This is a genomic window from Brevibacillus sp. HB1.4B, from assembly GCF_013284285.1.
Lineage (GTDB): Bacteria > Bacillota > Bacilli > Brevibacillales > Brevibacillaceae > Brevibacillus > Brevibacillus porteri.
In genome coordinates, this window is the sequence record NZ_JABSUT010000021.1 from 1 (window position 1) to 41,868 (window position 41,868).

49 protein-coding genes are annotated in these 41,868 nt (G+C 46.9%); all 49 read right to left on the reverse strand.

All coding sequences use genetic code 11. From position 1 onward, the window contains the following. Nucleotides 1-249: 249 nt before the first annotated feature. The gene (gene lysS / locus HP398_RS29965; protein WP_069852969.1) at nt 250-1,770 is read right to left on the reverse strand and encodes a lysine--tRNA ligase; all 1,521 of its coding nucleotides are present in this window, start codon (nt 1,768-1,770) and stop codon (nt 250-252) included. Between the two features lie 102 nt (nt 1,771-1,872). After that, nucleotides 1,873-2,349, reverse strand: coding sequence for a transcription elongation factor GreA (gene greA, locus HP398_RS29970; protein ID WP_007725265.1), 477 nt, complete (start codon nt 2,347-2,349; stop codon nt 1,873-1,875). Nucleotides 2,350-2,566: 217 nt separating this feature from the next. Continuing rightward, nucleotides 2,567-3,595 carry a tRNA dihydrouridine synthase DusB gene (gene dusB, locus HP398_RS29975; protein ID WP_017247019.1) on the reverse strand — a complete coding sequence of 343 codons (1,029 nt, stop codon included), beginning with the start codon at nt 3,593-3,595 and terminating at the stop codon, nt 2,567-2,569. A 71-nt stretch (nt 3,596-3,666) separates the two neighbouring features. After that, nucleotides 3,667-3,876 (reverse strand): helix-turn-helix domain-containing protein, encoded by a 210-nt coding sequence (locus tag HP398_RS29980; RefSeq protein WP_012683949.1) that lies wholly within the window; start codon nt 3,874-3,876, stop codon nt 3,667-3,669. Continuing rightward, complete coding sequence (gene folK / locus HP398_RS29985) at nt 3,828-4,358, reverse strand: 2-amino-4-hydroxy-6-hydroxymethyldihydropteridine diphosphokinase (RefSeq protein WP_173624455.1); 531 nt, start codon at nt 4,356-4,358, stop codon at nt 3,828-3,830. The genes HP398_RS29980 and folK overlap by 49 nt, the downstream gene beginning before the upstream one ends. Then, the gene (gene folB, locus HP398_RS29990) at nt 4,355-4,726 is read right to left on the reverse strand and encodes a dihydroneopterin aldolase (protein ID WP_173624456.1); all 372 of its coding nucleotides are present in this window, start codon (nt 4,724-4,726) and stop codon (nt 4,355-4,357) included. Before folB ends, folK begins: the two co-directional genes overlap by 4 nt. Beyond that, complete coding sequence (gene folP / locus HP398_RS29995) at nt 4,719-5,915, reverse strand: dihydropteroate synthase (protein ID WP_017247016.1); 1,197 nt, start codon at nt 5,913-5,915, stop codon at nt 4,719-4,721. The genes folB and folP overlap by 8 nt, the downstream gene beginning before the upstream one ends. Before the next feature lie 52 nt (nt 5,916-5,967). Then, a complete protein-coding gene (pabC, locus tag HP398_RS30000; protein ID WP_173624457.1) occupies nt 5,968-6,813 on the reverse strand; it encodes an aminodeoxychorismate lyase in 846 nt (281 codons plus the stop codon). Between the two features lie 33 nt (nt 6,814-6,846). Then, a complete protein-coding gene (gene tatC, locus HP398_RS30005; RefSeq protein WP_017247014.1) occupies nt 6,847-7,581 on the reverse strand; it encodes a twin-arginine translocase subunit TatC in 735 nt (244 codons plus the stop codon). Between the two features lie 69 nt (nt 7,582-7,650). Further along, nucleotides 7,651-7,851, reverse strand: coding sequence for a twin-arginine translocase TatA/TatE family subunit (tatA, locus tag HP398_RS30010; RefSeq protein ID WP_017247013.1), 201 nt, complete (start codon nt 7,849-7,851; stop codon nt 7,651-7,653). A 20-nt stretch (nt 7,852-7,871) separates the two neighbouring features. Next, the gene (locus tag HP398_RS30015) at nt 7,872-9,509 is read right to left on the reverse strand and encodes a PhoX family protein (protein WP_173624458.1); all 1,638 of its coding nucleotides are present in this window, start codon (nt 9,507-9,509) and stop codon (nt 7,872-7,874) included. A 137-nt stretch (nt 9,510-9,646) separates the two neighbouring features. After that, nucleotides 9,647-10,231: an aminodeoxychorismate/anthranilate synthase component II gene (pabA, locus tag HP398_RS30020; protein WP_017247011.1), complete on the reverse strand. Its 585-nt coding sequence runs from the start codon at nt 10,229-10,231 to the stop codon at nt 9,647-9,649. Nucleotides 10,232-10,248: 17 nt separating this feature from the next. Continuing rightward, a complete protein-coding gene (locus HP398_RS30025; protein ID WP_173624459.1) occupies nt 10,249-11,742 on the reverse strand; it encodes an anthranilate synthase component I family protein in 1,494 nt (497 codons plus the stop codon). Between the two features lie 120 nt (nt 11,743-11,862). Further along, complete coding sequence (cysK, locus tag HP398_RS30030) at nt 11,863-12,795, reverse strand: cysteine synthase A (protein WP_173624460.1); 933 nt, start codon at nt 12,793-12,795, stop codon at nt 11,863-11,865. Nucleotides 12,796-12,877: 82 nt separating this feature from the next. After that, nucleotides 12,878-13,780 (reverse strand): peptidyl-prolyl cis-trans isomerase, encoded by a 903-nt coding sequence (locus HP398_RS30035; RefSeq protein WP_173624461.1) that lies wholly within the window; start codon nt 13,778-13,780, stop codon nt 12,878-12,880. Between the two features lie 28 nt (nt 13,781-13,808). Then, nucleotides 13,809-14,681, reverse strand: coding sequence for an Hsp33 family molecular chaperone HslO (hslO, locus tag HP398_RS30040; RefSeq protein ID WP_173624462.1), 873 nt, complete (start codon nt 14,679-14,681; stop codon nt 13,809-13,811). A 188-nt stretch (nt 14,682-14,869) separates the two neighbouring features. After that, entirely contained in the window at nt 14,870-15,814 is a 945-nt protein-coding gene (locus HP398_RS30045; RefSeq protein ID WP_017247006.1) for a sigma-70 family RNA polymerase sigma factor, read from the reverse strand. A 250-nt stretch (nt 15,815-16,064) separates the two neighbouring features. Continuing rightward, on the reverse strand, nt 16,065-17,024 hold the full coding sequence (locus HP398_RS30050; RefSeq protein ID WP_173624463.1) for an ABC transporter ATP-binding protein: 960 nt from the start codon (nt 17,022-17,024) through the stop codon (nt 16,065-16,067). A 25-nt stretch (nt 17,025-17,049) separates the two neighbouring features. Beyond that, nucleotides 17,050-17,967, reverse strand: coding sequence for a C40 family peptidase (locus HP398_RS30055; RefSeq protein WP_017247004.1), 918 nt, complete (start codon nt 17,965-17,967; stop codon nt 17,050-17,052). Nucleotide 17,968: 1 nt separating this feature from the next. Then, complete coding sequence (locus tag HP398_RS30060; protein WP_017247003.1) at nt 17,969-19,063, reverse strand: dipeptide epimerase; 1,095 nt, start codon at nt 19,061-19,063, stop codon at nt 17,969-17,971. 148 nt (nt 19,064-19,211) lie between these two features. After that, complete coding sequence (locus HP398_RS30065) at nt 19,212-20,870, reverse strand: peptide ABC transporter substrate-binding protein (RefSeq protein ID WP_173624464.1); 1,659 nt, start codon at nt 20,868-20,870, stop codon at nt 19,212-19,214. A gap of 103 nt (nt 20,871-20,973) precedes the next feature. Beyond that, complete coding sequence (locus tag HP398_RS30070; RefSeq protein WP_173624465.1) at nt 20,974-21,999, reverse strand: ABC transporter ATP-binding protein; 1,026 nt, start codon at nt 21,997-21,999, stop codon at nt 20,974-20,976. A 5-nt stretch (nt 22,000-22,004) separates the two neighbouring features. Then, the gene (locus HP398_RS30075; RefSeq protein ID WP_371736826.1) at nt 22,005-22,892 is read right to left on the reverse strand and encodes an ABC transporter permease; all 888 of its coding nucleotides are present in this window, start codon (nt 22,890-22,892) and stop codon (nt 22,005-22,007) included. 26 nt (nt 22,893-22,918) lie between these two features. After that, the gene (locus HP398_RS30080) at nt 22,919-23,857 is read right to left on the reverse strand and encodes an ABC transporter permease (protein WP_017246999.1); all 939 of its coding nucleotides are present in this window, start codon (nt 23,855-23,857) and stop codon (nt 22,919-22,921) included. Nucleotides 23,858-24,020: 163 nt separating this feature from the next. Next, the gene (locus HP398_RS30085; RefSeq protein ID WP_012683929.1) at nt 24,021-24,362 is read right to left on the reverse strand and encodes a DUF3870 domain-containing protein; all 342 of its coding nucleotides are present in this window, start codon (nt 24,360-24,362) and stop codon (nt 24,021-24,023) included. A gap of 137 nt (nt 24,363-24,499) precedes the next feature. Further along, on the reverse strand, nt 24,500-25,063 hold the full coding sequence (locus HP398_RS30090; RefSeq protein WP_017246998.1) for a hypothetical protein: 564 nt from the start codon (nt 25,061-25,063) through the stop codon (nt 24,500-24,502). Nucleotides 25,064-25,118: 55 nt separating this feature from the next. Then, nucleotides 25,119-25,541, reverse strand: coding sequence for a hypothetical protein (locus tag HP398_RS30095; protein WP_173624466.1), 423 nt, complete (start codon nt 25,539-25,541; stop codon nt 25,119-25,121). Then, complete coding sequence (locus tag HP398_RS30100) at nt 25,541-25,693, reverse strand: hypothetical protein (RefSeq protein WP_007725191.1); 153 nt, start codon at nt 25,691-25,693, stop codon at nt 25,541-25,543. Before HP398_RS30100 ends, HP398_RS30095 begins: the two co-directional genes overlap by 1 nt. Before the next feature lie 3 nt (nt 25,694-25,696). After that, nucleotides 25,697-26,104, reverse strand: a complete 408-nt coding sequence (locus HP398_RS30105) for a hypothetical protein (RefSeq protein WP_017246996.1) — start codon at nt 26,102-26,104, stop codon at nt 25,697-25,699. Nucleotides 26,105-26,271: 167 nt separating this feature from the next. Then, on the reverse strand, nt 26,272-26,475 hold the full coding sequence (locus HP398_RS30110) for a hypothetical protein (protein ID WP_016738853.1): 204 nt from the start codon (nt 26,473-26,475) through the stop codon (nt 26,272-26,274). 29 nt (nt 26,476-26,504) lie between these two features. Beyond that, entirely contained in the window at nt 26,505-26,651 is a 147-nt protein-coding gene (locus tag HP398_RS30115; protein ID WP_007725181.1) for a hypothetical protein, read from the reverse strand. 14 nt (nt 26,652-26,665) lie between these two features. Next, nucleotides 26,666-27,505, reverse strand: a complete 840-nt coding sequence (locus HP398_RS30120; protein WP_173624467.1) for a hypothetical protein — start codon at nt 27,503-27,505, stop codon at nt 26,666-26,668. Beyond that, on the reverse strand, nt 27,505-28,209 hold the full coding sequence (locus tag HP398_RS30125) for a hypothetical protein (protein WP_254476477.1): 705 nt from the start codon (nt 28,207-28,209) through the stop codon (nt 27,505-27,507). Before HP398_RS30125 ends, HP398_RS30120 begins: the two co-directional genes overlap by 1 nt. Nucleotides 28,210-28,400: 191 nt before the next feature. Next, nucleotides 28,401-29,753 carry an ATPase, T2SS/T4P/T4SS family gene (locus HP398_RS30130; RefSeq protein ID WP_017246992.1) on the reverse strand — a complete coding sequence of 451 codons (1,353 nt, stop codon included), beginning with the start codon at nt 29,751-29,753 and terminating at the stop codon, nt 28,401-28,403. Further along, nucleotides 29,753-30,871, reverse strand: coding sequence for a hypothetical protein (locus HP398_RS30135; RefSeq protein ID WP_173624469.1), 1,119 nt, complete (start codon nt 30,869-30,871; stop codon nt 29,753-29,755). The genes HP398_RS30130 and HP398_RS30135 overlap by 1 nt, the downstream gene beginning before the upstream one ends. Next, nucleotides 30,868-31,656 (reverse strand): SAF domain-containing protein, encoded by a 789-nt coding sequence (locus HP398_RS30140; RefSeq protein WP_017246990.1) that lies wholly within the window; start codon nt 31,654-31,656, stop codon nt 30,868-30,870. Before HP398_RS30140 ends, HP398_RS30135 begins: the two co-directional genes overlap by 4 nt. After that, nucleotides 31,653-32,531, reverse strand: a complete 879-nt coding sequence (locus HP398_RS30145) for a CpaE/TadZ family protein (protein ID WP_017246989.1) — start codon at nt 32,529-32,531, stop codon at nt 31,653-31,655. Before HP398_RS30145 ends, HP398_RS30140 begins: the two co-directional genes overlap by 4 nt. A 2-nt stretch (nt 32,532-32,533) precedes the next feature. Next, nucleotides 32,534-33,298: a hypothetical protein gene (locus HP398_RS30150; protein WP_069853023.1), complete on the reverse strand. Its 765-nt coding sequence runs from the start codon at nt 33,296-33,298 to the stop codon at nt 32,534-32,536. Between the two features lie 148 nt (nt 33,299-33,446). Continuing rightward, entirely contained in the window at nt 33,447-33,725 is a 279-nt protein-coding gene (locus tag HP398_RS30155) for a hypothetical protein (protein ID WP_017246987.1), read from the reverse strand. 108 nt (nt 33,726-33,833) lie between these two features. Then, on the reverse strand, nt 33,834-34,451 hold the full coding sequence (locus tag HP398_RS30160) for a DUF4046 domain-containing protein (RefSeq protein WP_026042923.1): 618 nt from the start codon (nt 34,449-34,451) through the stop codon (nt 33,834-33,836). A 97-nt stretch (nt 34,452-34,548) separates the two neighbouring features. Then, entirely contained in the window at nt 34,549-35,058 is a 510-nt protein-coding gene (locus HP398_RS30165; RefSeq protein WP_017246985.1) for a hypothetical protein, read from the reverse strand. Continuing rightward, nucleotides 35,055-35,486, reverse strand: coding sequence for a TadE/TadG family type IV pilus assembly protein (locus HP398_RS30170; RefSeq protein ID WP_173624470.1), 432 nt, complete (start codon nt 35,484-35,486; stop codon nt 35,055-35,057). The genes HP398_RS30165 and HP398_RS30170 overlap by 4 nt, the downstream gene beginning before the upstream one ends. Then, the gene (locus tag HP398_RS30175) at nt 35,483-35,980 is read right to left on the reverse strand and encodes an A24 family peptidase (RefSeq protein ID WP_173624471.1); all 498 of its coding nucleotides are present in this window, start codon (nt 35,978-35,980) and stop codon (nt 35,483-35,485) included. The genes HP398_RS30170 and HP398_RS30175 overlap by 4 nt, the downstream gene beginning before the upstream one ends. Then, entirely contained in the window at nt 35,977-36,153 is a 177-nt protein-coding gene (locus HP398_RS30180; RefSeq protein WP_017246982.1) for a hypothetical protein, read from the reverse strand. The genes HP398_RS30175 and HP398_RS30180 overlap by 4 nt, the downstream gene beginning before the upstream one ends. Nucleotides 36,154-36,243: 90 nt before the next feature. After that, on the reverse strand, nt 36,244-37,131 hold the full coding sequence (locus tag HP398_RS30185; RefSeq protein WP_371736823.1) for a type II secretion system F family protein: 888 nt from the start codon (nt 37,129-37,131) through the stop codon (nt 36,244-36,246). 38 nt (nt 37,132-37,169) lie between these two features. Beyond that, nucleotides 37,170-38,066 carry a type II secretion system F family protein gene (locus HP398_RS30190; RefSeq protein WP_173624473.1) on the reverse strand — a complete coding sequence of 299 codons (897 nt, stop codon included), beginning with the start codon at nt 38,064-38,066 and terminating at the stop codon, nt 37,170-37,172. Between the two features lie 11 nt (nt 38,067-38,077). Further along, a complete protein-coding gene (locus HP398_RS30195) occupies nt 38,078-39,565 on the reverse strand; it encodes a TadA family conjugal transfer-associated ATPase (RefSeq protein ID WP_173624474.1) in 1,488 nt (495 codons plus the stop codon). A gap of 11 nt (nt 39,566-39,576) precedes the next feature. Further along, nucleotides 39,577-40,980, reverse strand: coding sequence for a CpaE/TadZ family protein (locus HP398_RS30200; RefSeq protein WP_017246978.1), 1,404 nt, complete (start codon nt 40,978-40,980; stop codon nt 39,577-39,579). Then, nucleotides 40,977-41,705 carry a Flp pilus assembly protein CpaB gene (cpaB, locus tag HP398_RS30205; RefSeq protein WP_173624475.1) on the reverse strand — a complete coding sequence of 243 codons (729 nt, stop codon included), beginning with the start codon at nt 41,703-41,705 and terminating at the stop codon, nt 40,977-40,979. Before cpaB ends, HP398_RS30200 begins: the two co-directional genes overlap by 4 nt. Nucleotides 41,706-41,868 lie beyond the last annotated feature (163 nt).

Genomic DNA, 41,868 nt, shown 5'->3' on the forward strand with positions numbered 1-41,868 from the left:
TTCGCAACAACCATTTCATCTTATCAGGTTGTTCAGGTCGTGTCAACAAGTTTTTTTAACGTGTTTTTCAGCGACCTCATTAATCTATCACATACCTTGAAGGAAAAGCAAGAACTATTTTCACATCATTTTTTTGTGATCGATTAAGTAAAAAAGAAGAACAGGTATTAATATAACACTTAACCTTTTTAAGTGCAAGTAAAAAATAAAACCACCTGAGTTTTTCTCAGATGGTTCTATTCAGAAAGACTAGTCGCGGTTACGCATATGAGGGAACAGCAGTACGTCTCGAATAGAAGGAGAGTTGGTCAACAGCATTACCAGACGGTCAATTCCGATTCCTAATCCTCCGGTTGGCGGCATACCGTACTCAAGCGCTTCAATGAAATCATCGTCCATATCATGCGCTTCGTCGTTACCAGCTTCTTTTTCCAAGAGCTGTGCTTCAAAGCGTTCACGCTGGTCAATTGGATCGTTGAGCTCAGTAAATGCATTGGCATGCTCACGAGCTACGATAAACAACTCAAAACGATCCGTGAATCGCGGATCCTGGTCATTTTTCTTCGCCAATGGCGAAATCGCCACAGGATGACCGTAAACAAAGGTAGGCTGAATCAACGTATGCTCCAGCTTTTGCTCAAAGAATTCATTCACTACATGCCCGAACGTATGGTGAGGCTCAACGGATACGCCATGCTCTTTTGCCAAAGCACGCGCTTCATCGTCGCTCATTTCCTTCCAGAAATCGACGCCGAGATTTTCCTTAATCAAATCTACCATGTGTACACGACGCCATTTTGGTGTCAGGTCAATCTCATTGCCTTGGTACTGAATTTTCATAGTGCCCAATACTTCCTGTGCGATATGAGCAACCATTTCTTCAGTTAGGCTCATGATATCCTGGTAGTCAGCATACGCTTCGTACAGCTCAATCATCGTGAACTCAGGGTTGTGACGAGTAGAGATCCCTTCGTTGCGGTAAACGCGACCGATCTCATACACCTTTTCCAGGCCACCGACAATCAGACGTTTCAAGTGCAGCTCAATTGCGATACGCATATACAGCTGCATATCCAATGCATTGTGGTGCGTGATAAATGGACGAGCAGATGCACCACCGGCAATCGCATGGAGTGTAGGTGTTTCTACTTCCAGATAGCCAAGGTTGTCCAAATAACGACGCATCGAAGTCAGAATACGGCTACGAGTAATGAACGTATCACGAACCTCTGGATTCACAATCAAGTCCACGTAACGCTTACGGTAGCGAGTCTCGATATCTTTGAGGCCATGGTATTTCTCAGGCAGTGGACGCAGTGATTTGGTCAGGTAGGTCAGTTCCTTTGCTTTTACACTGAGCTCGCCGGTTTTTGTTTTGAAAACAACACCAGTTACACCGACCATGTCACCGATATCAGCCAAATCAAATACTTTGCTCAGCTCTTCGCCAACGGTATCCTGACGGACGTAGATTTGAATCTGACCGGAACGATCCAGCAGTTGAGCAAAGCTCGCCTTACCCATTCCACGTTTCGCCATCAAGCGGCCTGCGATCGTAACCACGTTCTCTTCCGTTTCCAGCTCTTCCTTGCTCTTTTCGCTAAAAGCTTTCGTTATATCTGCAGCGTGATGCGTTTGCTCGAATTTTTTACCGAACGGATCAAAGCCCCACTCACGCAATTGATTCATTTTGTCGTGACGCACTTGAAGAAGCTCGTGGAGCCCTTCCTGTTGCTGCTCTTCTTGCTGTAGGTCTTGCTCGTTTGCCATTTCACTCACTCCTCTAGAAAATACCTGCATTAACAATTTTGTACAGACTTTTATAATAGCGATACGGCGTACCTCGCAAAAGGTACGCCATAGATCGACTGCTTACAGGTTAATATCAAGAATCTCGTACTGAATGACTCCTGCCGGTACGTTAACGTCAACAATCGCGCCTTTTGCTTTGCCGAGGAGCGCTTGACCTACCGGGGACTCGTTGGAAATCTTGTTGTTCATCGGATCGGATTCAGCAGAACCTACAATCGTGTAATCCATAACATCACCGAACTCGAGATCTTTCAGCTTCACGCGGGAACCAACGCTTACAACACCTGTATCTACATCTTCATTTGTGATGATACGGGCATTGCGCAGCATTTTTTCCAGGGTCAGAATGCGGCCTTCAATGAACGCTTGCTCATTCTTTGCTTCTTCGTATTCAGAGTTCTCACTGATATCTCCAAAGCTAATCGCTTCTTTAATACGAGCAGCTACTTCCTTGCGTTTAACCGTTTTCAAATCTTCAAGCTCTTGTTCCAGCTTTGTTAAACCTTCTGGTGTAAGGATGACTTCTTTTTCAGACATGGTTCAATTCCCCCGTTTTAAAAAATGATTCCATTTATACTGGGTAAAGTACAAAGGATTATATGTAGATGTTCTATACAATATACAGCAGAATGCAATCGTCTGTGAGGTTCAAAGGTAAAGCTGCCAGTGTGGACTGGCAGCTCGGCTCCCAATATTACGGAGTATTATAGGATATGAAGGAACCCTTGTCAATGTCTGGAATGAACCACCAATTTTAGTAGCTGACAGCCTCATCATGCGCTGTTTCCAGCGGCTCTTCACTGTCATCGGCGTAGTTTTCGATCCAGTCGACATAGTTCATGAGGACGCGACGAAGCTCCTCTTCTGTCTCAACCGCATTCACGAGATTTTTCGTGTGCGTCGAGCCCTTCAAGCCTTTCAAGTAATACGCCGCGTGCTTGCGCATCTCAAGGACTCCCACTCTCGGACCCTTCAGCGCGATTAAACGCTCTGCATGCAAGAAACAAATATCCATCTTTTCACGTGCGGTTGGCTCCGGACCAAGCTCGCCCGTCGTCAGGTATTGAATCGTACGATACAGCATCCACGGATTTCCGAGCGCAGCACGTCCAATCATAACACCATCGCAGCCCGTTGTATCCAGCATGCGTCTCGCATCCTCAGGAGTAGCCACATCCCCGTTTCCGATCACCGGAATCGAAACGGTTTCCTTCACGCGACGGATCCATTCCCAGTCAGCTTGCCCCTTATACATTTGTACGCGGGTGCGTCCATGAACAGCAACAGCTTTGCCGCCTGCACGTTCTACTGCCTTGGCGTTATCCAGTACGTACAGATGATCTTCGTCCCAGCCTAATCTCATTTTCACGGTAACCGGCTTGTCGACCGCATCGACCACAGCAGATACGACTTCGTAAATTTTATCTGGATCGAGTAACAGACGCGCACCTGCATCACAGCTCGTAATTTTCGGCACAGGACAGCCCATGTTGATATCAATGATATCCGCATTCGTATGCTGGTCTACATATTTCGCCGCACTCACCAAGGTTTCCTTGTCTCCACCAAAAATCTGCAAACTTAGTGGTTTTTCGCGTTCGTCGACAAACAGCATATCTATCGTTTTTTTGTTTCCGTGCACGATGCCCTTGTCGCTTACCATCTCAGCGCAAACCAATCCAGTACCGAACTCCTTTGCAATCAGACGAAAAGCAGGATTACAGACACCTGCCATTGGAGCGAGAACTACGTTGTTTTTTAATTCGATATTGCCGATTTTCATCTATTTTCGCCTCCTTAATTCCCGCTTAGTCGGGGTCTTGGAGAGGACAATCCTATCCAAACTTCATTACATCACTTATTTATAGCACATAATTCATCGTAGTCTACCTGTAAAGTGCTGGCGATCTTCCGTAATACAGGCTCTGTTGGCGTACGAGTTCCTCTCTCTAGTGATCCAACAAACGACAGTGACACTCCCATCTTGTCCGAAAGGGACTGTTGCGTATACCCTTTTAGCTTTCGGAAGGACCGGATTCGATTTCCCAATTGATTGCTCCCCACTCACGTACCCCCTTGTGATCCTCTACCAATAAGGAAAGATAATGATCAATGGTCTGGTTATGCTCAGGTAAAACGCCGCCTTCCCAAACGTCTCGAAGCGGCACGAGTACAAAAGCACGCTCGCTCAGCCCAGGATGAGGAATCATGAGATTGTCTTGCGAAACACGAGATGTCCCGTACAACAGTAGGTCAATATCAATCGTGCGCGGACCCCATCGAACTGTTCGGACACGACCCAGCTCTCGCTCTACTGACAAAGCCGTATCTAGCAGCTGATCCGGGGTCTGTTCTGTTTCCACAGCGATCGCCATATTCAGAAAGGCGTCTTGTTCGACGTTACCAAATGGATCCGTCTCATAAACAGAGGAGACACGAAGCACGCGAATTCCAGGTTGCTCGTTCAATCTGTGTATCGCCAGGCGCAAATTTTGTGCCCGATCCCCGAGATTGGAGCCTAGCGCCAAATACGCACAAACTATCATGAAGCAAAATCCTCTCTTCTACGGATCATCTCAATCGCAACCGACTCATAATGCCCATTGATCGGCGGATTCGGCTTGGTCACTTTTGCTTTGACTTCATGCAAAGGGAATTGCATAAGTAGACGTTCTGCTATCACAGCAGTCAGTTTTTCTACCAGCTGAAACCGTTCACCCTCGACAATTTTTTGCACACAAGTAAAGATATCGGCGTAATTGACTGTATCTTGAAGATTGTCACTAGCTCCAGCTTTGGATAAATCGAGCGATAGCTCCAGATCGACATAAAACCGTTGGCCTAGCTCAGCCTCTGCTCCAAACACACCGTGATATCCGTAAAAAGACATGCCATTGAAGTAGATTTTATCCAAGGTTAAAGCCCCCTTTTAGCATCGCGTCCATCATCTTCGTCACTCTCTTCATTTCTTTGACATCATGCACCCGTACCATATGGCAGCCTTTTGCCGCCCCGAGGGCAACTGTCGCTGCGGTACCTTCGACACGTTCATCTACGGGCAAATCGAGAACATGACCGATCATCCGCTTGCGTGAAGTAGCAAGCAGAACGGGATAGCCCAGCCCTACCAGATCATCCAGCCTACGCATCGTTTCGAGATTTTGCTCGACAGTCCTTACAAACCCGATCCCCGGATCAAGGATGATTCGCTCCTGTTTTACCCCTGCCTGCAAGGCGATCTGTACGGACTCACGCAGATCTTTGATATAGTTTGGAAAAAAGTCGTGATAGTCCGTGTCTTCGCGATTATGCATCAGGATAATGGGCACGTCGAGACGAGCAGCTACCTCTGCCATCCGCGGGTCACGCTTCGCTCCCCATACATCATTAATGATATGTGCACCTTCCAAAATGGCCCGTTCTGCAACCGCCGCTTTGTATGTGTCAATAGACAGCGGAACAGACAATTCCTGCGAAAGTGTCCGAATGACTGGCAGCACTCTATCCAGCTCCGTCGCCTCATCGACTGCTTCCGAGCCCGGACGTGTCGATTCTCCCCCGATATCAATCAGGTCAGCTCCGGCCTCAACCATCGCACGCGCTTGTGCCAGTGCTGCCTCTACATCGACATAGCGACCGCCATCCGAGAATGAATCAGGTGTCACATTCAAAATGCCCATGACTAGCGTACGCTCTCCCAGTGGCAGGACATACTGGCCACAGTTCAGCTCGCGGCGCGCACGAAGCTTGGCAGGCATAGCTAAAACTTCCCGTACCTCTGCCGCCAACGCTCGTAGTTCTTCTGTTTGGGTTTTCATATGATCCAACGCCAAATCTATCTTCTTTTGTGAAGCCAACAGCAGCACGTATTTTTTGTCGGCAGTACCTGGTTGGTCTGAAATAATGGCTTCCGCATCGAAAGAGTGCATAATCTCTCTCACACTCTGTGCTGTTGCCACACTCATGTTTTCCGTGTGAATCTTCAGGCTCGTCCCCGCTTCCGCCATGCGTTCGGCTTCTGGAACAGGAACACCCCTTTTGACAAGCTCCGATACCATCTCAGCGAAGGTCGCAGCATGGATTCGAAATGAATTGTATTTCATGATCAAACTCCCTTTTCCCGTCTTCGCACATTGAATAGTAGCATACCATAATTTACTCGCTAGTCGCTACAGACTGACGGTAGGCGCGGTGCAGTTCGCGCGAATATGCACCATATGTCGAAGGGACGCAATGCCCGTCAATTTCGGTAATCGGAACGATCTCTTGCACGGAATTTGTCGTAAAGACTTCATCGGCGTTGAGCAGATCTTCCAAGCGATATCGCCCTTCTTCGACAGGCATCGATAATTGCTGTGCCAAAGTCAAAACATGTCGCCGCGTCACTCCATCAAGAATGCCCGTATCAATAGAAGGAGTAAACAACTGGCCGTTTTTGACCCAGAACACATTGCTCACAATTCCTTCGGCCACGAAGCCATCATGCGTCAAAAATAGACCTTCCACATCAGGACGGGCACCGAGTTCTTGGCGAGCAAGAGCATTGTTTAAGTAATTGTGCGATTTAAAGCGCTGGTGGCCTTCTGCTGTCTGCCTAACCAACGCCAATGTCTGCAATCGTTTTGGCGGAGGAGGTACCGCTAGAGGTGCTACGGGTTTGGCAAATACGAATAAGGAAGGACGCTCGTACTCCCCTGCTACCAAGCCCACTCCTTCTGCGCCAGCCGTAATACTCAAGCGGACGTAAGCATCACGCAACTCGTTGGCATCTATGGTCATTAAGATGGTTTCAGCCAGCTCTTCCTTTGTCCAAGCAGGTTGAATCTGCAACGCAAAAAGCCCGGAACAAAGCCGGGCGTAATGAGCATCCCATAAAAATAGCTTGCGGTCATATACACGTAACGTTTCAAACAAACCAATACCGTACAAAAACCCGTGGTCCAATACCGATACTGTAGCCTCGTGAGCCGGACAAATCGTCCCGTTAACATAAACGTGCATCTGCGCTCTCTCCCGATAATATAGTCGAGAGCATCATATCATATTTTCCGAGGAAACCGCTGTCTCCTGCACACGTTTGCCGTGTACGAAACGCGAGATAGTAATGGAGATTTCATATAAAACGATGAGTGGCACAATTACCATAATATCGGACAGAAAATCAGGCGGCGTAATGGTAATCGAGATAATCGCGAGCACCAAATAGGCGGGTTTGCGCATTTTAGCCAAGCGATGCGGGTTGAGAATCCCCAAATGGCTCAAAAACAAAACGACAACCGGCAGTTCAAAAAGCAACCCAAACGGCAGACACAGATTGAGCATAAAGGTGAAGTAATCGTTCGCTGTTATGACCAGTTCAAAATTCCCGTTGGATAGCCCCAAAACAAATTTGTACATCATCGGAAAGAGCACAAAGTATGCGAAGGAAAGCCCGAAAATAAACAGCAGGAATAGAGCCGGGATATACATGAGCGCCACTTTTCGCTCTCTTTCTTCCAATGCGGGCACCACGAAGCGCCAAACTTGATACGCGGCAACTGGGATTGTTATCGCAATCGCACCGACTGCGGACAACTTCACATAGATCGACAGGATATCTCCCGGCCCAAGAATCGCCAGCTTTTCCCCTGAATGATTCGCTAACGCCAAATAAATATGATCCACAAACAAAAAGCAGATAACCATACTGACAACCAGAACGGACAGCACAATCAAAATTCTGCGGCGCAGGTCTGTAACATGCTCAAGTATAGGCATCTCTTTGCTCACTCGAACTCCTCCTCATGCGCGGAAAAAGGCAGTGCGTCACGTGTACGCACCGCCTTCTCTCTGGCTGGATTAGTTGATTCGTTTCAACGCTTCTTCTGGAGCCTTCTCTTTTTCATCATCGTCTTTGGTCAAATCTTTTGCTGCAGTTTTAAATTCGGTCAAGGTTCGTCCAAAAGCACGACCGATCTCTGGCAGTTTACTCGGCCCGAAAATCACCAAAGCAATGATCAGGATCAGAATTAATCCAGGAATACCGATGCTCGACAGCATAATCTGTTACACTCCTTGTCCTAGAAACCTGTAATAGCAATCACGCTCGGCATGGCTACTGCATTTCCACCTTTAGGCCAGTGGCTGGTCGGCTTGTCATACGACTTCAGATTTTCACCTGGATGCTGCACCGCCAGGAACAGTGTTTTTTCATCAGGGGTGAACCAAGGACCTGTCATTTCAGCGCCTACTGGTGCAGACGCGAATTGTGCGGCTTCTCCCTTGCTGTTACCCGTTGTTGGAATGAAAAACACCCCATTGTTTCCAAAGGATTTATAAATACCGCTGTTCATCGACGAGGACGAGATATCTGTCACGACCCACAGGTTACCCGCGCTGTCGAAAGCCATGTTGTCTGGCGCCGCAAAACCGCTTTGTGGTCCACCTGCTGCAAAAATCTCAAACGTAAACTCCAAGCCTGCATGGTTGTTGTCTTTCTCGAACAGGCGAACGATTTGTCCGTAGAAGTTGCCATGCTTGTCATTGTTGGTCAAGGCAATGAAGACGGAACCATCAATCGGATGCACTTCCAGGTCTTCTGGGCGATCCATCGGGGTAGCCCCTACTGCTTTGGATGCATCTCGGCAGTTGAGAAGCACGTCAGCCTGAGAAGCAAACATCGGTTTGCCATCTGCATCGACTGCTTTTTTCAGTGCTTCGTTTGTTGCGAAATCCAACGCAATCCACTTGCCCTTACCGAAGTTGGCAACGTACAGTGTACCCTCTTCCAGCAGCTTAGAATTGTTTTTCCCTGCCTTCGGTTCGTACTTGCCTTTGGAGACATACTTATACACGTATTGGTCTTTCGCATCATCCCCCATGTAGACGACCAATTGTCCAGATGGAGCCAGAACCATTGCCGTGTTTTCGTGGGAGAATCTGCCCAGTGCTGTATGCTTTTTCGGAGTCGATTTCGGATCAAATGGATCGACCTCTACAACCCAGCCATAATGCTCGGCTTCAGGCAGCTTGCAATCACCGACGACGTCCATGTAGTTTTCCTCGCAGGAAAGAATTGTATTCCACATCGTCACGCCGCCAGAACAGTTCGCAAATGTTCCGGTTACTTCTTTGGCAATAGAAGCTGCTGGGCCAGTCAACACATGCTTGGTCAGTCCGCTCACCCGACGGCCATATTCGGAATCGGAAACAAGCTTCCAGCTGCCATTTTCTTTTTTGATTTCAATAATGGAACCGCCCAGTGCATACAAGTACTTCTTGATTTGCTCAGGGGTACGTTTGTTGTCATCTGCATTCAGATAGTCATAGCCATTCACGTAATATTCCAACTCACCTAAATATTCATGATTCACCCACAAGAGGCCATGATCGGACTTGCCTTCGATTGGTAGGAAACAGGTGAAGTCATTGTTGAACCCGAAGGTATCTCCTACTGCATTGATTTTATCGCCATAGGAAGCCACTACATCGTATTTGAAGCCGTCCGGCAGTACGACATCGTCTTTCGTAGTCGGATGAATTTCTTTGAATTTCGGATTGAAGTTATGTTTTTTTGTATCGAGACCAAACAGATGGTCGGCTGTTTTTCCTGATAGGGTATTACCAGCTGCCAGGGCAGGAATTCCTGTTGCTACCGAAGCCAACGCCGCTGTCCCTACACCGAGATAAGTCAAAAACTGTCGACGATTTACATCCATTTACTATCTCTCCTTTTTCGCCTTCTTCTGTTTCATTGTACAAGCCGTATATCGAGGAACCATGAATGTTATATAAAGAGTATGTAAATAAAAAAACCGCCCTCGAAAAAAGGCGGTTTTCCTGTCGTATCTATGCGTTAACCTGTCGTTTGGCGCGCGTATGCGGTAAGGAAGTTCTTCAGCAATTGCTTGCCGTGCTCCGTAATAATAGATTCAGGGTGGAACTGGACGCCTTCGATTGGGAACTCCCGATGGCGCACAGCCATAATTTCACCTTCCGCTGTCCGTGCGGTTACTTCCAGCTCACTCGGAATGGACGCTTCCTCAATAATCAAGGAATGGTAGCGTGCCGCCGTAAAAGGGGAAGGGATGTCCTGAAAGATGGTTTTGCCATCATGGAAAACTTCCGACGTTTTTCCATGCATCAAGCGCTCAGCCCGAATGACTTTTCCGCCAAACACTTGCCCAATGGACTGATGGCCCAAACAAACACCCAAAATCGGAATTTTTCCGGCAAAATGGCGGATCGCATCCATGCTGATCCCCGCTTCATTTGGCGTGCACGGTCCTGGAGACACCATCAAATAATCCGGTGCCAACCGTTCGATTTCTTCCAGTGTAATTTTGTCATTGCGATACACTTGCAGCTCTTCCCCAAGCTCTCCCACATACTGCACCAAATTGTAGGTAAAGGAATCGTAGTTATCAATCATCAAAATCATCGTACACTCATCTCCTCTCAACTCATCGTTCTCTGCTCGCTCAACTCAAGCGCTTTCCACAACGCTTCTGCCTTTTTCAATGACTCAGCATACTCGGCCTCTGGAACCGAGTCAATCACGATACCCGCTCCAGCCTGCACATGAGCTACGCCATCCTTGATCACCATGGTACGGATGGCAATGTTGACCTCGATATCACCATTGAAGCCAAACCAGCCGATGGATCCCGTATAGACGCCACGCTTGACGGGCTCCAGCTCCTCGATGATTTCCATCGTGCGAACTTTTGGCGCTCCAGTGATCGTCCCTCCTGGAAAAGTCGCTTCGATCGCATCAAGCGCATCCTTGCCTGCTGCCAGCTCTCCTTTGACATGAGAGACGATATGCATGACGTGGGAATATTTCTCCACGACCATGAATTCGCTGACCTCTACACTGCCAAAGCGACAGACACGGCCCATGTCATTGCGTTCCAAATCAACCAGCATGACATGCTCTGCGCGTTCCTTTTCATTATCAATCAGCTCACGTGCCAATGCATCGTCTTGCTCGTCGGTTAATCCACGAGGACGTGTGCCGGCGATTGGACGCGTATGCACTTCCTTGCCTTTTACCTTTACAAGTAGCTCTGGCGAGGCACTAACAAATTGAAATTCAGGGAAGCTCAGATAGCCCATATAAGGAGAGGGATTCAGCTTGCGAAGCACATCGTACACTTCTGGGGCTGTCACCTGCACCGGCTTGCTTTGCCGTACCGACAGATTGACCTGAAAAACATCCCCTTGGGCGATGTACTCCTGTACCCGACGAACGGCATCCTCGAATTGGTTTTTGGCAAAGGATACGGACGCTGGCACTAGTTTGGCAAGTGGTCTTTTGCGCAAAGCTTCCCAATCTGTCTCATCGTGATCCATTGCCAATGAAGCAATCAAGTCCATGCGTTTTTCCAGGTGGAGTGCTGCTTGTCGATAGCTCTCTTCGGTCAAATTGTCCGCGCGCAAATGCGTCAGGCAAATGATCTCTCGGGTCTCATGATCAAAGACAAGAAGGTCTTGCATTATCATAACATACAGGTCTGGCAACTGTAAGTCGTCAGTCGCTATCTGTGGCAAGCTAGGCTCAAAAAAGCGGTTCATCTCATAGCTAATATAGCCTACGGCGCCTCCAGCAAAATCTGGCATACTTGGAAGCATCGGCGTACGGTAACGAGAGAGCAGCTCTCGTAAAGCATTCAATGGGTTGTGAGTCTCTATGCTCTCCATTTTCCCTTCTGGGTACGAAACGATGGTTTCTCCTCGCTGACTGCGCAGCGTAGCGATAGGCTCATATGCCAAAAAGGTATACCGCCCAGCTCGTCCACTTTCCAACAGGACAGCATTTTGCAGAGAAGGCTGTAGCTTTGTGAGCACCTGCCACGGATCAATCGTCGAAGACCACGGTTTACGCAGGGCAAGGGGAACCAACGGATAAGATAAGGCATACGTCTGGCAATCAGCAAAGGTAGGGAACATTCTTCCTCTTCACGCTCCGGTTTTCACTATTTATCCGTTCATTATATAGTTGCCTGACACAAAAAGAAAAGACCACGTCGCCAACGTGGCGCTCCGTGGTCTTGCGGTATCTTTTTACCATTAGTCTTCGAACTGATACAGAGGCGTGGACAAATAACGCTCACCATTCGAAGGAATGACAACGATCACTTTTTTGCCTTTGCCGAGCTTCGCTGCTACTTGCAGAGCCGCATGGATCGCTGCTCCAGAAGAAATCCCGCCGAGAATACCTTCCTGACGAGCAACACGACGCGCGGTTTCAAAAGCGTCCTCGTTTTCTACTTTAATGATTTCGTCGTAAATTTGTGTATCGAGAATATCCGGGACAAAGCCAGCCCCGATACCTTGGATCTTATGTGGACCTGGTTTGCCGCCAGACAAAACTGGCGAAGCAGCAGGCTCAACAGCCACGATTTGAACATTCGGATAGTGTTCACGAAGAACCTGCCCTACACCCGTAATCGTTCCGCCTGTACCAATACCGGAAATAAACGCATCTACGCCGCCGATTTCCTTCGCTTGGTCCAACAGCTCACGCGCAGTTGTCTCACGGTGAACGGCCGGGTTCGCCAAGTTTTTAAATTGTTGCGGAATGAAATACGAGCTATCTTCTTTCGCCAGCTCTTCCGCTTTGCGAATCGCTCCGCCCATCCCTTCGCTGCCTGGTGTGAGAACCAACTCCGCACCATACGCACGCAACAGGTTGCGTCGCTCCATACTCATCGTCTCTGGCATGACCAGAATAGCACGATATCCTTTTGCAGCAGCAACCATCGCGAGTCCAATACCGGTATTTCCGCTCGTAGGTTCAATGATAGTATCACCCGGTTTCAGACTTCCATCTGCCTCTGCTGCCTCAATCATCGACAACGCAATTCGGTCTTTTACACTGCTGCCCGGGTTGAAGAACTCCAGCTTCAAGTAAATGTCTGCAATATCTTCGGTGACAACACGATTCAGCTTCACAAGCGGAGTAAATCCAATCAAATCGGTAATGGAATTAGCCACGCGCATATGTTCTGCCCCTCCTATTTTTAATAACCGAGTAAAACGCTAGGATTTATTGACATAATTATATCAACGGCAGCCTATTTGGTCAATGAGGCATTTGCCCAGAAATCTGGACCCCTACCGATTTTTGCAACCGCTCCAGCACGACATCCAATGACTCGACCTGGGCAAATGCGATCTCTCGGCGTAACTCATCTTTTACTTCTTCAAATGTCCGTTGACTGGCTTCCCTGCGCTCTGTCAGTTGGTAAATGACGTATTGATCTTCTATTTTGATCGCTTCGCTATATTTGTCTTTCTCCAGCTTTTCTACGATGGGCTTCGCCTCGTCAGGCAATCGATTATCCTTAATGGAAACCCAGCCTACATCGCCGCCGTTCACAGCTGTATCTGCATCAATCGAACGCTCTTTGGCAATCGTCTGAAAGTCGGCCCCGTTTTTTAAATCAGCCAAAACTTGTTCCGCTTCTTTTTGTGACGCCACGACGATTTGTCCTAAACGCATCTGCATCGGTCGGGTATAGCGGTCAGATCGGCTATTGTAGACGTTTAGCACTTCTTCATCCTTGATGGTCATGTCCTTCGTTGCCAGGGTTTGCAGCAGGATTTGGTAAGAAATCTCCTGCTTGAGGGCTTCCACGGTCGTTCCCGCTTGTTTTAACAGCGCAGCCTCAAACTCGCTGTCTGTCCGACTGCCATAACTGTCGCGAATCTGGGAAAGCTCTTGCTCCAGCTGTTTCTGATCAACCGTAATGCCGGATCGCTTCGCCTCTTGAAAAACGACTTCCCGATTAATCATGTCGTTTAGCACTTGCTTACCGAACTTTTGTTTCAGCGCCGTTACATACTCATCGTTGCTAATCGTCTTATCCCCTACGATGGCGGCAGGCTGCAGCTTGCCTGATGCCTGGTACCATGCCCAGGTAACGGCAAGCAGCAACAATACAAGCGCCCCAATGAATGCCCATAACCCTTTTACGTTGGTCATGCCAACACTCCCCTACTTGACGCCGCGCTTACATGTCTTTCAGGATGTCTTCCAACGCGGATCTGTCATAATGGTAACGTTCATTACAGAAATGACAGTGTACTTCTGCTTCGCCCAGTTCTTCAATCAGACCTTCCATTTCTTCGCGTCCCATGCTGATCAGTGCCTGAACCACCTTATCCGCTGTACATTTGCAGCTAAATTGAATCTCCGTGCGGCTCAGGATTTTTGGCTCATCCAATACGCGGGCCAAAATCTCTTCCGGAGTCAATCCTTCGCCAATCATGCGAGAAACCTGCGGAAGCTGCCCCAAACGTTCTTCAATGGCTGCTACAACCTCTTCTGGCGTATTCGGCAACAGCTGAAGAATGAATCCACCCGCAGCCAAAACAGAACGGTCCTCAGGATTAACCAGTACACCCACACCTACTGCTGAAGGCGTTTGCTCGGACATCACAAAATAATAAGTGAAGTCTTCCCCAATCTCACCAGAGACGATCGGCGAACTTCCTTGATACGGCTCCTTGAGACCGAGATCTTTCGTTACGTACACAAACCCGTCTGTTCCCACTGCACGCGCTACATCGAGCTTGCCTTTATCGTTTAGCTCAAAGTGGACCTGAGGGTTGGATACATAAGCGATTCCTTCACCATGTGCGTTTGCTTCCGCGATGATCTGCCCGATTGGTCCGCCTCCTTTTACTTTGACATAGAGGCTCTCGTTTCCTTTTAGCATAGCCCCCATCATCAAGGTAATGGTCAGCGTACGCCCCGCTGCTGCTGTCGCTGTATTCCACATGTCATGACGACGACGCATATCTTCGACAGATTCTGTCGTGCGTGCGGCAAATGCACGAACATGCCCATTAAAACCAGTTGCTCTTATCATATAATCGCCCATGTAGCGATCCTCCTTTTCAAACTACCTCTTTACATAGCGAAAAAATCATGAAGCTATCTTACCAGTTTACCACAAGGAGAAAAAGACTACGCTTCTCCCACTGTGAGTCTGACACTTTGTGAATTCGACCATTTCTGACAGAAAAAACCCCTCTGTATAAAGAGGGGCTGAAATAACCAAATCCTATGTTAGGTTAAATAATCTTTTAATACGTGTGAAGCTTTTTGCGTTCGCAATCGGTCAATCGTCGTCGCTTCAATTTGGCGAATACGCTCGCGGGTAAGACCAAACATTTTCCCCACTTCCTCCAGCGTATACACTTGATCATCATAGAGACCATAACGCATAGAGATAATTTCTTGGGCGCGGGGACTAAGTCGCTCCAACGCTGCACGCATCTGCGAGCGAAGGTCTACCTTTTCAATCCAGTCGTCCAGAGAGGACAACCCATCATCCATGATTTCTGCGTAGCTCAAGCTCTCGTCTTCATGCCAAGCCTGCCATTTCTCACTATCCAGCTCAGCGTCGATGGATTCCATCTTCATCATTAAAGCCAGTTCGATGGCATCCACCTTTTCTAGTGGGATATCCAAGAGTACGGCAATCTCCTGCCGATCAGGCGTGCGATTCAAAGCATGGACGAGATGTAGTACTTGCTTCTGATACTGGCGAATCTGCTCATGCATGTGGACAGGAATGCGAATCAAAGTTGCTTTGTCGTTGATGGCACGGGTGATCGCCTGAGAGATCCACCAGTGTGAGTAATGATAGAGACGCACGCCACGTCCCACATCAAATTTGTCAATCGCGGTAAACAAACCTATCGTGCCTTCCTGAATCAAATCCAGGAACGGCATCCCTCTTTTCAAATGGCGCAAAGCGGTACTAACTACGTATCGTAAATAGGCGCGCACAATCGTTTCACGTGCTTCAAGATCGCCATCCCTTTGATAGCGAATCAGGCAAGCAAGCTCTTCTTCTTTGTCCAACATGGGTGTTGCAGCGACGCTTTCCAAAAACAGTAGAGCAGAAGTGTCCGATCGAAGCGATCTAGGGACAACAATTCCCAACTGTGTCTCCACTTCCCGCCAGCGACGGGGAGTTGAATGGAACGAGGAGGTACTCAGAGTCATATGCAACCCTCACTTCTCTGGAATGAAGTTCACGATGAAGTAGGTGAGTCACGGAATGTTTTACTGTATCCGTATTTCGACAAAACCTGTTCGATTCCTGCCAGTTAACAGAATATTAACAGTTCTCCTCTCCGAATAGTTGATGTAAGCCCTTTCATAGGTTAAAGTTAAAAGTTTATGTAGAAAAAGCCATCCCCATTAATCAAGGATGGCAGAAAGACAATGTCGAATCTTCTGGCAAAATAGAAGACTATTGATACAAGTGACAGGCGACGAAGTGGTTGGTGTCTACTTCCTGCCAGATAGGCTTCTTTTCGGCGCATACTGCTTTGGCTACTGGACAACGTGTACGGAACACACAGCCGCTAGGTGGATTGATCGGGCTGGGAACGTCACCTTCGATAATGGTGCGCTCACGGCTTTTCTCCAAGTCGGGATCGGGGACAGGAATGGCCGACAACAACGCCTGCGTGTAAGGATGCTTCGGTGATTCGTAAAGAATTTCACTCGCAGTCATCTCGACCATATTACCCAAATACATGACGCCAATACGGTCACTGATGTGCTTGACCATCGCCAAATCATGCGCGATAAACAAATACGTCAGCTTTTGTTCCTGCTGCAATTTCTTCATTAAATTAACGACCTGTGCCTGAACCGAAACATCGAGTGCAGAAATCGGCTCATCGGCAATGATGAATGGTGGATTCACGGCAAGCGCACGGGCAATCCCAATCCGCTGTCGCTGACCACCACTGAACTCGTGCGGGAAACGGTTGGCATGCTCTTTCTGCAAACCAACCATCTCCAACAGCTCAATCACACGGTTCATCCGTTCCTTCCCTTTATATAGCCCGTTCAGATACAGGCCCTCCGATATGATTTCCGCAATGTTCATTCGGGGGTTCAGAGAAGCATACGGGTCCTGAAAAATCATTTGCATTTGGCGTGTCAGCTTACTCCGCACAGCAGATGATGCCTGATGGACGTTTTGCCCGTCAAAAATGACCTCACCTGTCGTCGGTTGATACAATCCGATGATTGTACGGCCTGTGGTCGATTTGCCGCAGCCAGATTCCCCTACCAGTCCAAACGTTTCCCCCTCGTATATATCGAAGGAAACATTGTCCGCTGCCGTAAGTGAGAGCCCTTTACCCAACGTAAAGGTTTTTGTCAGGTTCTTTACCTGGACCAGCTTCTTTCGTTCCATCTGGCCACTCCTCCCCGTTATCCGTTTACCAGTATCGTCTGGAGACGCAATGTTCCTTTTCGAGCTTGTAGCCATCCAGCTTGACGATCTCGATGGCACTTCGCGAATCCGGAGAATGAATCATTTCGCCATTGCCCATGTAAATGCCCACGTGATGGACTCTGCCTTTTCCTTCGTCATGGGCAAAAAACAACAAATCGCCTGGAAGCAAAGCTTCTTTTTCCACAAGCTGTCCGGCTTTTGCCTGATCAGATGCATCACGCGGAATCTGGAGACCGACAGAACGGTGCATGTTGTACGCAAATCCTGAGCAGTCATACCCGTAAGAGGACATGCCGCCCCATAAATAATGCAGGTTGAGGAATCGCTTACCCGCTTCTACGATTGCCTCTCCACGAATACCGGAAAGCTCGATGGGCTCGTTTGCTTTCACGATTTGGACGTCTGCTTTTGGCAAAAGTCCTGTGCCGTTCGGTGTCGCTACCGTTACCCAGTCCGCGGTTTCCTCGATCAGCGGTAGTTTGGTCAAGAAGGCAAGTTCCATGTCTGGCTTTTGATCAGGTGTATGTAGACGGGTAAACGCCGCCGTGACCATCGCCAGCTTTTGGCCTTGCTGTACCTCAAAAGCATCTGACCACGGTGCTAGCTGGCGAGAAGGCATCCAGCCCGGATAGCCTGTTGCGTTTTTGTTCGTAGTCTGATCAGGAATCAGAATTTGTGACCATTCCCCTTGCTCCTCGACTACCTCTACGCGCGTACCGTACAGCGCTTGGGTTTGAATCGCGTTTTGGTCGTAAAAACCAAGCTTCTCCTCCACAGTAAGGGAAGCGATCCAGCTTCGTACATCTACCGGGGATTGGAGTGCTACTTGGTCAATATCACGCGGCGACTCCGGCTTGGTCCACACAGTGGCAACAGAGACAGAAACAATGGCAGATTTCATCTTAGTTCTCCCCCTCCCACAGGCTGACGGAACGAATACCGAGCCCAGACTCTTCTGGCATGCGCATCACGCGGCCCTCGTACGTTACGCCACCCTCTATGCCATCGTGCAAAAGCATCAACGGAGCATCGAAATCAAAGCGGGTGATGTTCTTCTTGCTGGCTGCAAAATGAGCTGCTGCTGATACAGCCAGACGCGATTCGATCATACTGCCAACCATGCATGGAATACCGTACTCTTCAGCCAATTGGTTGATCAATTGTGCTTTGTAAATGCCGCCAGCTTTCATCAGCTTGATATTAATCATGTCAGCCGCACGTTTTTGCAAAACCTGCAGAGCCTGCGCTGGTGAAAACACACTCTCGTCAGCCATGATTGGCGTATCAACCGAATCTGTTACCCGCTTCAAGCCTTCCAGATCATGCGCTTTTACTGGCTGCTCAATGAGTTCGATGCCAAGACCCATGTCCTCCATTTTTCGAATGGATTGCACCGCTTCTTTTACATTCCATCCCTGGTTGGCATCAAGACGAATCTTTACCTGATTGCCCACGGATTTGCGAATTTCCTGGATGCGCAAAATGTCATCCTCGATATTGTCCTTGCCGACCTTGATTTTCAGTACGTTGAAGCCTTGCTTGAGATAGGCAGTCGCATCCTCGCCCATTTCTTTCGGGGAGTTCACGCTGACGGTATAGTCAGTCTCCAATTGGTCTCGGTAGCCACCCAGGAATTGATACAACGGCATTCCTGCGCGCTGAGAAATGAGGTCGTACAATGCAATGTCTACTGCTGCCTTCGCACTCGTATTCCCTACCATGGATTGATGCAAGGTTTGGAACACTCGTTCATAGGCAAGCAAATTCAAACCGATGAGCTGAGGTCTCATCGTGTTCATAATCGCCGACTCGATGCTCTCGATGCTGTCTCCGGTAATGACAACAGTAGCCGAAGCTTCGCCCCACCCGACCATACCGTTGTCGCAGGTGATTTTCACCAGAATCGATTCCAGGCTATGCACCGTACGCAAAGCCGTTTTAAAAGGCTTTTTCAAAGGAACAGATATTCGTTTTACTTCAATGGCTTGAATAATCATGTTTTCCTCCATCTTCTCCAGCACTTGTGCTTTCTTTCACTGTTTTTTCTAATAGACATACTAAATTATAGCACTATTAAAAATTCTAGCAAAAAAGGGGGGAGAGTCATTCCAGCCGCCTGAAATGACTTCTCCCAACTCACTCTTGTTACTTCACGACAGCTTTTCTCAGGTCTGTGTAGCTAAGTGAAGAGCTTTGTACCCCACTCACCTTGTCGCTTGAGAGCAAGGAAGTGTTGTAGAAATACAGCGGTGCGATTGGCGCTTCATCCAACAAGAGTTTTTCTGCATCATGCAGCAGCTTCAGACGTTTTGCATCGTCTGGCTCTTTGTATGCGTCTTGGATCAGCTTGTCGAATTGCGCATTGCTCCAACCCGTACGATTGCTTGCTGCCTTCGATTGGAAAATGTCGAGGAAGTTGATCGCATCACCGAAGTCGGGCAACCAGGAAGAACGAGCAATTTGATACTGCAATTGCTTTTGCATATCGGTCAAAACTTTTCCTTCTACTTTTTGCAGCTTCACATCTACGCCCAGCGTCTGCTTCCACATTTCTTGCGCGGCTTGTGCCGTTTTTTCGTTAGCCGTTCCGCTACGGTATGTGAGTGTAACTTCTGGTAGCTTTGTGTAGCCTTTTTCTTTCATTCCTAGTTCCAGGAGCTTCTTCGCTTCATCTGGGTTGAAGTTTACCAGTTCTCCGCCCACTTCACGGAATTGTCCTTCACCGTTGGCATCAGGCAAACCAAAAGATACGAAGCCTGTTCCCGGTTTTTGCTGACGCATCAGCACCAGGTCGACCAGTGTCTTACGGTCAATCGCCAAGCTAAAGGCTTTGCGAATATTGGCGTTATCAAATGGCTCCTTCGTTACGTTAAAACGATAGAACTCTGTACCTGCTCCGTCACGCACGAATACTTTGCCTTCTTTGAACAATTGGTCCGCCATGTCTGCAGGAACGGTTGTTGTTCTATGCAGCTCTTCGTTAGTAAACATTTGATACTCGGTATTCTCGTCATCAATCATTTTCCAAACGGCACCAGGCAGCGTTACGTTGGCTGCATCCCAGTAGGTATCGCTCTTCATGATTTTCAGTTCACTGTCATGCGCCCACTCTGTCAGCTTGAATGGTCCGTTTCCGACAAAGCTTGCTGCTTCTGCTGCCCATTTCGGATCTTTTTCTACAGTTGCTTTGTGTACAGGGAAGAAAGCTGGGTTGGATGCCAACAGGAGCGTCCAAGAAGCTGGTTGAGCGAGCACAACCTCTAGTGTCTTGTCGTCCAGAGCTTTTACTTTTACGCCATCCGCCGGTCCTTTCCCGCTGTTATATGCCTCCGCACCCTCAATAATGTACGCGAGGGATGCTGCTGGAGATGCCAGGGCAGGATCAAGCATGCGTTTCCACGCGAATTCGAAGTCCTGAGCCTTTACCGGTTCACCATTGGACCATTTGTTGTCACGCAGGGTAAAGGTGTAGGTTTTTCCATCCACGGAGATTGTCCATTCGGAAGCGGCCGCTGGTTGAGGCTTTTGATTTTCGTCCAGGCGGGTCAAGCCTTCCATCAAGTTGTTCAAAATGTTATAGGACGGCTCATCGAAACCAATTGGCGGGTCCAATGACGTCGGTTCCTTGATATTATTCAGCAAGAGGAGCTTTGCCGCTTGATCGCCCGGCGTCGGAGCGTTTGGCTGAGCCGTGTTGCCTGGTGCAGGCTCACTCGGTGCAGCTGGTTGACCCGATGTACATCCAGCCATGAGCATGGACACACCCAGCGTAGCCGTCAGCAACAATGTTGATAGTTTTTTCACTGTTTCTTCCCCCTTATTTTTTTGTTTTTGTATGACGTAAAAGGATAGCGCCGTCAGACGACACCCTCTTTTACACGAATGCACTGCCCTCGACAGCCATGAATCAGGTCCCCGTTGGCGGTTGCATCGACGCCAGCAACTTCTTCGCCCGTGGGTCCTGCAACCAACAGGAAACCGCGTGTTTGCTATGGACATGGGTCTCCGCAGGCTGGTAATTCCGACATACTTCCAACGCGTAGTCGCAGCGCGCAGCGAATGCACAGCCTATTGGCGGACGAAACAAATCTGGAGGTGTTCCAGGTATGGGGCTCAACGGAATAGAGCGATCCGCATCCAAACGAGGCATCGACGCCAGCAAGCCTTTTGTGTATGGATGCTGTGGATTGTAAAAAATGTCGCGAACAGGACCGGACTCTACTACTTTTCCGGCATACATGACGTTGACCCGATCCGCAATCTTGGCGACGACTCCCAAATCATGCGTGATAATAATGATCGAGACTCCCGTCTTTTGCTGAATGCTTTTGAACAGCTCGATGATTTGCGCCTGAATCGTTACATCCAACGCTGTCGTAGGCTCATCCGCAATCAAAATGGACGGCTTACAGACAAGCGCAATCGCAATCATGATCCGTTGGCGCATCCCGCCACTGAACTGATGGAGGTATTGCTTGAGACGACTTTCTGGATTGGCGATCCCGACCAAGGTGAGAATTTCAATCGCTTGCCGCTTGGCTTCGCTTCTGGCGACCTTTTGATGGCGAACGATTCCTTCCATAATCTGTTCACCAATGGTGATGGTCGGGTTGAGTGAAGTCATCGCATCTTGAAAAATCATGGAGATTTCTTTCCCACGCAGCTCACGCATTTGCTTTTCCGGCAGCTTTGCCAGGTCTTGCCCTTTAAAATGAATACTTCCACCTGCGATTTTTCCGATATGCTCTGGGATCAGACGCATGATGCTCCTTGCAGTCACGCTTTTCCCACATCCGGATTCACCAACAATCGCCAGTGTCTCCCCTTTGTTCAAGGTAAAGTTCACGTCCCGAACCGCGTTTACTTCACCGCCATGCGTCTTGAATGTGACCCGAAGCCCACTGACTTCCAGCAGCTTTTCCGTTTTATCCATGTTGCCTACCTCCTTGACTTCGGATCGAACGCATCACGCAAGCCATCACCGAGCACATTGAACGCGAGCATCGTCAGCGAGATTAGGAAAGCAGGGAAAAAGAGCCGCCACCAATGACCGGACAAAATGGTGGGGAGTCCATCGTTCGCCATCACACCCCAGCTAGCCATTGGCGCCTGAATACCGAGACCGAGGAAGCTCAGAAACGCCTCTGAAAAAATCGCAGATGGAACAGATAACGTGACATAGACAATGATGATGCCAATTGTGTTGGGCAGCAGGTGCTTGCGAATGATGTAGAAAGGCTTTGCCCCCATTGTTTTTGCCGCCAGTACGTACTCCGAGTTTTTCATTTGCAGGACCTGACCACGCACAGTCCGGGCCATCCCGATCCAGCCTGTCGCACTTAATGCGATAATAATGGTTAAAAGTCCGGGTCCCATGACGACCATCAACAAAATCACAACCAATAAATAAGGAAGGCCGTACAAAATATCGACGAAGCGCATCATGATATTATCGATTCGCCCGCCCAAATATCCGGCAATTCCTCCATACAAGACACCAATGAAAAAATCGATAAGAGCTGCTGTCAAACCGACAAACAGGGAAATGCGAGCACCATACCAAACACGTGTGAAAACATCACGGCCAAAATCATCAGTACCAAACCAATTCGCTTCCGATGGCGGTTTGTTTTTCATAATAATCGACTGTTTGGCGTATTCATGACCAGAGATCATCGGTCCAATCGTAGCCATAACCCCAAGCAAGATAATAACTACCAATCCCATCAGGGCCAGCTTGTTTCCTCTCAGACGAAGCCAAGCTTCTTGCCAAAACGTCAGTTGAGGTCGCACAATCGCTTCCGCATTGAGGTTGTCTTTACGCATGGGGATAAATAAATCATCAGAAACGATCATCCTTCGCTCTCCTTTCGATGTAGCTTAATTCGTGGATCAATGATGCCGTACAGGACATCGACGACAAACATCAGGAAAATTAAAAGTGCGCTATAGAAGACTGTCGTTCCCATAATGACGGAATAGTCACGGTTATTGATGCCAGCAACGAAGTATTTCCCCATCCCAGGAATCGCAAATATTTTTTCGATCACAAAGCTTCCCGTTAAAACGTTGGCAATCAATGCACCTAAAAGCGTGACGACAGGCAAAATTGCATTACGCAGCGCGTGCTTCAACACGATCGTTGCCGGAGACAGCCCTTTTGCGCGAGCGGTTTCAATATATTCCTGGGTCAACACTTCCAGCATGTTGGTACGGGTCAAACGAGCGATAATCGCAATCGGACCAAATGCCAATGCAAGCGCTGGCATAATCACATGCTGCCAAGTACCCCATGTTGCGGTCGGCAACAGCTTCCATTCGACCGCCAAATATTTGATTAATAAGGAAGCGACAACAAAGCTGGGAACAGATATCCCGATAACAGCAATAATCATGGCAAGGTAATCAATGAGACGGTTATGTCGTAGCGCGGCGATCACACCAAGGGCGATACCAGTGACAATCGCAAAGACGACAGAAATCAGACCGAGTTGAAAAGAAACGGGGAATCCACGGGCGATCATTTTGTTGACCGTATCTGAGCTGTTGGCAATCGATGGCCCAAGGTCAAACTGCAATAGCTTTTGCAAGTACAGCCCGTATTGGACGAGTAGTGGCTTATCCAGGTTGTAGTAGGCATTGAGGTTCGCAGCAACGGCTTCGTTTAATGCCTTTCCTTCTTTTTCAAAAGGAGATCCTGGAACGGCATGCATCAGGAAAAAGGTGAGGGTAATGATGAGCCATAACGTCACGATCATGGAGATAAATCTGCGGAAGACAAAAGATAGCAAGGACTCTCCTCCTTTTCATCAAAAATCAGTAAAACCATGTTGGTGGCAGTGACTGAACTCTCGTAATAAGCAAAAAACCCAGCAAATGCACGCGATCATGGCATTTGCTGGGTTTTACTTACGTGTATGCCGTGCATACGAATAAATAAAGCAGCGGGTGTATTCATTTGGTGACTGTGGCTTTATTTCTCGTGGAAACTGCTTGTTTGTACTTCTTTTGCGCGTCCTTGAACGCTGCGATCAATGTTTTTTGGGAAGATCCAAAATACCGAAAGCGAATCTCTTCACCAATTTCCTCCGACGCCATAATAGAATGACCGATAAAGATCGACCGAGCAAAGTCAGACGTCAGTTGAACCGTGGAGGAACAGGCCGCATCTACGATCTTGTCGTTGGAAGTATCGACAACCAATCCGATAAAAAAAGCACTGAATTGCTGTGTAATCGGATTGTTCGAAGAGGACTGTGCATCGCCTACGATATAAATGGTATCTTTATCAAACAAATCAATAACCCCACTTTTACTATGCTTAACGGACCGGCAAACGGGATGTTCGGAGAGCGACTTCCTCACAATCGCAAGCTGGGTAAGCACTTTCCTACATAGTACCAGAAGAATTTGCAATTTGTAAATAAGTCTGACTAATCTTTCAGTTCTTCTACAGATACGACTGGAAACGAATGTGGAGGCAGCATTGGCAGAAACGGTTGCTCGTCGATGTAGGCAACTACTACATGGGATGGACCGACCATTGTTTTCGGTGCAAGCTGCAGTTCCTCCCCCTGCTCAGTTACGACGGTAATCTGTAGCATGCCACCTCCCGGACGAGCTGGCCCTTCCGTTGCTCTCTCTGTCACGAGGGTTGTCCCATTGTACTGTAGGCGTAATTGGAGGTCATGGCGCCACGAACGGAAATCCACATAATAGCGCGAGAAAGGAATGGGATCAGTGGTCACACTGTCTGCTTGAGGGACGAACATGGCTTGCTCACGACGGTATCCACCGTTCTCGTACATTCTTTCATCAAAACGTTCAAGAGCCTCGTCTTCGAGCAGATCAATCACACCCTCTGTTTTCAATACAGGATCAACAGCAAAGGTGGCGTGATGATTAGACAACTCCAGGAGTATCTTCACTTCTGTTTTTTTCTGCATGGCGATGTCTGCATCGACAATAAACATACCTACCAGCAAAAAGAACAGCATCGTAGAAATGGATAAGATGTTAATACCCGTAACGATAGCCTCCTAACGGGAGCTTTTACAGATCGTAGTTCATGATGTTAACTGTACCTATTCTTTGAACTTGCAAGGAATCAGCCGGGATTGGAATCCATGAGGTAAAGCGGGGGTATGGAATTGCCAGCTCCACAACAAATTCATCTTCATGGCTCCATAGGACGGGATCAAGTGAACGAGTGCGAGTGCGAGTGACACTGATAGACAGGTCCTGATCTGACACGGAAAACTTTTTCTCCCTCAGCTCCCGAGTGATCAATGCCCGAACCTCTTGTTGCAAGTTGGCTTCATTCGTCCCCCCGTGGTTGCTGACGTATTTTGTAGCGGCCGCGCTCACTTCCAATAATTCGTTTCTGGCCTGAACAACCGTATGTACCTGTAAAAGTCCTAATGGAACGAGTAGCATAACCATAATGTTCAGAATCACAGCGATTAATTGACCCATTAGCCTGTACCAAAACGCGTGACTTCAGCGAGCAAATCACCGAAAAACTGCGTGCATGCCGAAAGGAGATTTTGCGGCCCGGTGAGAAGCAAGCCTACCGTCAAAGGCAAAACAATAGCCATTACAGCCAAAATGCTAATCATTTTATTCATGTACTACCACCCTGGATCAAAGTATTCGGACGGCCGGCTTCCCGTAAAGGAAAAGGATGTATCCCCCTCCACAAATTTGTGCAGCCATTGGGTCACTTTTGAAGGCTGGATGGTAACCGACAAGGTAATCGCCTCCTGCCGCTCTTTGCGAGCTCGCTCGCTCTCAGTTCGAGGCCAGCTCCCAGCAAACGCATCCTCTGTCACTTCCCAACCCAGTTCTTTCATTTTCAGAAGATAGTAATCTGCTAACGTCGGCTCCAAATACCCGATGTCCTGCATATCATCCAGTAAGTCAGCATAGATTCCACGGGCAATCGCCCTTTCCATTGCGTACAAGTGGTAAGCTCCCAATGCGGAAGTGACCAATAGAAGGACCAGTAGACAAATAAGAAAGACTTTTGCTTTCACCATCGTTTTAGAAACGCCAACTCCTCTTTAATGGAAGATGACCGTCGCTGCTCGATACACCCTTTCTTTTTGTGTCTGTTTAAGCTGCTCCTCTGGCTGGAGATTCCAAAGTACCGCGCACAAACTCCCTACCATAATCGAAATGATGAGAAGAACGTGGATGTGCAGCATCACTTTGACGATGTATAAGATGTGCCGTTTTGCATCCTGAAGTTGATGTTTTCATTTCGGGTATCGTAATTCAGCGATGTGATGGATTGATTAATGCTCTCGGCAGAATCGTTTGCCGCCGGGCTTAACTCATTGCCATAGCTGCTGACACCGATCCCTAACACCATGACGCATGCTAAAAATATAAAAAACATTTTCGACATCTCGAATTTCCCCTTTTCTCTTACGTGATTTAAGGTATGGCTTTGTCGATCCACCCAACTGCTCGATCTCTCAGCCCGTCTTCTCTCACTACCGATGTGTTTATTTCGGACAAGCTAGAAACGATTATTCCTAAAGAGAAAACGATGCACATGATGATAGATAATAGCTTGGTCATGAGTTTTCTCCTCCTCAGATCAAATATTTATCCAGAATTTCTGTAAGCAGCTTGTACCAGGGAAACATGGCGACCAATAATCCCATGTAAAATGCCGGGTAGACAATAACCGTGTAGCCGATCCCCAAAGACTTTATCTTTTTTCGATGACGGAACATTCGTCGATGATCGACAGCCCACTCCATTCGTTGCATAGTTGCACTTACTTGTCCTTCGCTCAGCGTTTCAATTGTACGCATGCTCGATACGAGGATAATTCCGTCGTCGACGCCAATCTTGCGTTTAAAGCTCTCAAGTGCTTCATTAGAGTCCCTGTTCCACTCAGATAAAGTAGGGATATACTCCTTTAGCTTTCTAGTCGGTCTTGCTGCCTTGACCATGGCATTGTAAATGGGCACCTGATTTTCTAGAAGGGTCACATAGCGATTGATAAATCTGGCGATATCTGTGCTCAGCATATCCTCCCTGTGATTTGCCCACATCTTCAAGCCCATGTACGGAAGCATGTAACTCCCTGCAGATGCCAGGCACATCGACAGAAGTGGAAATGATTCCATTCGACTCACGACGATCCACATAAGAATCAGGATGCAAACGGTACTTCCAGTCAACAATTGCAGAAACACCCACTCCGGTTTTCCCCATCCAAAAGGCCTTCCTGCTCGTGATAGTAACTGATCCCATTTGTCGTCTTCGTCAGGCTTGAGTGCCTGCTCCCACTTTCCCCACCACGCCCCGGAAACAAACAGCTTCGGCTTTTGCTTGTGAAACAAATACTTCCCGATCATAAACGTTGCACTAAAAACAAATAGAGCGCCTAACCCAAGGTAGGTATACATGACTAGCATTGGCATTAGCGATATCTCCTTCCCCAAATAAACGCCAACAGGATCGAAAAAGTCCACACAGTCGCCGCAATTGCTAATATGGCCTGTCCATCTGGCGTGTAGAAATAGAGACGATAGGAATCTTGAAGCAACCCCTGGTTGTAGGGGATCAAACAAATGCAAATCGCTATGACGATAAGCAGGCTGATCCAAATGGAGTATATTTCACTATCACGCTCATGCTTTTCATCTTGTTGTACAAACATCTCATTCGTTAACCGGTTTAAAGGTGATTGAATATCTTCTGTTTCTCCTTCCAAACCGCTGGAAATATACGTTGCAAAATCAAAAGCCCACGGATGGTCCAGTCTCTTCGCAAATTGTTCTACTGCCGCAACCGAGTTTCCCCCATCCGAAAGGCTATTGTTTAGCAGAAGGAGGTCAGGTAATAACTCTTTGGGGCATTCCTCTATCATTTCGCGAAAGGTAAGGACGATGTTTTTGCGACTGTTATAATAACGGGCAAACAACTCTACGAATCGACAGAAGGAGCTGATTTTTTTATTCATTTGTACGGTATAGCGTGCGTATAGAATCAGTGTTGGCAGCAAGAGGAATAAGAGAAAAAGCGACAAGGATACGATCATATTTCCTAACAAAATACCCGAGATGAATCCCGCAATCCCGCCAATCATGGATAGTAATAAGTACCCTTCTGGTGTACCTCCCACGATTTGACACCAACGTTCAAAACGTTCATACATCATGCGCCGGGTTGAATGCCTTAAAAATTTCTCTCTCCATACCTCAACTGTACGCGGGAAGAATACGCGTGGACTTCTCCATCCCTTATACAGGTGTAAGCCGAGAAACAGAAAGCCAGAGAAGAGACATAGAAACACCGGGAAAAGAAATGTGTAAATCATAGCTGCCTGCCTATATCGGTAAGACGTAGCTCTTTCAACACTTCAATGTCTGCTTTGCCGACGTAACACATGTATTCAACTAAATGTGGGCTCAGTTGATTTCCCGTCCATTCATAAGCTCCCGTCTGCATGTTGCGACCTACTAGGGGAATAGATTCCACTCGGTTAAAAGATGAATTCCACTCCGTCGTATGAATGGCATCAACAAAACGGTGACCACTGTTGCGGTATGTAAGCGAATTGACAAAATTGACTGCCCTGCTAATCCGCTCCTGGGTCAATTCGACACTCCGTCCTCCGTATTGATAAACAAGATCGGTCAAATCATGTAGCGCTCTATGCGCAAATCGTTCGTGCATCGCTCCGATTGTAGCGTCCGTCCCTCTGATTCCGGCATTTATAAAATGGTACGCTTCTATGGGCTCGCGAATTTCTCCAATCAAAATCGTATTTGCGGTTGATCGGTACATGTCTTTGAAGCAATGCTCTAATTCAATGCCGATTTCCTCCACGTTTTGGAGTTCAATCACTTCACCTGGCCAAATATCACCAAATCGCATCTCATGTTCACTTTCAAAGATCGTGACATATTCTGTCCGAGGGTCCTTCAGCTTCATCATACACATCATCAATGTTGTTTTCCCTGCAGCCATCGGTCCAATAACCAGTACATTGCTGCGTCCGTATACTTGCTGTTCCATTAGCCATTGAATTCTTTCGTCGAAGGCCGACTGTTGCTGTGTACGGAGTTGATCGAGTGAAAAGGTAGGCGTTGTAAATCGTCTAACCAGAATGGTCGGTACTCTAGAATAAGGGAAAGTAAACATAGTCAATCTCGCTTTTAGTGAATGTAAGTATCCGCTCAATCTAGGTTTTTTCTCGTTAAAAGATAGCCCCGCTGTATTGGTCAACTTTTGTTGGAGGGTTTCAACCTCTTTCCAGCTTGGTGTGTAAGAGAGAAATTTTTTGACCCCTTGCTCCAAGTAGGCAATGTTGCGGTTTGCAGAAATTCGCACTTCCTCTACCCACGGAGACAAATGGAGGACCGCATCGAGTATGCCCCACCCGTATGTAGAAAAGGTGAGCCCTTCGTAACCGTTGACATGCGGCAAAATTTGTTCGGTTACTGGTCGTTGGAGGACTTCCTCAAAATAATGCTGCAAGCGAAGAATAATATGGTTGTGACTATCACGATCTCCCTGTTCTGCCAAAGCGAGAATTCGCTGCATCTCTAGCTTCTCTTCTCGCGTTTTGCCAAAATGATTTAAATAATCTCTTGCTGCTTGTTTAATGTCCTCGATGGTTTGGATGCCCGATCCAACTGGTTGTTCTCGTTCTATCCCTCTCATCAGCAAAACACCGCACTTTTATCCATATATTGTGCCTTAGCAATTTCCTTCAAACTGCTGATGTAGGATTTGGGAGGGAAAAACTCTTCTATTAATACACTGCAACTCTGATGAGATTGATTGAGCCTGCTCTCCGAAATTCGTGGTACTACACCGTAGACCGAAACATCCTCCCCGATTCGAAAGGGTTGCCCAGGCTCTAAATGACTGAGCAGAACCTCGCATTTCACTCCTCTTTCTCTCCATTTATGCAGCCACTCTTTGGCACTATCGATACTAAAGGGATCAGCTCTCACGAATAAAAGATTGCGGTCAACAGTATGAAGCAATCGCTGTAGAGTCTCAGACTCAGGAAAGCAGTAACCCCAATCGACGTAGACAAAGTCAAATTGCATGCGAAACACATTAATTAGATTGCTTAATTCTGAGCTTTTCCATTTGCTAGCAGCATGTGCGTAATACAGATTAGGCAAGTGTACGCTCTGTTTGCAGACCTTGCTCCAGTTACGCTTGGCAGTTGTTTGTATATCGATAAAGTCAGGACGAAATGAAGATAATTGATGTTGTTGGAGTTTGAAGAAACGTGTTAAATCCGGCTTAGCGTCATTCATATCAAGTACGACAATTCGCTTTTCAGGATGCTGTCTCGCTAGTATGACGGGATAATTAATACAAAAGGTAGTAATGCCAGAAGCTCCGTAGCTCAATAAAGCGTAAACCAGCCCCTTTTCTTTTGACGATCCGATATCTGCACACTCTTGCACAAGGCCTAGAATCAGACTGATTTGATGGCGTATTTCTTCTTGAGATAAATGAGCTGATAACAGGTATACATGCTCTAGCTCAGACTCCTCCGCTACCTTCTCAATCATCTTCTCATCCCGATAGAGAGGAACAATAATTAACGGTGAGTTAGGCGGGAGCTGTGCTTTCAGAGCCGGAAGCCATTCCCAAACGGGAGAGGTGAACATTTCAGAAAAGATCACGGTAGCTTCTGGCATATAAAGCTGCACAAGCCGCGAAAACTCTTCCGCCGACTCAGCTACCAGTACATCACTGTACACAGGCATATACGTCTTGGCGAGTGACTTCATCGGATAACAAACTAAAATTTTCATGACGCTTGCTCCTTTGAACCCATGATATGACCTACCTGAAGCATCCCATATGACATTGCCTCGCTTACTATCACATACTCCTCGTCTGTCAAATTAAAGCCGATAAAAGCTGGTAGTGCTGTTGGCTGAACCCGGTAGTCACGATATCGTTTTTCGCCATTCTGCAACGGCTTTTCTCGTGATCCATGAAAGATGGAATCCATCTGATCAGGCGATGGCAACAAGCTCGGCTTTAATGTATAGATCTCAATACCATTACTGTCCCTCACGCTTGCAAGCTGACTTTCAAATAACAAATCTGCCGTATCATTGGTTTTTCGAAAATGCAGTGGTGCAGGATAGTCTTGCAGCTCCGAGAGATTCTTGTATTTGACCCAAATTTTCACATGATCGCCTTTGCGTAATTCCGTTAAAGGATGAATGGATAGTAGGGGGAACTCGTAGCGCGCCTCCCCTTTTTCTGGTAAAAGCTGCGTATCTGTCAGCTTTTCCACTAATAATTGTTCGCCTTCATATATAGTCTGCGTGCTCCTTTTCCCCAGAACAGTATCCAAATCACGCGCTGAGCCTGGAAGAATTTCATCCACTTCTTCCTGTACAAGTATCACATCATCTTGTGTAATCGGCTCGAAGGCTGATATTTCTTTCCCTGCAGCTACTTTTACAACTGGGGCAAACAGCTTTTCCGCAGCCATCGCGTCAATATACTGAGTGGCTGCATAAAAGGACGACCCTGCTAGCAGAAACGAAATTAAGCAAATGACAAGCAATGTTTGCTTCTTCATAACATCCTTCCTTTATAAGCATGAATCAATGACTGAAACTCGATCTCTTCCTCTGGGAAAAGCTCCAATAGTAGGTTGGCTTTAGCGCTTGCCATTGCTGTTTTCTCTCCATCCATCAACGGAATCATGTCAGTTACCTGTGCAGCTCCAGGCTGCTGATCCCATAATGAGAGCGTTCCTTCTACTTTTTTCATGACGCTTGTCCGAGACAATTGGCTATTCCACTTGTTTGCTATCATTTTTATTTTTCTTCTTTCTGTCTTCCACCAAGCAGGGGCTTGATCTACCAGGAACAAACGGGTAAGTCTAGCCAAATCTGCATCAAATACTACCCATATTTCGTCGGCATGCTCAAAAATTTGTTTAGAGTAGAGATCATTCCAGTAGGAAGAAACATCAATGACAACAATGGGACTATCCTTACAAATCCGTAGTAACCAGTTGGCTGTATCTGTTTGAGAAGATTCGTGCTGAAGTTGTGCTGGGGAATCTATCTGGATGCGAAGATGGTTATTCTGCATGAGGAGCGATGGTGTAGGAGAATCTCTTACTTGTTGTCGAACTCTACGTTCAAAATCAAGTGCAAAATAATAATAGGAAGTCACTTTTGGTAACTCGCAAAGGGTGACAGGAATGCCTTTTCCTGACCATGCATACGCTAGGTTACTTGCAAGAAAACTAGCTCCAGCCTGTGCATACAAACTCATAACAGCAATACATTTACGCTGATACGACTCCTGTTGCTCAACTATTTGTGGCAAAGCAAGCTTTTCTTTAAGCACTCTCCAATGCCGCTCTTCCTCAATTGACTGTGAAAACTCCTGTTGCTCCAAATCTCGGAACCTGGAGACAAAGCGGCTCATTTGGTGAAACATGATTATCCCACCTGGGAATCATTTGATTTATTTTTACTGGCAATGTATTTCTCAAATTTCTCAACCATCTCTCGAACAGTGAGGGACTTGCGATGATAATAGTATATTTTGCGCAGCCGCTCTCGTTCCTGAGCTGTCATTTCTGGTCTCACTTTCATGGCTAGCTCGATTAACAGAGCGAGCTCGACGTTGTTAGGTCTTCCTCTTCTCGGTGGATTGGCAAATAGCTCCTGCTGCTTTTTATTAAATGCGTTTGGGTACTCTACCAGCCACATGTCTACCAACGTTTCAATATCTTCATGTGTACGTACTCCAAGCTTCATCAAGTATTTAAAATATGTGGGGATGGGACGCTCACGTATCTGCCCATTTTGCCAACGGGCAAGGAATCCATTTGGCATAGTAAGGAGCTTGGTTACGTCCCGGATGAGTGCTATCCGATTGGGCGATTGGTATTGAACGACTGCTTCCTTTACTAGCGTAAACAAAATGTCATGATAACTGACGCCTTTATACCCGCTTCCATACTCTGTGATGTACCATTCCTCAACTGCTCGATCAAAATCTCTCCGGCAATTCGATAACTGAAGCTGATTCAGATGCTCATAAAACTCTTCCAGATCATACTGAACCATAAACTCTTCCTGGTAATCTCCAAAAACAAAAGCAATAAAGGATTCCTTAAACTCTTCCAATGACAACAATGTCAGCTTGTTTGTCTCCTCATAGCAGCGGTTGACTAATTCGATTGCACTCTTTGCCAACACGTCAAAATACCCCCATTTTCCTTTTTATAGAGCGATAGATATTCTCCAACAGCATTCTCGACTCGTCGAATCTTATTTAGCCTGATAAACCAGGCATTTCGCTTTATGGGTCGCCTCACACGCACCCGTGCAAGGCGATTCAGAGAACCTACTCAGTTACAAAGTAAAGTTCTTCTCCGGTCGCGAAAAGAAGAGCGATCCTTCCCCCGCGCTCCATGACGGTTGGAGCATTCTCCATTACAATCAGTCCGTCATTGAGTACTACTCTGTCTCCAAATCGATGTACAGATTCGATCTGGAACGCTCCCTGCGGAACTCTTTCCACTGAAAGATACCTGCCGGGTTTGTGCTTCTGGTAGCGTACTTGTCGCCCTAGAAGCTGCTCCACGGATGCAGAGCATTTCTGGTGAGCCTCTACTGTTGCCATACGCAACGCCTCCTTCTCTCACCTGTAGAGTACGGCCGTTTCATCTGCTTATAAGCCTATGAAACTATCTCTACCGTAAAAAAAGACAGCAGGGTTGTGCAAATATTTTTATAACTCTTCCCAATAAGAGGGATCACTAAGTTCGGGATACATTTCAGTGACCATATCAAATGGTGAAAAGTAGAGTGTATCGACGAGAATCTTGAGTTTATATGTTTTCAGGAGCGTATATGCTCTCTCTGTTTTGCTGAAGATACTTGGCAGTTGACGCAAATCTGTCAGCTTTAGTAGATGCCTGCACATATAGTCGACGCATATTTTTGCCCGTTCCTCACCCTTTATGCTCTGAAAATAAGATGGGGGAAAATGACGTCTTATGCCTGAAAGCACTTCATGGTAAACCCATAGCACTCGTTGCTCTTCTGAAAGCCGAGGTAAATACGGATAAGCAAATTCGACGAAATAATACACATCCTCAGCCTTTGCCTCGATAGGCGGTTCAATAAATTCCCTTACTAAATGCAGCTTCAATTCTTTAACATCTTGCAAGCTCAATTCACGCCGCGCCTGCTCTGGCGTCCATCTTTTCACATTTTCAATCGCATATCTGACAACTAACTGGACTTTTTGCTTACGGTACTGCACATCTTCGAACTCATACGGGGAAAAACGCTTTTGCTCTCCGTTAAGAATTCGTTTGTACCGATCGACTATTTTTGAAGGCACTGTCATCTCACTCCTATCCCCATTTCTGGAATATACTACTAAATTACCATGCGGGATTAGGACAAAAATAACAGTACCTTTGTTCAAAATTGTGACTTTATTCATAGACTCCAGACTGGGAGACTCTGTTCATTTTTACAAACAGCTCATCCCAAAATACAGATATATTCTTTTCAACCTTTACTTCTAAATGATAGATTCCTTGCAAGTACAAATAAGGCCGTTCACCTTTTTGGTGAATGACAGAGAACCCATCACTTGTCCCCTCCAGATTCGGCCTGTTTAATCTCCAAAGAATCCCCGCTTCTTCACGTGCCCCGCGAATGATATCCGCATCACGCCGTTCTGCTTCTTCTGTTGTCGCAAACAATCTGATTTGCTTATCACCGTTTGAATCCTCGTACTCCCATTTTCCAGCCGCACGCGATCCTTTGGTAATCAGATCTGCTGTATGTTGCATCTTCATTTTTAGATAATCTGTCTGCTCCAAAAATAACAGGATAGAGAGCAGGCTGCCTAAGCAGAAGAGAAAGAAGAGCACAGTAATCATGGTTGCCCCGCGCTCTTCCTTCACTCGAAACAAAAAATGGTGCAACAGATCATTCATTGCTTCTCCTCCGCATTTTCAACCATCATGTGATAGCTTTCGGTTATCTCGTATATTTCCCCCGTAGCGAGAAGCCGAAATGAAACTGTTGCTTCAGCTTTTACATGACTACCTTTTCTCCAGCCGTTCCCATCAAGCTCCAGCTGCACATCTTTGTGAAGGACTCCGATACCTTGTTCTAATTCTGATGTACCTCGCTCTTTCGCATGGAATTTGGCCAACCCGAAATTGGGCTGCACTGCAGCAATTCTCCCTGCCTCATACGCAGCCGCCAATGCCTTTTGCTTGTTGTACATCATGCTGAATTGGTCAAAGGAGAATACGATCAAGATCCAAACTAAAGGAAACACCAAAATAAACTCAATCATTTGGCTGCCTCGCTCATCTTTCACCCTCGCACGTATCACTCGTCCCATGCGTGTGATCATCCGCTTGCTCCGATGACATCTCGTACGGATTGGAACACAAAAGCAACCAGCAAATATACCGCGTAGGGGAATGAAAAGGCTGTTTTTTCCCTGCCTGGAAGCCATACTTGTCGATGAGCTGACCATCCGGCTGCTATGATTTGAAGATTGTTGCATAAGCGAGCCCAATTTTGCGGATAGAACACCATAACAAGCAGGCACAAAACGATGGAATGCAAAAACAAAGAATACACCACACTCCAGCTCGTCCAAGCACCAACAGCCATCAGCAACTTTTGATCCCCCATCCCCATCCCTTTTAAGATTACGGGACCAACTGTCAACAAAAAGGCTCCTGCCACACCTAACAATGCTCCGGCTAATAATTCACCTTCCCACTGATACCATAAGCCGACAGTAATCGCTGGAAAAACAAGAGTATTCGGTATTTTTCTTCGTCTCCAATCCGTCCATGCTGCCGCTCCTAACACGCCCAGCAAGACTACGTTTGTCATTTGCTTATCTTTTCTTGCAGTTCCTTCAGCTTCTCGTCTTCGGCAGTGCCTAGTTGTGTCAGTGTCGGAATAAGTACAATCAAGATGACGGCAATGATAATGACCATTTCCACGATCGTAACACCGTCCTCCTCATACCAAAAACGCTTGACGTAATCTGCGATGGCTCCCATTCCATTCACTCCTCATTGAGATTTTGGTTCTATTTTCACTCTGCCAAAAGACAGTGCCTCTCGCAAAAATATTTACATTCGCTAATTTTTCTACAAGCTTTCTCCGATGCCAATGAATGCAGGACCCATCACCAAGAACAACAGCGGCAGACCCATTAACAAAATGACAAAAGGCAATAACCTGATATTTAACCGATTCATATGGGTAGCAGCTTCGTCTTCTTGTTGTCTCACTTGCTCCTCTACTTGGACAGACAACATTTGTGATAGGCTAACCCCTTTTTTCATCGCCTCGTTCATCTCCAGCGCGATTGTAGTCAACGAATCTACCTCCCACCGAAAGGCCAACTCTTCAAGCGCCTTTCTCCAGTTCCCATGCCTTTTCTCTCCCATTTCTAGGCTCGCAAGCTCTCTGCCCAGTCTTGCATCAAACCGTCTCGCTGTCTGCTTAACAGCCTGCTGCAATGGCATGCCTGCTTCCACCAGTGATTGCACAATGCTGAAAAAAATAGGAACCTGCGCACGAATTTCAGCTTTTGCCCGCTTGTCCGCCCAATCTAGCAGCATGTTTGGAAGCAAGTACAAAAATAAGCTAAACGTTAAGGGGAGACCATTTACCATACCGATTCTTTCACCGTTAACCATGCTTATTGCCAATGAAGCTAGAGATGAAGCTATGAAACACATACTGATGAGCCGGAACAAGACAATCTCTGTCAGGCTTATCTCGATCCCCAAACGCGCCAATGTTTCCTCTATTTTTTTCTTATCGACACCCGTCCATTTGTAAAAATGCTGTAGCAGTACCTGATTTTTCTCCAAGCCTCGAACCAGTGTCCACCTTTTTCGTCCATGTTGAAACGATTGTTCAAGCTTGGCTTGTTTCTCGGAATCAATCCTGCCCAAAAGCGTGGCGGAGAATGGTTCTTCCTTACTCACACATGACGGAAGACCGTACAGAAATATAGCAACACTCACCAATATACTAGTAACGAGAACGAACATTGCACCCTCTCCTATGCTCCCCTGCTTATGCTTTTATGCGCAACATAACGAATTGCTTCTCCCCCAATCAAAATAGAAGCCAAGCTTCCCAAAATAAGCAATCTCCCCCCTATTGTGGCCGTTAGTGGGTCGAAATGATTGGGATTATTCACATACAACGCAATGACAAAAACAAACGGCATGACACTTAGTAAATTCACTTGTGCGACGATCTGCGCCATTGCTGCTTTTTGTCTACGGAGCGACTGTCGGCGCCGCAATATCGAAGAGGCAGCCAAATCGAGCGTTTTGGCCATATCTCCGCCCATCTCACGTTGAATGTGAACAATGGTCGCTAAATATTTGACATCTGCTGATCCTGTACGTTCAAAGAATCGATTCATTACGTGCTCCAACGGGACTTGTGCCCGCAATAGCTCTACAATACGCCTGTATTCCTCTAATACAATTTCTGATAAGAATGGACTAGCCGCTACCTGTTCAAACGCATGCAAATACGATGGAGAAGTACGTAAAGAACTGGCCATGAGACGAATCGCTTTTACATTGCCTGCTTCGAAATCGTCCTTTCGACGAGCTCCCCATACACTCACCAACCGTTCGGTAAACATAATCCCTGCCAGCAAAGCAGGCAATGCCATCCACCAAGACTGTAGGATCTGACTACTCACACCAAAGGACGCGATCCCCAATAAAAAAGAGAGGGTCACATACTGGTTTATCCCCCATCCTGAGCGCGATTTGGCCAACCTCTCCTCAAACTGCTTCCAAATTGTTTTTCTGTCCTGTTGCAGGACTTCTACAATTTCGTGCTTCCCCGTCGGTTCTCGCATAAACAATTTGTTGGGCATGATCAATAACAGGATGGCCATCCCCATCCCTATCGCAATAGGTAAGCTAATATCCATGCCTTCTCCTCCTATAGCGGTATTGGTGTGGTGAAAAAGACTTGCTCAATCTCCTCTCGTGACAGGCCTTTCTCTAGCCATCGCTTAATCAGTCGCTCTGGGCGATAGCCTGTCCATTTGAAGTGGCCCTTTACTCTCCCATTCTCCACCCCAGTTGCTTCGTACACGTAAATATCCTGTAAGTACACCCGATCAGGGAGAACCTGTTTAATGTTGCAAGCTCGTTTTATCCATTCTTCATGCGATTGACCCGTCCCCACTACCTCCGTTATCGCAACCACCTTGCGACTGCCATCTTCTTCAAAACGTTTTACTTGAACAATCAGATCCAGTGCTGAACCGATCATTAAATTGCGCTCCTCAGCACTATACCCTTCATCTGCTTTTCCAAATAAAATGGGCAATGTTGAATCGACCAAAGCTCGCGGTGAGTTTGCATGTGCTGTGCTCCAGCTACCAGGGTGATCCGTATTCATCGCCCAAAGCATATCTACGATTTCGCCACCTCGTGTCTCACCGACCATAATGACATCCGGCCTTTTTCTCAAGGACAAACGAACACAATCCTTGATCGAAAACCCACCCTTCCCCTCATAATTCGCAGGTTTCGCTAAAAATCTGCGCACAAAAGGATGCTGAAGCTTCATCTCCAAAACATCCTCGATCGTAATAATACTTAAATGATCAGGAACATATTGGGAGATGAGATTGAGCATATGTGTCTTGCCTGAGCCTGTTCCTCCACTAACAATGCCAGATGCACGAGATAATCGGACGGCTCTGTTTAAAAAGAGAAGCATCGGCTCGGATATGGAACCATACCGCAAGTAGTCGGACTCGCTGAATAACTCACGGTGTTTTCTGATCGTGAGCATATGACCATCGGGAGAAATAGAGCGATGCGTAGCAGCAACCCGGGAACCGTCCGGAAGCTGTGTATGCAGCTCTGCTTTTGTTTCATTAAACTCACGCCCCATTGTCGCTGCAATTTGTTCCAATAAGCGCAGCAGCTCTTCCTCATCGCGAAAAACAGCAATGTCTGGCGATTCAAGACGACCAGTACTTTTTCTTTCAATGACGAGATAGTTATAGCGATGAAAAAGAATTTCCGTAATGTCGTTATCCTCTAACAAAGCATCTAATGGCCCCCAACCCGTCAAAGAATGCAGCAATCGTTTTACTTCTGCTTCCATTTGTATGGATGTCAGTGTCGTTTGCGACTCCAACAGCATTCGAAGATCTGTCATCAACTCATCTAAAAAGAGTGGGGACTGCTTTTCCTCCCATAATCGTTTTCCGTATTTCTCAACAATCTGGGTACGAATCGATGTTTCCCTATCTGTCCCGACCCATTTTTCATTCGTCCGCTCGTGTTCGGGGGCATGCATTTTTTCGTGAAGCGTCGAAGGTACTCCCGCCATTCCCCTCCCCGCTGACCGTAATTCTTGCGCTGTGCGGACTTGATTAGAAATGCCTAGTAACTGTTTTTTATCGAACATGATACCCTCCCTTATCCCCATAACCACTTGAAGAGAGATGTTTTCTCTTTTTGTTTCTCTTTTCCAATAGCCTTAACTTGTTCCCCATCTACAGGAAACAGTGCTTTTCCTAGTGTCTCAATGGCTTCCTTGGCCGGAATTCTCCCTGACTGGAGCATGACTGGCGTTCCGGTGTTAATCGATTTTTTTACTTCTACATCGTCAGGTATTGAGAAGATTTTTTTGCTAGGGTGAAGTTGAAAGTAGGCACGAATTTCATCTAAGGTAAACATTTCTTTCCGTTGCAAACGATTCATGCAAATTTGAATGCGTTCTTCAGGGTACTCTGCTTCTCTCAACAGTTTCAGCAATCGTTGAATATTTTCAATGGAGTCTACCACCGGATTTCCCACCATCACGACATGTTCTGCAAAAAACAGAGCTTGAATCGTTGCATCTGTTGTATCAGGAGCCGTATCGATCAGAATGACGTCGTAGTCGCTTTGTTTTAACGTTTCGAGAATCAGATATAAATGATAGTCACGGATTTCAAAGCTTTGTCGAATATCACGGGGGGAGGTAAGTACATGCAATCCCGTATCAGGATGAGCAACCACATATTTCTCGATTTGTTGTGGAGATAACGGCAAGGCTTGTGCGTATTCCTGCCATTCCTCACTGCTTATGGAATAAGGGTCATTTCCTTGACTCTGAATAAACGAATGCAACTGAGCATCAAGATCCTTTACCCACGTAAAAAGATTAGGAGTACGAGGGAGATTTAAGGTAGTTGCAAATGTACCGAGATCCAGATTGAAGTCAACAGCAATTACCCGCAATGGGAGACCTTCTTTTTTTTGCATGGAAAAGAAAATCGCTAGCTCACGAGAAATAAATGTTTTTCCTACGCCACCTTTTGGACCGTAAACAGTAATAAGCTGTTTGGAACGAGTCATTTCAGGGACTTGTCTATCTGTAATCGGCTCGGAGAATGAAGGCGTCTGGCTCGGATAGCTCTTGGTTTGTTCCTGGATTACATACTGATGTTGTTGTGGCGTAGCTTCTGCTCCCATGCCTTGAGGCTGTATCATCATGGCTAACGCTTCGATTTGCCCTGGTTCAATGGGCTTGGCAATAACCCATAAACCTAAGTTCCGGAAAAACGGCTCCCACATCAGTTCATCGCTTGAGCAAGCAGCAATAAATGAAAGATGAGGAAAGGCTAGCCGAAATTGCTGACACAACACACCTCTTTCCGTTCCCTTTATACCACCGAGCAATACCAAATGGGGTTGGTTTGCCTGTAATTTTGCCCATGCCTCTTCCACTCCGAGTGCTTCCCCGCACACTTCTACCCATCTGCTGTTAATAAGTTGAGCCGTTAACAAACGAGCTGAATCTCGATCATCATCTACTATGAGCAAACGCCTTTTCACTCCTGCTCCTCCTTTTGAATACCCCAGCGTGTTTTCGTCTTCATTAACTCTGCAGCGAATTTTGCGTCTCCTATTCCCGGATTTCCCCCATCCTTCATTGCGGCCAAGCCCAATCTGATTTTTCCATAATGAAGTGCGTGTGTTAGCAGAACAGCCTCATCACGTGTCAGGGAGAGAGTAACAGCTACCAGATTGGGGTGATCACCTTCCATTTCGCGTTGAATGCCAATGATCGGCATATTCTGCAATAGGAGTCCAGAATGTGCTCCTGTCTCATCTTCAAAGGAAGCATAGACGTGTACCCTTTCTCCGCTTGATACATGCGGTGAAACTCCTGCTACATTGTCTATGGGAATGCTCATACCTGTCATTTCTTCTGTTATCACCCCGCTGCCTTGTGCACTACTTGTTTGCTCCAAATCACTTTGCAATAACGGGCGACCTCCCTTCACGTGACGAGTGAATGCTAAACCGACAAGACTCTGTCCTTCTTCCCATGGAATCAAGCCTGGAATTGGAGCAATGGGTCGTTGAAAAATCCCTCCCAATCTCAATGTCAAAGGCTCCATATCCTTCGCTTCCAGTAATTGGCCACTTTCTTTTTCTACTGATGATCGTAATTGTATATAGGTCACCTGATGTGGTTTCAAAATGGTGTAAGACGCTATACCTATACATGTAGCGAGAAGCAATATAGCCAACAGTCGTAACGGATGTATAGACATTCTCCCCCTCCTCTCCATTGTTTCTAGCGTAGAGGATGATAGAGGGACAAAAAAAGAAAACAAAAAAACCGTGCATTCGTTCTGCACGGTTACACTTATTACACAAAAAAACTGCATTCTCCATTACTTTTTACAAGTAATCGGGAATACAGCTTTTCGTCTC

Bases quoted from the DNA above. Each gene is read 5' to 3' on its own strand.
- HP398_RS30165 (WP_017246985.1), bottom strand. From the start codon at position 35,058: ATGAATGATCTGTTGCACCATTTTTTGTTTCGAGTGAAGGAAGAGCGC.
- HP398_RS30155 (WP_017246987.1), bottom strand. From the start codon at position 33,725: ATGGCAACAGTAGAGGCTCACCAGAAATGCTCTGCATCCGTGGAGCAG.
- HP398_RS30095 (WP_173624466.1), bottom strand. From the start codon at position 25,541: ATGGGTCAATTAATCGCTGTGATTCTGAACATTATGGTTATGCTACTC.
- HP398_RS30120 (WP_173624467.1), bottom strand. From the start codon at position 27,505: ATGCCAATGCTAGTCATGTATACCTACCTTGGGTTAGGCGCTCTATTT.
- HP398_RS30115 (WP_007725181.1), bottom strand. From the start codon at position 26,651: ATGACCAAGCTATTATCTATCATCATGTGCATCGTTTTCTCTTTAGGA.
- greA (WP_007725265.1), bottom strand. From the start codon at position 2,349: ATGTCTGAAAAAGAAGTCATCCTTACACCAGAAGGTTTAACAAAGCTG.
- HP398_RS30090 (WP_017246998.1), bottom strand. From the start codon at position 25,063: ATGCTGTTCTTTTTGCTGGTAGGTATGTTTATTGTCGATGCAGACATC.
- HP398_RS30135 (WP_173624469.1), bottom strand. From the start codon at position 30,871: ATGAAAATTTTAGTTTGTTATCCGATGAAGTCACTCGCCAAGACGTAT.
- HP398_RS30070 (WP_173624465.1), bottom strand. From the start codon at position 21,999: ATGGATAAAACGGAAAAGCTGCTGGAAGTCAGTGGGCTTCGGGTCACA.
- HP398_RS30025 (WP_173624459.1), bottom strand. From the start codon at position 11,742: ATGTTCCCTACCTTTGCTGATTGCCAGACGTATGCCTTATCTTATCCG.
- HP398_RS30015 (WP_173624458.1), bottom strand. From the start codon at position 9,509: ATGGATGTAAATCGTCGACAGTTTTTGACTTATCTCGGTGTAGGGACA.
- pabA (WP_017247011.1), bottom strand. From the start codon at position 10,231: ATGATTTTGATGATTGATAACTACGATTCCTTTACCTACAATTTGGTG.
- folP (WP_017247016.1), bottom strand. From the start codon at position 5,915: ATGAAATACAATTCATTTCGAATCCATGCTGCGACCTTCGCTGAGATG.
- HP398_RS30140 (WP_017246990.1), bottom strand. From the start codon at position 31,656: ATGAAGAAGCAAACATTGCTTGTCATTTGCTTAATTTCGTTTCTGCTA.
- HP398_RS30195 (WP_173624474.1), bottom strand. From the start codon at position 39,565: ATGTTCGATAAAAAACAGTTACTAGGCATTTCTAATCAAGTCCGCACA.
- HP398_RS30110 (WP_016738853.1), bottom strand. From the start codon at position 26,475: ATGTCGAAAATGTTTTTTATATTTTTAGCATGCGTCATGGTGTTAGGG.
- HP398_RS30060 (WP_017247003.1), bottom strand. From the start codon at position 19,063: ATGATTATTCAAGCCATTGAAGTAAAACGAATATCTGTTCCTTTGAAA.
- HP398_RS30190 (WP_173624473.1), bottom strand. From the start codon at position 38,066: ATGGATATTAGCTTACCTATTGCGATAGGGATGGGGATGGCCATCCTG.
- cpaB (WP_173624475.1), bottom strand. From the start codon at position 41,705: ATGTCTATACATCCGTTACGACTGTTGGCTATATTGCTTCTCGCTACA.
- HP398_RS30180 (WP_017246982.1), bottom strand. From the start codon at position 36,153: ATGGGAGCCATCGCAGATTACGTCAAGCGTTTTTGGTATGAGGAGGAC.
- HP398_RS30170 (WP_173624470.1), bottom strand. From the start codon at position 35,486: ATGATCACACGCATGGGACGAGTGATACGTGCGAGGGTGAAAGATGAG.
- HP398_RS30045 (WP_017247006.1), bottom strand. From the start codon at position 15,814: ATGACTCTGAGTACCTCCTCGTTCCATTCAACTCCCCGTCGCTGGCGG.
- HP398_RS30075 (WP_371736826.1), bottom strand. From the start codon at position 22,892: ATGCGTAAAGACAACCTCAATGCGGAAGCGATTGTGCGACCTCAACTG.
- HP398_RS30145 (WP_017246989.1), bottom strand. From the start codon at position 32,531: ATGTTTCACCAAATGAGCCGCTTTGTCTCCAGGTTCCGAGATTTGGAG.
- dusB (WP_017247019.1), bottom strand. From the start codon at position 3,595: ATGAAAATCGGCAATATCGAATTAAAAAACAACGTAGTTCTCGCTCCA.
- pabC (WP_173624457.1), bottom strand. From the start codon at position 6,813: ATGCACGTTTATGTTAACGGGACGATTTGTCCGGCTCACGAGGCTACA.
- HP398_RS30100 (WP_007725191.1), bottom strand. From the start codon at position 25,693: ATGAATAAAATGATTAGCATTTTGGCTGTAATGGCTATTGTTTTGCCT.
- HP398_RS30035 (WP_173624461.1), bottom strand. From the start codon at position 13,780: ATGACCAACGTAAAAGGGTTATGGGCATTCATTGGGGCGCTTGTATTG.
- folK (WP_173624455.1), bottom strand. From the start codon at position 4,358: ATGATAGTTTGTGCGTATTTGGCGCTAGGCTCCAATCTCGGGGATCGG.
- HP398_RS30130 (WP_017246992.1), bottom strand. From the start codon at position 29,753: ATGAGAGGGATAGAACGAGAACAACCAGTTGGATCGGGCATCCAAACC.
- HP398_RS30175 (WP_173624471.1), bottom strand. From the start codon at position 35,980: ATGACAAACGTAGTCTTGCTGGGCGTGTTAGGAGCGGCAGCATGGACG.
- tatA (WP_017247013.1), bottom strand. From the start codon at position 7,851: ATGCTGTCGAGCATCGGTATTCCTGGATTAATTCTGATCCTGATCATT.
- HP398_RS30050 (WP_173624463.1), bottom strand. From the start codon at position 17,024: ATGGAACGAAAGAAGCTGGTCCAGGTAAAGAACCTGACAAAAACCTTT.
- cysK (WP_173624460.1), bottom strand. From the start codon at position 12,795: ATGCGCGTGGCTAATTCCATTACCGATTTGATTGGATTTACTCCGCTT.
- HP398_RS30055 (WP_017247004.1), bottom strand. From the start codon at position 17,967: ATGAAATCTGCCATTGTTTCTGTCTCTGTTGCCACTGTGTGGACCAAG.
- HP398_RS30105 (WP_017246996.1), bottom strand. From the start codon at position 26,104: ATGGTGAAAGCAAAAGTCTTTCTTATTTGTCTACTGGTCCTTCTATTG.
- lysS (WP_069852969.1), bottom strand. From the start codon at position 1,770: ATGGCAAACGAGCAAGACCTACAGCAAGAAGAGCAGCAACAGGAAGGG.
- hslO (WP_173624462.1), bottom strand. From the start codon at position 14,681: ATGGGCGATTATATGATAAGAGCAACTGGTTTTAATGGGCATGTTCGT.